The organism is Candidatus Margulisiibacteriota bacterium (assembly GCA_003242895.1).
Lineage (GTDB): Bacteria > Margulisbacteria > Riflemargulisbacteria > GWF2-39-127 > GWF2-39-127 > GWF2-39-127.
This window is the reverse complement of sequence record QKMY01000054.1, coordinates 1-57,671: the sequence shown is the minus strand read 5'-3', so window position 1 is coordinate 57,671 and position 57,671 is coordinate 1. Positions and strand designations below refer to the sequence as shown.

The following is a 57,671-nucleotide window of genomic DNA, read 5'->3' as shown; positions in this document are numbered from 1 at the left end:
CTGGGCTTTTATTTATAATATTATCGGTATCCCTTTTGCTGCGTCCGGCCTTTTGAATCCTATAATTGCCGGGGCGGCAATGGCATTCAGTTCGGTATCGGTAGTTACTAATTCGCTAAGCCTTAAACGGATAAAGTTCGCGAATACCTACCACGAACAATAAAAGATGGAGGAGAGAAGATGAAAAAAGAAATCATTAATGTTGAGGGCATGAGTTGCCAGCATTGCGTAAGTTCGATTAAGAATGCTTTAGGTGGGCTTAGTGGTGTTAGCGGGGTTGAAATCGACTTGAAGAGCCATACCGCTTCAGTCGAATATGACGAAGCGATAGTCTCAATTGCCCGTATTCGAGAAACAATCGAGGACCAGGGATACGATGTTGTTTAACGCGTTCGTATCGTGTTCCGGCATTGACTGTCTCAGAGAAAAGAAAGTGTGCGCTTCAAATGCAAAATGATTCAGCCAAGTGGGTAGATATACTAGCGTCCGTTGCCCATAGTAAAACCTTCACTAAAGGTGAGCATGTATTTCATGCCCTAACCCCGGCAGAAAATTTTTTCTATATAATAGAAGGCGAGGTACGCATCTACAAGCTTGATTCTTCCGGCCAAGAGATCGAAGTCCGGCGGGCTTTCGCCGGAGATATCTTTGCCGAAGTTCTGGTCTTTGCCGGAATAAATTACCCGGTTTCAGCCCAGGCGGTGAAACCCAGTAAGTTAATAAGCTATAACAAACAGGAAGTCTACGCTTCAACGCAGCATGATAATCGCTTAGCCTTTTTTTTCATTGAAACCTTAGCACGGAGATGCCTGTTTTTGAATCAAGCCATCGATAATGTCTCAATGCAGGACCTGCCCGTTCGTTTAGCCCGCTATCTTTTGGGATATCTTGAGGAGCACGATATCCCCGTGAAGAACAACCAAGCCATAATCGAATTGTCGTTCCCCAAAAAAGATCTGGCCAACAAACTGGGTACGATTCCGGAAACCTTATCCAGGACCTTTGCCAAGCTCAATAGACTGGGGTACGTCGACGTATCCGGGAAAACAATTCTGATCAGGAACATAGAAGACTTAAAAGCGTTTTCGCTCTAAAGGCGATATGTTTTTCTTCTGTAGTAGTTGTCCGCACGGTGTTCCTGGACAGAACTGCAGCGGGTATAGTTTAATAGTAAGATACCGCGATAGAAACGGAAGCATTCGTTGTTAATAAAAGACATTCCGATATACGTAATGCACTATACAAAACTAGTCGATCGACGGATAAGGCTTGAAAATGTCCTTACCGGCATTGGCCTTACTGCGTATTGGGTAACAAGTTTCGATCAGGAACAACTTGACGGCAGCGAGTATTATTTTGATAATCAGGAGATTTGGCGGCAAAAAACAAAGCTTTTTGGTGACACGCCGTATAGGATACTAAAAAAATCAGAGATATCTCTGACTATGAAACATTTATATGCCTTTTCACATGCCTTGGCTCAGGATAGCGAGTATTCACTTTTTCTTGAGGACGATGTGGTTTTCTGTGATAACTTTGTAGCAATTTTTGATCATATGTTCCAAGGACTGCCGGCTGATGCTGATGCTGTTTTTATCGGAAATGGATGTAATCTGCGAATAAAAGCTCCCTTGCCGGATGTTCATTTTTACTGGAGAGACCATCCCGCGTGCAAGTGCACAGACTCTTTTCTGCTCAAAAAATCAGCCTTAGCTAAAATATTAACGACAATAAAACCGTTTAACTTGCCGATTGATTTCGAGTTATGCTACCAGTTCCAGCTGCATAATCTGAAGGTATACTGGCTGGAGCCGCCTATTGTCATCCAAGGCTCGCAAGTGGGGCTGTATGAATCGGCAATCCAATAGAAAGGGATGCGCATGTCGGCAAATGTCTCAGAAATAACCACCTTTAAGTACCGGGATTATACCTGTTTTTGTTCGAGCTACAGTTTTGAAAACATACAATTGACAGAGGTGCCTGCCTACCAGAAACAAGTCTTTAATAAATTTGGTTTTACGCTCAACCAGTTCCATGGCGATATGCGGCACCCGGATTTTATGGATTATATTATGAGAGCGATAGACGCGGATATTTTTATCTTTTTCGATATTGATTGTATTCCTTTGCGCAAAGATGCGATTGACTATTTGTTATCCCGATTTTTGCAAAAGGAAGGTATCCTGGGAATAGAGCAGCAGTGTAACTGTAACGCTTCGGTTAACCATATTTACGCCGGTCCTGCCTGTTTTTTGATTACGAAAGACTTGTACGAAAAGTTGGGTAGACCATCTTTTACAGAAAACTACCGGAGTGATGTTGCAGAAGAAATAACCTATATCTGCCAGGATAAAGGTATTTGTGTCGATGTTCTGAGAAAAACGCATAGCAATGGAAACCAGTGGCAGTTAGGCGAAACCGGGTGGTTTGGCAATGGAACAACGTACGAAAACGATTTGGTTTATCATCAATTTTCAATATCATCACAAGTTAATAATTTTATTGAAAAATGCAAAATGGTTCTGGCTACATAGCGTTGCCAGATTGTTCATACCGCTTAATCATTAGGTATCAGTGCCAGCAAGTATCATTTTTTTATACCACAAAAAATCATGTTTAGCCGGATAAGTTCTTCCTACAATTTCTTGGTATTTTTTTTCCAGGAAGTCTTCGGTGAGGTCAGTCCAGTTATCAATCACAACAACAGGCAGATCATAGAATGATTCCATCGCTGTATGCTTAAGAATGATAGGGATTGTCCCTACGTAAATAGATTCCCAGATTCTATGGCAATCTATACTGTTACCCGGGGGAGAAATGGTAAAGCTGTAAGAAGCCAATATGGTAAGGTACTCTTCGTAGTTATGTTGAGAAAAATCATAAGCGATAAAACTGCAATGCTGGAGCTCATTCAGTGCTTTGAGCCTGTCTTTCATATTAGTTGCAAGGTTAAAATTGCAGTAAACCATGCTTTTTTTAACAGTGGTTTTCTCCATAACCTTCACGAGGGCCTCTTTATTGCCATGTGGCCATTCTTCATTCGCAATACCGATTGGTATTGGTTGTAGTTTCGGATGCTTGATATGACAGTTCATTCCATACCACTTGATTAAATATTTATTCTCTAAGAGAGTGATATTGTTTACTGGATGGTCAGAATTATGAGTAATTAGTATAAAAGGGAAATTAATCTTTGGTAAAACCTGTTCGATAAAAAGATCTAAATAATAGTCAGTTTTTACAAAATATATATTCCTGTCCGGCGAAATGAATAAGTCCGAAGCACATTGATCGATAACACAGTCTGCTAATCGCCGGAACCTGTTCCCGGTTATAATGTGCTCTTCCTGTAATGCCGGTAACGACGTGCTCGCAAATATATCCCTTCCAAGCCGGGCATCCTCATGAAATTGCCGGATTCGTTTGCAATCAGTATTGTAAACCGCAACGATATCTGTGTGTTCTGCGGAGCGAAAGGCCTCTCGTGCATTCAGGGGATTATTATAGGTGCCGCCTAGTTGCGTTAATCCAATATTCATAACGTGCCGGAGGTAATAACTAAGACACAGGTCAATCGTAGTCTGGGTATCCTTATTATTATCAAAGAGCTGCTTCGCAAAAATAAGGAAAGCCTCTCTTTTTCCAAACAAAAGTTTCATAAGTTCGCGGCTCAAAAAAAGTCCCGGTCCTCCGGCATAAATCGCCGTATCAGGATCAAGCGTTGCCAGAGCTTTTTGAAGATTATACGGATGAATAAATGTCCGGCTATCTAACGAGACAAACCACTCGGCGTTCGGATGTTTCATATACATATCACAAAGACCAAAGAACCGCTGGAAAAACGTAGACAATTCTGCAGGTAGGCTCTCAATTTTTAATAATGTGATAGGAAGTGCCGGATCATTATGATAGCCGTGGAAATATATATATTTATAATATTCTCCCCAGGATAGTTTAATCGCCTTATCATGGTTGAAGTTATTTGCTTGCGTATATACGGAAACCACCGTATTCGCTATCTCCTTAAGTGCTGCGGGTTTACAAAGCAGTTGATTGTTATTGATCGAAAGTAAGTGCAAGGTTTTCAGTCTGATAAGAATACCATCCAGAGGTTTGAGATATCTGAGGACTGCCTGCTCTAAAGGGATGTCGCTATTGTTACACGCGTAGAATCCTATATTAACTGGCAATTCGCTATAATCTCCGGGAAAACCATATTCGAATATAGCCCAACTCGTGAACCCTGCCTGTACAAGGAGCGTATTCAATTCCTCTTCATTAAACAGCGACTTATGCAGTTGCGCTTGGTAATTTCTTACCATACTATCTTCAGGATCTCCATGAGTATAGCGGAATACATTGTAGAGATCAAAAACAGGACCTGCCGTTCCGGCAGATTTGTCCAGGTAAAACTTTGCCACATTTGTAAAATATGGTATGCCTATATAACAAACAAACCCATTCTTACTTAGAGCTTGGCGGATACGGTAGAGATGACAGACTCTTTTGCTACGGTAGAGATGCTCAAAAAAAGCATTACTGAAAGCGCACCCTATCGATACCGGCAATACCGGCAACTGGGCAAGGTCCATAGATAAGTCGGTGGTCTCAGTTTGGCTGATATCAATATTTATATATCCTTCAATGCGATGATTGCCGCATCCCAAATGCAGCTTCGCGTTCTCCAGATGTTTGAACTCTTCAGCAGTAATACTCATGTATTTTCCTTCGGAATAAGTGGTCCTGGGTGGCCGGTTCCTGGCACTATTCTGGTTTACAACCTTCCCATTATCTTAAACTTCCAAATAAATAATCATTATGGGTACCGTCCCAGGCCGGATTATCTATCGGATTGAACCCTGTAATATTGGTTATTAATGCGTAATCATTCCTTAATAAAAAGTTTACGGTATCAAGGAAGGTCGGCGTATAGATTTCTACTAATATAAATCTTGGTCTGTATTGGCTATAATCCAGTCCCATTAGAACTGGCAATTCATAATTTTCTACATCAATAGACATTAAGTCAACTGGGATATCTTTTAAATGGTTTGCAAATACTTTATTCAAGGTTAACGCTTTAACCGAAACATTAGACATCCGGTTCAACCTTTTTCCCTCTATACTTGACATCGGGTGTCCATCAAAATCCCCGGACAGGCTATCTGCCTGTTCGTCATTTGTAAGGGCTGCATTGATACAATAACTATGAGGACGATTTTTAACGCAGGCATGAAAGGCGTTTATTGAGGGTTCAACCAGAACCCCTTTCCAATGTTTATCTTTCTCAAGATAATAAGTATAAGAATCAAAAATACCATCATTAGCGCCAGCCTCTAAAAATATACCATTTTCTTTGTTTATTATGCCGAACAGCTTTACCAGATGCTTTAATTCCATATCATTTATTATATAGGCAGGAAATAAATATTTCAATTTGCTGGGCTCGTTCGCGAACAGTTCTTATTGTTTCGTAAATCTTTTGTCAAAGAAAAAATACTGTAATTATCTCCAAAATATTATCAATTGAACCGTGAAAAGGGTTCGCAGGTTCAACTCTTGTGTAATTATCATTTGCAGGTATAATGAGCGAACGCGGTAAAAAGGGAGGTTTTATTATGATTAAAACAAAAATTGCTCTTTTCGATGCGAAAGCCTATGACATCGAGTCTTTTAATTCTACAAATAGAGAATTTGGCTTTGATATAAAGTATTTTGAAAACCGGTTAAGTGATGACACTGTTAGTCTCGCGAAAGGTTTTAACGTTGTCTGTGCTTTTGTGAACGATACTATGGATGCAAAGGTTATCGACGTCCTCAAAGAATCCGGCATAGACCTTATTGCACTGCGAAGTGCCGGGTATAATAATGTTGATTTGAAAGCCAGCTACAATAATATCCACGTTGTGAGAGTTCCAGCTTATTCTCCCTATACTGTTGCGGAACATGCCGTAGCCCTGATGCTTACGCTCAATCGTAAGACCCACAAGGCTTTTTACCGCACAAGGGATAATAACTTTACGATTAAAGGTCTGTTGGGATTTGAGATGCACGGAAAGACCGCCGGAATTATCGGGACCGGAAAAATTGGGAAATGCCTGGTCAAAATATTAAAAGGGTTTGGGATGGAAGTGCTGGCTTATGATAAGTTCCCGGATGAACAATTCGCTAAGGAAGAGAAATTTGAATATGTTGATCTTGATACTCTTTTTAATAAGTCTGACATTATTTCGCTTCATTGCCCGCTTACCAAAGAAACCTTCCATCTGATAAATGTTCAGACCATGGCGAAGATGAAAGCCGGGGTCATGATTATTAATACCGGACGTGGCAAGCTGATCGATACCAAAGCATTGATTGAAGAGATCAAGTCGCAGAAAATTGGTTCAGCCGGGCTTGACGTCTATGAAGAGGAAAGTGAATATTTTTTCGAAGATTTTTCGGCTACGGTAGTGGAAGATGATACGCTGGCAAGGCTGCTTTCCTTTACGAACGTACTGGTGACTGCTCATCAGGGATTTTTTACCAAAGAGGCGTTAGCCACTATTGCCCATACTACCTTACAGAATATTAAGGATTATTTTGCTGACAGCAAACTGGAGAATGAGATTTGCTACAAATGTGACGAGAAAGTCTGTGTTAAGCAGCTTAAAGGCCGCTGCTTTTGATCACTGAGCTATCATAACTCAGGTGACGCAAGAACATAACAATTCTATTTCTAACCGGATATCACGATAAAGCATTAATATTTTCAGTGATTGAACCCTTTTTATCCCACACAGCATTGTAGATCGGCCCTCCGTTTTTCGTGATGCTAAAGGAACCGTTTTGGAATTTTCGGTTATTATTAATGATGTAGCGGACAGTTTCATTCGTATTTGTTTTTTCCATAGAGAGAATGATAGATATGGTGGGCGGCCTGTTATTCCATGCGGATGTTATTTTTTCTCTGCCTAGCACATAGGTCCAGGACCCTTCTGTAGCTTCGTTATTGCTTGTTCCGGATACAAACGGGCTATCATTGATGGCAATATCCCATGAAATTACGTTTTCCGACACCGGCGTTCCTGTGATTGTGACGGTAGACGCTTTATATCCTGGCGGAGAGGTTATTGTCCAAATCGAGGCTTTGTTATTTTTTTGCGGGACCGTGCTCTCAGTTTCCTTTAATATATTGCTCGATAGGTTGGTAAATAGAGTTATATCGGAAATAAATGTAGAAATTAATTTCGCGGTATCGGTTTGTGAAGCAGGCCCCTTTATCTTAATTGAGGAAGGTGTAACAAAGCTGGGGAGCTGCGGGGGATCAGGGCTCGCAGAGATTTGTATGCAGCCGTTAATCGGCAGCAAGCAAAACGCTAGCAGGCAAAAAGAAATATAACGCATTTTCCCTCCCTAAATTGACCAGGCATTATGATATATTAATATAAAAAAAAGTCAATGGAGGTTTGGCAGGTATTGTAGCCTGGTTCTCCAGGATTTTTAGGAGAAACTGATATGCTTTCTCTAATTCTTTACATGTTCAGTTATTAACCCTGATAATTCCAGCGAGTTTTTTCAAAAAAACTAATTATGTAGAAAATATGGCAGTTAGAGAGCTTGTGGCTAAGAGAATATTCAGTACTTATTGCCAAAAATTTTCTTAGAAGAAACTGGAAAGGAATTATCCGGGATAAAAAGCCAGGATAATATTTGGCATGAAAGTTGATACAAGATAGGTAAGGTTAAGTAAAGGGGATGAGTGCCATGAACAATCAGGATAATGCTTTAATAAACCAGATGTTCGAGAAAGCCGTTAATCAAGAGCCGATCATATCTCTTATGAAATTGGAAATAGTATTTGATACTAAAAAGGTTAATATATTTATCAGCAATAATTAGATCTTAGAGGGCGCAGTATGGTTAACAACCTGTGAGAGGAAGAAATATAATATATACGTAATTTTTTTATTTTGTTATTCTATAACCAAGGGTTGAGCTGCAGTTGTTATACGTTTTTGGTTATATCAACGCCGTGCATAGAACTAAAGGATGGCAAGAAAAAATATGAAAAATATGCTGTATTACATAATGTTGATTTCGATAATTTTGTTGATAATGTTTTTATACATTTTAGTGAATTATTATATCTACGGTAAATTGCTGGCGATCATTCCTAATAATCGTTTATGGCTGTTAATTTATCGAATAACTTTTATAGCGGTAGCCAGTTCTTTTTTGGTAGGGAGGATTATTGAGCGTGTTAATTCCGGTATCGTGAGTGGGACGATAATTCTGGTTGGCTCGTTCTGGTTAGGAATTGCATATTATCTGTTTTTGTTTTTTTTAGCTGCCGATGTAATCATTTTTTTGCTAACTTTTTTTCATCTGGTTCCAGGTACCAGAATAGCCGGTACTATGCTGCTAAGGTCTTGGACTTTCGTAGCTTTGGTGACAGCGCTAACGGTTTTTGGGCACCTTAATTCAAAGAATATCAGAGTCACGACAATCAGGTTGGATATACCCAAGCAGGCGGGTACGTTGAAGACGCTTAATCTCGTTGCTGTGAGTGATATTCATTTAGGTACCTTGATCCGTAACTCTCGCCTGAAACATATTATTGATACCGTGAATAGCCTAAATCCTGATATTGTCCTTCTTCCCGGTGATGTGGTTGATGAAGATCTTGCGCCGGTAATTAAATATAATATGGGTGACGAGCTTAAGGCAATTAAGTCCAAATTCGGGGTATTCGCCAGTACCGGCAATCATGAGTATATTGGTGGAGTTGAATCTGCGGTGCATTATCTTTCTCAATATGGGATCAAGTACCTTCGAGACGAAAAGGCGCTGGTAAATAACAGCTTTTATTTGATTGGCAGAGAGGATTCGAGCCGGTTCCGGTTTACAGGAAAGAAAAGAAAAGAGTTACAGGATATTATGACCGGTATCGACAAAAATTACCCCTTACTCCTGATGGACCACCAGCCGCGGAATCTTAAAGATGCTTATAATAATAAAATAGATTTTCAGATATCCGGACACACGCATAACGGGCAGCTATTCCCGAATAGCTTTATTACCAATATGATTTTCAAAAAAAGCTGGGGTTACTTGAGAGATGGTCAAACGCATTATTATGTTTCTTGTGGGGTAGGTACCTGGGGACCTCCAATGAGGATTGGCAGTATCGCTGAAGTAACCAACATTATCATTAACTTTAAACCATAAATCAGGTTAAGGCTGAAACAAATAATCCGGCTTAAATCGCACTTCCTTCACCTGCGGGAATTGCTTCGCGGTTTTAATGAACTGGTTGTGCAACATCATAATCCGTGCCGAACCTCCGCTTGAGAAGTTGTTCGGATCATTAAAGGTTAGGGTTAATATTCCTTTGCTTAGTGTGGCATCTTGCAGCGTAAAATCTGGATAAGGGAATTCGGTACTGAACCCTTCGGTTATTTCTTTTGCTGTTAGCCGGCCTTCCAGTAAGAGGTTTATCGTATCTTTAATGGGGGTTCTGGACGGGGTAATTTCACGCTGTACTGCTATGATCGAGGCCGGATTGCCTGTCATCTCCTTATCGATGTTTTTAGCTTTTTTGCTGTTATAGTAGAACAACTTTACTTTCACCATGTTTTTGGCGATATTCGTTGATTTTATATGGACTCTGCTTTTATTGGCAGTTTTGGCTTTGTCATTGTCTTTATATAAATATAAAGGTGCAAAGATAGCTATAACAACGAATAAAAACAAAAAAATATAAAGTTTGAGGTAGCTTTTAGCCGGTTTTGTGCGTGTTTTTATCCTGGATTTTTTCTTCTTTTTTGCCATAAATAATGCACCTTTTTATTGTCTGCTAGTTATCTATAATAAATGGGATGAGTCGACTTTTCAAGGGAGCTCCCATAAAATAGCAGGGCAATTTTAATTCTTTTTTCTCGCTGTATTGTATTATAAGAATCCGTATATTGCTCAAAATACATCAAATTATGAACATTATACTTTTTCGTAAAGCCGTCTAATAAATTATTTTTATTGGGTGGTTTTCCCATTCAACAATTCAAATTCTTTCTCATTAGCATTCAGTGCGAAAGACCCGGTTAATCCTTCGGTTATATATATTTTTTTATCTCCGGTAATAAAGATTGCGTTTATTCCTTTTATGCTATCTATCAGGCGCAGGCCTTTTTTTAATCCCAGAACGAAGGTTGCAGTGGATAATGCATCGGCATCGATAGCTTGATCTGCAATGATCGTAACGCTCATGAGGTCTGATTCCGAAGGATATCCGGTCTTGGGATCAAAAATGTGGTGGTACCGTTTATTGCCTTTCATAAAAAACCGCTCATAATCGCCGGATGTGGCAATAGCTTTGTTGGCGAGCCTAACTGTACCGATATAGGTCCCGTTTTTTTCCCTGGGGTGTTGAATCCCGATATTCCACGAAGTCCCGTCCGGTTTATACCCTAACGCGACAATATTGCCGCCGACATTTATAAATGCTGATTTTATGCCTTTTTCTTTATATATTTTTATAACTTCATCCCCTGCGAACCCTTTCGCGATGCCTCCGAGATCGACTATTTGCCCTTTCATCGCAAGCTTGGCTGAAGACTCTTTTTCGTAGAGCTTCAGACCTTTGTAATCAATCAGCGTTAAAAGCTTTTTTATTTCTGCTGGTGTTGGGACTGAAGGGTTTTCTGAGGTAACGCGCCATCTTTTTGATAACGGACCGACCATGACATTGAAGGCTCCGTTACTTAATGTCGCGTATTCCAGCGATTTTTTCAGCACATACATGGATTCTGGGCTAAGTTTTACTTTGGCTTGCCCTGCCAGGGTATTAAGTTTATGAATCTCGCCGCCGGGAGTATATACCGTCATCAGGCTTTCTAATTGTTTCACCCTGGTTATTGCTTCCCGGGCGACCTGTTTTGCGTTTTTACCGTATATTTTTTGTGTGATGACCGTACCCATTGCAAGATCAGCCGAGTCGTAAGGCCTGTCGAAATTAGAGGCGCAGGAGACTAGCAGTGCGGTGGATAATAATAATAATAGAAATAGAGAGATAAGTTTGTTCATTGAAAAGGTTCCGTAAAGTATTATTGGGGGAATTATATCATGTCTTATTCTGGGTGTTAAAGATGTTAATAATGTGTCTTCGTAGGCTCCTCAGACATCCTCGGCGATTTGGGTGTCGGATTGTTTCCTCGTGAGAATTACCGTAGATTATAGTCAAAACCAATGCGATAACGACTGGACTGTTATGAGAATATTTGTAGAAAAAATAATAACCAAAAATGATTATATAAAGGTTTATAAAAATAGTCTGGTAACAAATCTTGCTTTGTGCTACAACGACCCCAAATCGGTAAAAAGGGGGGGAGTCGTATGCGATACAAGGTTTGTCTCATCATAGTGGCAGCAGTGTTGAGTATTGGGCTTATTGGGTGTGGGCAAATAACGAAGGACCTTACGGATGATAGTGCGAAAAACACGACTGGTGGTGTGAATCAAGATCAAGAGACGGTTATTTCAGAGAGAACAGTCAATATATCAACCTCTATGGTAAGGGCCGGCACTATCAAACCCCAGTGTGTAACCGGTCCCGATTCAATTACGCTAGCTGAAGGCAAGTCAGAACTCTTAAGCTTTTTGGTAGATTGCCAGGATACAACCACTCCTGGATTAATCCGCATTGAATTGCGGGGGTATCTGGACGAGGATGGGCTTGTCGGACAGGATAACCCGACGAGTATCCTGCCGGTTAAGGTAGATTGTTCCAACGGCACAATTGAACTCAATAAAAACACAGTAGTGCTGCAAACCTGGACAGCGCCATTTGCGGCAAGTTCGCTGTCAACTACGGTGGACATGAATGTGTCAGGTGACTGGACTAATGCCGGTAACCAGGCCTATAGCGGAAAGCTGCATTTGAAGTTGGTGAAGGTTTTTACTCCGGATGGAGTGGAAACTGATAAATTCATTTGGCATCAGGTTATACCGACGCCATTTCCAAGGCGATGGGGATTTTCCGCAATAGAGTTTAAAGATAGGTTATATATCATAGGCGGAAACAAAGGGCCAACATCTGGTGATTTGGTTAACGATATTTGGTATAGCGATGAAAATGGGAACAATTGGACGCAAGTTTTAGTACCAACTGGTAATTATGTAATAAATAATAATGGAGCAGTAGTATTTCAAAATAAGATCTGGTTGCTAGGTCCGAATGGTGTTCATAATAGTTCTGATGCTATTAAATGGGATAAAATGACAAATCAAGCGGTTGCTCCATTCAATCCATTGGTTTTTAATAATAAGCTCATGACCATAGAAAATGATACTGTATGGGAATCTGAAAACGGTAAGGACTGGAACTCATTCTCAATCTCTGCTCTTCAAAATTTAGAGAAAGGCAATGTTCTACCTAACCAAGCAGCTGTTTATAAAGACAAATTATTTATATTAACAAATGGCAAATTATTATATTCGACTGATGCCCATACTTGGCAAATATTAAAAACTGACATGAGGGGCGAACTTTTAACGGTATACGACGATAAGCTTTGCTTTTTTGAGCGTTTTGCGGAAAAAGGTGTGGTGGGAATGAAAGTATTACAATCTACTGACGGCAAGAATTGGTCTAGCCTAGTTATTAACGGCGATAACTACAATGTTTTGTTGAGTTATTCAGTGTTTACAAAATTTCATGACCGTTTATATGCTTTTTGGAGTGATATCGACAATATGGGGAATAATTACCATTCTGAAGTATGGTATATTGACCCTAGCTAGGAAATAATAGAGAGCACAATGCGCCCCTGGTTTTAACTGGGGCGCACTTTATTCCTTCGTTTAATCTCCATAAGGCATATCTATCAAACTGTTGATATATCGCTCAATCCAATAATACTGACCTACTTCTTGTTTTAAAGCGCCTGTCACACCAGAAGGGCAACCGTGTGTCGACTGCCAAGTATTTTCAATACCATTATAATCATCATCTGTTATTATGTTCCCTGTTGAATATGTCGGATAATCTCCTGCTGATGGATAAGTTGAATTAGGAAATGTTACATAAAAGTTTTTAAATTCATTAATAAATCCATTATCTATATTGTCCCGCCCTCCGGTTAGGCAGCCTGCATTTTGTGTCACTAAGCTTGCTGCGGTTGTGGCGTCCTGCGAGGTGATTCTTATTGTAGGCTCAGGCATAAAAGAAGGATTTGAAGCCATAACCAAGGGGTGGCTGACTGCCACTAGTAGCCTTTCTTTTTTTGCTATACTATAGGTAGTATGGAATTGATCAGCAAACTCAACTACTGATTTTGAGGTTGGTCATTAGTATCTCTTAACGGCAAATAATAGAAAGTTAAAAAGTAATGCAAAAACAGAACAGTAAAGTAGAAACCGCAACTCCAAAATCATGTTCAATTTCAGTTGTAAAAAATGAAGCTGATAATATTGAATCTTTTGTCAGATATAACTTAAATGTAGTAGATTCCATGATAATAATGGATAATAACAGTTCTGACAGCACTTTATGGATCTTAAACCGGCTGCTCGCCGAAGGCTTACCAATAATTATTATGGAAGATAAAACAATTTCCCATAATCAGAGTGAAAAGATGACCTTCTTATTGAATGAATCGGTGAAGCGGTTATCTCCTGATATTATTTTTCCATTGGATGCTGATGAGTATATCACAACAATTGATCCTGAACTTAATCCCAAAGAAATATTCCAATTGTTAGAATTAGATAAAATATATTACATAAAATGGCAGACATATATCCCTACTGTTTATGATAAGAAGGATGAGCCATTCATCCCTAAAAGAATCAATCATATCCGTTCAGACAGTTTAGAGGATTATTCTAAGGTAGTTATAACAAAAACCATTATCGAAAAATATCCTCTGACTGTCGCCATGGGCAATCATGATATTACACTCGATAAAGGCTTGTTGTCTGAAAAACAAAATAAACGGGTAGATATAAGAGCATTAAGAATCGCACATTATCCGGTTAGATCTCTTTCCCAGCTGAAATCTAAAATATACGTAGGCTGGATTAATACTTTGATGAAGCCTAATAAAGGTACATTAGAAGGTGAGCACTGGAAAAATTTGTATAATCTTTTAAAAAATGAGAAAAGCATTGATCTCACTGGGATAGCAACTTCATATGCGGTATTTAATCGCCAGGAAATCAATAAAGAGTTATCATTTAACCCGCTGAATATATCTTTTTGCAATAATATTGAAATAAAATATATCAAAGAATCACAAAGTGATCCCTTGCTGAATGTATTATCTAATTGTGAATGTTTGGCAGAAGAATATGCGCAACTGCATAGGGACTTAATAAATCTACAAAACGGGCAAACCACGCTGGAATGAGATTCGTGCTATTGCCGAACTAACTAACCTCAAAATACGCTTTTTTAGCTATTTAATGAATAAAATATGTTTTTATTTGGGATGCTTATATTCTTATGTTATAATAATTTTGTTTTTCTCATTCGGTTAGAATTCAAAAAAAGGACAAAAGTGAAATTTTCAAAATGAAACAAATATTAAAAACCTTTAAAGGCGGTATAAAATTGCCGCATCACAAACATACCTCCGAGATGTCGACGGTGACGATGCCGATACCAAAAAAAGTTGTCATTCCAATGCTTCAGCATATTGGAGCGCCTTGTGCTGTCCTGGTAAAAAAAGGGGACAAAGTAAAGGTAGGCCAGAAGATCGGGGATAGCGAGTCCTTTATCTCAGCTCCGGTGCATTCAAGCGTATCCGGGGTAGTGCTTAACGTGAAGCCGGTCCTTTATCCCGGTGGGTTCGAAGTTCCTTCGGTTGAAATCGAACCCGATGGTTTGCAGGAAGTGTATGAAGGAATCATGCCTCCGGGGAATATTCCAACAAAAGAATTGATCAGCGCGATCCGTGAATCAGGTATTGTTGGTCTTGGCGGCGCAGGGTTCCCAACTTCAGTTAAACTATCACCGCCACCTGGCAAAACACTTGCAGTGCTAATAATAAACGGGGCGGAATGCGAACCGTACATAACCTCCGATTACCGGGAGATGATGGAGAATCCGCAGGGCATTATTGACGGCACCAGAATTATCATGGATATTGCCGGAATAAAAAAAGCCTTTATAGCAATTGAATCGAACAAGCCTGAAGCCATAAAACTCTTAACCCGGCTCCTCAGGGATGATCCGGATATCAAAGTCGCGTCCTTAAGAACGGTTTACCCTCAGGGAGCAGAGAAGCAGATGATATATACTGTTTCCGGAAGAGAAGTCCCGGGCGGAAAACTTCCTGCCGATGTAGGAGTTCTTGTTCAGAATATTAATACGGCTTCGTTCATTGCCGGATTTATTAAGACCGGTATGCCGCTGATTAAAAAACGTGTAACTATCGCCGGATCGGCAGTCAAAGAACCTAAAAACGTAGAAGTACTTATCGGTACGCCATTAAAAGACGTATTCGAATTTTGCGGCGGTTTTGCGCAGGAACCGTTAAAGATTATTATGGGTGGCCCGATGATGGGAATAGCTCAGTTTTCGCTTGATAACATGGTCGTTAAGCATACGAACGCGCTCCTGGCCTTTAATCGGATAGATGCTGAGCTCCTGAAGGAGAGCGCATGTATCCGGTGCGGCAAATGCGCAACCGTCTGCCCGATGGGATTATTGCCCTTATACATTAACGCTAACATGACAAAGGGCTTGATAGAGGATACTGTTAAATACAGCCCGGCTGATTGTATAGAATGCGGAAGCTGTTCCTACGTCTGCCCGGCAAAAAGGCACCTGGTACAATCAATTCGCTATGTCAAAGCCGAACTTCAGAAACTGGCGAAAAAGAAATAAAGGGGATCGACAATGGAGCTTAATTTAATCGCAGGTTCTTCTCCTCATTTGAGAAGCAAGGTTTCTACTTCCAGTATTATGAGAGATGTCATTATTGCTCTGATGCCGGCACTTGCTGCTTCTATCTATTTTTTCGGGCTAAGAGCCTTTTTGGTGATCCTCGTTACGGTGCTTGCCTGCGTTATTGCTGAAATGGCGGCTAACAAGTTCATGAAGAAAGCTATTACCATAAGTGATTATAGTGCAGTTGTCACCGGGATATTACTGGCGTTTAATCTGCCACCCGGCATTCCCCTGTGGATTGCCGCTCTGGGCGGTCTATTTGCGATCGTTATAGTGAAACATATGTTTGGAGGTTTAGGTCATAATTTCGTTAACCCGGCGCTTGCTGCGAGAGCTTTTCTCATGGCGTCCTGGCCTGTGGCGATGACAACCTGGGTAAACCCGGGACTTGATGCGGTTGCCTCTGCTACGCCTGACGCGATGGCGTCTGCGACTCCGCTGGCCCTTATAAAAACCGGAACAGAAGCCGCCGGATCTCTACCGCACCTCATGGATTTGTTCATCGGGAATGTCGGTGGATGTATTGGCGAAACTTCTGTCCTGGCACTGTTAATCGGCGCGGCCTATTTGGTATACCGGAGGATCATAACCCTTGAGATCCCTTTATCTTTTATCGGAACAACCGCGTTGCTGACCTGGACGCTTGGTGGGACTACCCTGTTTACCGGTAATTTTGTTTATCATATTTTTGCCGGTGGATTAATGCTGGGGGCTTTTTTTATGGCGACTGATTACACTACCTCCCCGATTACTTCCAGGGGTAAACTTATTATGGGAACAGGCTGCGGGTTGTTAACTGCGGTTATTCGATTATATGGGGGATACCCGGAAGGGGTGTCGTACTCTATTCTGCTAATGAATCTGACGGTTCCATTGATCGACGCGTATACTATCCCCAAAAAATTCGGGATAGCAAAGAAATCCGGAGGTGAAAAAGCCAATGCGTGACATGCTCAAACCAACACTTTCGCTTCTATTTATTTGTGTCTTTTTTGGATTTTGTCTGGCCGTTGTTAATTCCTTGACGGCAGATGTTATCAAACAGCGGGTCATTGAAAGCGCTCAGCAGCAACGAAAAGAAGTCCTTCCGGCAGCCGAACGCTTTGAATCTCTGCCTGTTTCTACTTCTTCCGAAATTAAAGCAGCCTATCGGGGTGTGGCCTCTGACAAAACGATCGGCTATGTTTTTTCATCAACTCCGAAAGGGTATGGAGGCGCAATCAATGTAACCGTAGGAATAAAAATGGATGGCAGCCTGTCAGGGGTCAAGATCGGAGAGAATAAAGAAACTCCGGGTCTCGGCACGAAAGCAGCAGAACCGGGTTTCATAAACCAGTACATAAAAAAAAGCATTAAGAAGGTGCTGACAGTCGTCAAAATAAAACCGTCTGCCGATAACGAAATACAAGCGATCAGCGGAGCCACGATTACCTCAAAAGCGGTGACGCTTGCCGTGAACAACTCTGCAGCGTTTGCTAAGTCCCTTATTGCTCAGGAGGTCCGCGCTGAATGAACTTATTTAAAATACTTAAAAATGGCATTATAACCGAAAACCCTACCACAAAACTTGTCCTCGGGACGTGCCCTACTCTGGCGGTCACAACGTCCGCAATTAATGGCATTGGGATGGGCATATCCACGACCGCTGTCCTGATCGGGTCGAACTTCGTCATATCGATACTCAGAAAATCTATACCGGCTAAAGTCCGGATACCGGCATTTGTTATTGTTATCGCTTCGTTTGTCACTATTGTCCAGATGTTGCTGAAGGCTTATGTGCCTTCTATAGACAAAGCTTTGGGGATATTCATTCCTCTCATTGTGGTCAATTGTATTATTTTGGCAAGGGCAGAAACTTTTGCTTCCAAGAATTCTCCTCTAGCTTCGGCTTTTGACGGACTTGGAATGGGTATCGGGTTTACGCTTGCGCTTCTCGTTATGGGAAGTTTTCGGGAAATACTTGGGAACGGGACGATCCTTGGCCTTAAATTGTTTGGAGAGTCATATAGTCCGGCTTTGATAATGATACTTCCTCCGGGAGGGTTTCTGGCCTTTGGAATGTTAATAGGCCTGACAAATAAGCTGTCGATAACCAAAATAACTGCTTCAGGGTGTAGCGGGTGTAAGGCTCCGTGCAAAACTGTATCCGAAACACAACCAGTGCCGGAAACGGTTGTTCGGCAGGAACCGGTAGCCCAGTGTTCCGCGAAAAAATAGGCGCAAAGAGGAGTGAGTGAAGGTATGTTGCAACAAATAATGACGGCTTTTCTTGGTGCAGTACTCATCGAGAACTTTGTTTTGGTAAGGTTTCTGGGAATCTGTCCTTTTCTCGGAGTGTCGCGCAAGACCGATACTGCCTTGGGGATGGGGGTTGCTGTGGTATTTGTAATGGCGATCTCTTCTGCTGTAACCTGGATGGTACAGGAATATATTCTTGTTACGTTTCACCTTGAATATCTGCAGACAATAACTTTTATCCTGGTAATCGCCACGCTTGTGCAACTTGTTGAGCTGATTATCCAGAAGACCAGCCAGGCGCTCTATAAAGCCCTGGGAGTTTATTTGCCTTTGATAACAACGAATTGTGCTGTTTTGGGTGTTTGTATCATTAATGTTCAGAAAGGGAGCAATTTCCTTGATTCTTTTTTATACGGGACGTTTGCTGGTATGGGTTTTACGTTAGCGATAGTTCTTTTTGCGGGTATCAGGGAAAGACTGGTATTTTCCGATATCCCGGAAAACCTTAAAGGGTTTCCCATTTCATTAATTTCTGCATCGCTGGTTTCTCTGGCTTTTTTTGGATTTCAGGGGTTAATTAAATAGGCTAAGATTATTTCGAAGAGGTGAAAAATAATGATAGAGACAATATTATCTCCAATAGCTGTTCTCGGCAGTATGGGGATTTTATTTGGTATCGGGCTTTCGTATGCGGCAAAGATTTTTGCTGTTAGCGTTGACGAAAAAGTGGCATTGATTCGGGAATCGCTGCCGGGGGCAAACTGTGGCGGGTGTGGCTTTCCCGGGTGTGATGGCTTTGCAGCAGCTGTTGCGCAGGGGCGTGCGCCGATCGAGGCCTGTTCGGTAGGTGGAAGTGAAGTCTCTGCTAAACTCGGAGAAATTATGGGTTTGTCAGTAGCGCAAACCGAAAAAAAAGCAGCCAGGGTATTATGTAACGGTAATTGTACTGCGGCTGTCGGTAAATATGATTATTATGGTATTCGGGATTGCGTTGCTGCCTCAACGATATTCGCAGGGCACAAATCATGTTCTCACGGATGTCTGGGCTTTGGTACGTGCCTGACGGCCTGTCCATTTGGTGCAATTGGCATCGAGAATGGGGTTGCCGTAGTCAATGAAGCTCTTTGCACTGCCTGTGGCAAGTGTGTTGCGGCTTGTCCCAAGAAGCTTATTGAGCTGGTTCCGGTATCCGGCAGATATACGGTGTTATGCCGGTCGAAAGATACCGGGATGGCAACCAAAAAGAATTGTACTGTCGGCTGTATGGGCTGTATGAAATGTGTTAAGGTCTGCGTTCCGGCTGCAATCGGCATGGAAGGGCCGCTTGCGAAGATTAATCCTGTAAAGTGCACCAACTGTGGCGAATGCGCAAAAGTATGTCCGGCAAAAGCTATTGTTATGATCGATTAAAAAATATTCTATATAATGAGGAGTCATTCTATGACGTCAGAATTGGGAAGTCTTATTGAAAAAATAAAAAAAGAAGGTATTGAAGAAGCCCGCAGTACTGCCGACAAAATTATTGAGCAGGCGCACGCCGAAGCTAAGAACAAGCTCCACGAGGCCGATAAGCAGAAAGAAGAAATTATCCGGCAAGCGAAGGAGGAATCTGAGAGGATCATCAAAAACGGGGAAGAAGCCCTTCGCCTGGCTGGCAGGGATACGGTACTGGCACTGAAATCAAAGATTATTGATCTTTTTGATGCTATTATGAAGAGAGAAATTTCAGGGGAAATGAGTCCTGAAGTGATTAAGGAGATGCTGCTTAAGATCGCGGCACAATTTAATACAGATGGGACGACTGCTCTGGAAGTAGTGTTGAGCCCGGCCGACAAAACCGCTCTGGATAAAATGTCTGATAATATGCTTAAAAAAGTCTTAGCCGAAGAGCTGACAATCAAGGGGTCCGATAAAGTCGAAAAAGGGTTCAGGATCGGACTCAAAGATAGTAATTCATATTATGATTTTACCGACGAAGCAATTGCCCAAACCTTAAAAGCCTATCTTAATCCCAGAATTGTTAAAATACTGGATAGGAGCAGTAATGGGTAGTTATTATTATTTAGCGGCTTCTTTGCCGCACCTGAAGTTTGCTGCGAATCCGCCTATAACCGTGGCTGTTTTTTTAGAAGAATGTAAAAAATGGCTTTCTGAAAAAGATCTTGACGAGGTAACTCTCGTTAATAACAAAAATTTTAAGGCATATAAAGGCAATAATAACTTTTTAAAGGAATGGATTGCGTTTGAACATTCCCTTAAGGCAAGTCTTGCTCAGGCAAGGAAACCCGGGCATAATCAGCAGGACCTTGACCGGAACAGCAAAAAGATATTGGAACAGTCCGACCCGCTTTTGATGGAAATATCATATGAACAGGTAAAGTGGGATTTTTTGGAAGATAAAGAATTTATGTATCATTTTGATATAAATTTTTTGATGATTTATTGTATCAAAACCGGAATCTTAGAAAGATTAGCAAACTTTGATAAGAATAAAGGTAAAGAAAAATTCTATCAATTATGTGAGGTAACGTATGAACAATCAAATAGGTAAAGTACTTTCTGTAAACGGTAACATGATCTCAATCCGGTTTGACGGAGATATCATGCAGAACGAAGTCGCTTATGTAATAACGCACAACAAACGTTTGAAATCAGAAGTGATCCGGATCAATGGAGATGTAGCCTTTCTTCAGGTATTCGAAAATACTACCGGGGTTAAGGTCGGGGACAATGTGGAATTTTCCGGGGATATGCTTTCGGTCCAGCTTGGGCCTGGGCTGATGGCCCAGATCTTTGACGGGCTTCAGAACCCGTTGCCAGGCCTTGCGAAAGAGTGTGGATTCTTTCTGCCGATAGGTGTTGAAAAGAAAGCCTTATCTGATGACACGAAATGGGATTTCACACCGCTCGCCCAAAAAGGAGACAAGGTGCTGGCAGGATATCCGCTGGGCTATGTCCCGGAAGGGATATTCAGGCACAAGATCATGGTCCCGTTCTATTTAGCGGATGAATATACCGTAGAAGAAATTATTATTCCGGGTAGTTACACTATTAATGAAAAGATTGCTGTGATCAAAGACAGCAAAGGCAAAACGCTGGACTTGACCATGGTCTTCAATTATCCGGTTAAGATACCGGTAACTGCGTATCAAAAAAAGCTCCCGCCAACGGAGCCGTTAATAACCAAAGTAAGGATCATCGACACCCTTTTTCCTATAGCAAAAGGTGGGACGTATTGTATTCCCGGGCCTTTTGGCGCAGGAAAAACGGTGTTGCAGCAACTGACCAGCAGATATGCCGATGTTGATATCGTAATTATCGCGGCTTGCGGAGAAAGAGCCGGAGAAGTGGTCGAAACGCTGAAAGAATTCCCGGAACTCCTTGATCCTAAAACCGGCCGGTCGCTCATGGAAAGGACCATAATAATCTGTAATACTTCCTCTATGCCGGTAGCCGCCAGGGAATCTTCTGTCTATACAGCTGCGGCAACGGCAGAATACTATCGGCAAATGGGGCTGCAAGTATTGCTGCTAGCCGATTCGACTTCTCGCTGGGCGCAGGCAATGAGGGAGATCTCCGGCAGATTAGAAGAGATCCCGGGGGAAGAGGCCTATCCGGCTTACCTGGAATCTCGTATTGCCAGTTTTTACGAACGGGCGGGGCTGGTAGAATTATTCGATGGCTCGATCGGAAGTCTGACCATTGGCGGCACCGTGAGTCCGGCAGGAGGAAACTTCGAGGAACCGGTCACTCAGGGCACGCTTAAGGTTGTGGGTGCCTTTCATGGACTGTCTCGGGATAGAGCTAATGCCAGGAAGTTCCCGTCAATTGATCCTCTGGAGAGCTGGAGCAAATACAAAAGTATAATTGCCCGGGATCATGTCGAAATCGCTAAACAGGTCCTTTTGAACGGGCATAATGTTAACCAGATGATGAAAGTTGTCGGAGAAGAGGGTACGTCTGTTGATGATTACACGCTCTATCTCAAAAGTGATTTTATCGATAGCGTTTATTTACAACAGAATGCTTTTGATGAAGTAGACGCAGCAACCTCTGCAGACAGGCAAAAACGGGTTTTTGATAGTGTGATAACTATTCTCCAGAAAGAATTGTCTTTTAGGGATAAGAAAGAAGCGAGAGAGTTTTTTTATCATTTACGGCACAAGTTTATTGATTGGAACTACAAACCATGGAATTCTCCGGAATTTATTGCCCAGGAAAAAGAAATACTCCACATACTGGAAGGAGATAATTAATGAGAAAAGTCTGTACAAAGATTTTGAGCATGTCCGGTAATGTTATAACCGTTAAGGCACAGGATGTGGCCTATAATGAATTAGCCGAGGTAACCTCAAAAAGAGGCAGCTCTTTGGCGCAAGTGATTCGTCTTGATCAGGATATTGTCTATTTACAGGTTTTTAGCGGGTCGCGAGGGATTTCTACGGGCGATGAAGTCAAGTTCCTTGGGCATCCTATGGAAGTCGGGTTTTCCGAAAACATGTTAGGCCGGATATTTAACGGTAGCGGCAAGCCCCGCGATAATGGTACGCATATTCTCGATAATCTGGTTGAGATTGCCGGACCTTCTGCCAATCCGGTTAAGAGGATTGTTCCCAGCAAAATGGTCCGTACGAACATTCCTATGATCGATCTTTTTAATTCTTTAGTTGAATCTCAAAAGATACCTATATTTTCGGTTTCCGGTGAACCTTATGACGAACTCCTTGCCAGAATAGCCCTGCAAACGGAAGTTGATCTCATCGTTTTGGGCGGGATCGGCTTGAAATATGACCAGTATATGTATTTTAAGCAAACCCTGGAAGACGGCGGTTCCCTCAGCCGGAGTATTTTCTTTATTCATACTGCCGCCGATCCGATAGTTGAAGGTATAATGGTACCTGACCTTGCACTGGCAGTTGCAGAACAATTTGCCCTCAAGGGACAAAAGGTTCTGGTATTATTGACCGATATGACGAACTATTCCGATGCGCTTAAGGAAATTGCCATTACCATGGAACAAGTGCCTTCAAACCGTGGGTATCCTGGCGATCTCTATAGCCAATTAGCCTTCAGGTACGAGAAAGCTGTCGATTTTGAGGGCGCCGGGTCGATTACTATCCTGGCAGTTACCACGATGCCTGGCGATGATGTCACCCATCCGGTACCGGATAATACCGGGTATATCACTGAAGGACAATTCTATCTCAAGAATGGCAGAATTGAGCCGTTTGGTTCACTGAGCCGTTTGAAGCAGCTAGTCAATAAAGATTCAAGAAAAGATCATCGTGCCATAATGGACGGAATGATCCAGCTTTATTCCCAGTACAAAGAAACCGAAGAAAAGCGGTCAATGGGTTTCAGGATGAGCGATTGGGATAACAAGCTTCTTAAATACGGAAAACTTTTCGAAAACCAGATGATGGATTTAAAGGTGAATATTCCTTTAGAAGAAGCCTTAGACAGCGGTTGGAAAATTTTAGGCGATTGCTTTAATCCCGAAGAAACCAACTTCAGATCAGAGCTAATTAGCGAATTCTGGCCGAAGAATGGATTGTCCTAGAAGTTAATAATGGAAAAAATAAAACTAACTAAGAACGAATTAAAAAAACAGAAAGATGCTCTCAAACGGTATAATCAGTACCTTCCGACGCTATTGCTCAAAAAGCAGCAGTTGCAGGCAGAGATCATAAAAATAATTCACTTGGCTGGGCAAGTGCGGGCAGAAAAGACCGAATTAGAAACGAAGCTTTCTGCGTGGATTGATGTTTTCAGTGAAAATGCCGGAATTGAAGAGCTTCTTAGTGTAAAGTCGGTAATTACCAGAACCGGCAATATAGCAGGAATTGATGTGCCAACCTTTGCCGGTATGGAGTTCGAAGTGCTGGACTACGATTTTTATGGTACTCCACTTTGGGTAGATACAGGGATAGTGGTCCTCAAGCAAAGGATGGTGCTTAGTGTTAAGCTGGAAATACTCGATAAGCAACTTGCCCTGGTTCAGGACGAGCTAAGGATTACGACTCAACGGGTTAATCTTTTTGAAAAGGTAAAGATACCTCAGACAAAAGATCATATAAAGAAAATAGGTATCTATTTGGGCGATGTCCAGACAGCCGCAGTCGCTAAGGGAAAGATTGCCAAATCAAAAATTCAAAAGAAATCGGCGTATCCGGTGTAATAATGATAGAAAAAATGAAAAAACTAACATTGATAGTTACTGAAAAAGAGCGGGACTCTTTTATTCAGCAGCTTAGAACTGCCGGCGTCTTGCACATTAAGCCCAGCCAGTCCCCGGTTTCCTGCGATATCAATACCGTAGTAGAGCAACTTACTATTGTAGACAGAGCAATTTCAATTCTTACTCCTTATAACCACAAGCTAGGCAGTGTTCGCGATAGTTCGGATGCCGCGTATGTTGAGCTCTCACGCACGATCGCTAATAAGCATAGCCAGCTTGAAGAACTGGATTCCCTTAGAAAAACCTTGGAAGCTCAGCTCAACTGGTATTCCGGGTGGGGAACTGTTTCCCTTGAAGACATTAAGCGGTTTGAGCAAAAAGGAATCTTTCTTTCTTTCTATAAAACCTCCCCTGACGAATATAAGAGGATCAAAGGCACTGCGCCCATCATAACGATTAAAAAAGAAAAACATCTCATATGGTTTGTCGAAATCTGTTATAAAGAACCTTCGGTTCTCCCTTTTGAGAAAATCGAATTGCCTGAAATATCATATCAGAAACTCAAAGCTGACCTGGAAAAGATCAGTGTGGCCCAACAGGGAATATTTGATTATTTTACTGCGAATGCAGCTTATTTTCCCGGGTTGCAGCACTATAAAAAAAAAATGCAGGCTAACCTGAAGCTGCTACAAGTTAAACATGGCATGCATGAAGAAAGCCAATTTTCTTATGTTCAGGGTTATTGCCCGGAAAAGTTTTTGAAAGTCATAATTGAAGTGGCCGAAAAATCGGCGGCAGGCTATGTTATTGAGCCGCCTGATGATGTAAGCGACACGCCTGTGTACATTACCAATCCTAAATGGATAAGAATTATTGATCCTATCTTTAAGTTCATGAATACATTCCCCGGCTACGATGAACATGATGTCAGCCTGGTTTTCCTTATCTTTTTTTCTATTTTCTTTGCGATGCTAATTGGCGATGCCGGGTATGGGCTGTTGTTTCTGGGCATAACCTTTCTGGTGAGGCAAAAGTATAAAACCGCCCCTTCCGAACCTTTTTTCCTTTTGTACACGCTGAGTATTTTGACCATAATCTGGGGAGCAATTACCGGGTCCTGGTTTGGCTTTGAAAAAATCGCTCAGCTGCCTTTTTTTAATAGCCTTATTATTGCTCAATTAAGCAGTTTTTCGGAAGGTAGCAGAGACAATATTATCTCCCTCTGCTTTCTGTTGGGAGCGATACAATTAACAATAGCACATATATTAAAAGGATTGCGTATTGCTAATTCTATAAAGGTCCTGGCCCAACTTGGCTGGATCTCGATAATCTGGGGAATGTTCTTTGCCGCCGGTACACTGGTCCTTGGAAATCCGTTTCCGGCTTATGGCGGGGGTCTCTTAATTACAGGAATTGGACTTGTTCTCATATTCGCAAATTTTCAAAAAAATATTATCAAAGGGAGCGTTTCGATACTTCCTAATTTGATTCTTGACGTCATTAGCTCTTTCTCCGATGTTGTCTCCTATTTGCGGCTTTTTGCTGTAGGGTATGCCTCGGCAATAATGTCTGCCAGTTTTAATGAGATGGCCTTAGCCGGAGGCGTAGATAGTGTTGTCAGCGGCTTAATTGCTGCAACAATATTGTTTCTGGGCCATAGTTTAAATATCATTCTGGGATTTATGGCTGTAATTGTGCATGGGATCAGGCTTAATATGCTGGAATTTTCCGGACATTTGGGGATATCCTGGAATGGAAAGTATTATCAACCATTTGATGGCATTGAGCACGAAAGAGAACAAAAGGGTGAGAATAATGAATAGTATTAATATTAAAAGGAGGAAGAAAATATGATTAGTGGGCTAGGTGATATGGGATTGTCCTTAACAATAGCAGCAGTTGGTTCAGCTATGGGGACTGGAGTTGCAGGGATGGCGGCTATTGGTGCCTGGAAGAAAGCGTTTATGCAGAACAAGGCTGCTCCGTTCATTTTAATCGCTTTTGTCGGCGCTCCGTTATCGCAGACAATATACGGAATGATCCTGCGTAACGCAATAAAAACTGCCAATTTGCCCCCGGAGACGTACCCTTATCAAATGCTCATAGGCCTGGTTGCGGGTATAGCTTTGGCCTTATCGGCCTGGATGCAGGGGAAAGCGGGCGCCAGTGCAGCAGATGCAATGGTTGAGTCAGGAAAAGGATTTGCCAACTATATTATGGTTCTCGGTATCATAGAAACGGTAGCCCTTTTTGTTATGGTATTTTCTTTAACTGCCCTGCCAAAAGTGTAGTTTTTTCTCGTAATATTAGGCTAACAAATAACCGGCAGATATGTCAGCTTTTTCTATAATATTAGTAGGAGTATCAAATGAGAATTCACTATTTACAGCATGTACCGTTCGAAGGCCCCGGCATGATTAGCCTGTGGGCCAGAGAGAGCAATAATACTTTGTCGTCCACGCTGTTGTATCGGGGAGATACATTTCCCGCTCAGGATACCTTTGACTGGCTAATCGTAATGGGAGGGCCGATGGGGGTCTATGATGAAGACCGGTATGGATGGCTTGCGCAGGAGAAAGCGTTTATTAAACAGGCCATCGATAGTAACAAGCTTGTTCTCGGGATTTGTTTGGGTGCCCAACTGATTGCCGCTGTTTTGGGTGCTGAAGTAAAACGCAATACCTGCAAGGAGATCGGGTGGTTTCAGGTGAATCTTACAGCGCAAGGACGTCAGTCTCCGATGTTTAGTAGTTTTCCTGATACGTTTATGGCCTTCCATTGGCATGGCGATACCTTTGAAATCCCGGTTGGGGCCCAGCGTCTAGCTCAGAGTGAGGCCTGTGTGAACCAGGCCTTTATTTATCAGAATAGAGTCCTGGGGTTGCAATTCCACTTGGAAGCGTCTTCCCAGAGCCTGCACAATCTAATCGAAAATTGTCGGGAAGAGCTCGTTACTTCCAGCTATATACAGCCGGAAGCCTCGATAGTCAGTGAAGAAAATAAGGATAACCTCATTTCTGCAAATCAACAGATGGTTCGGTTGTTGACGAACCTGGAGATACTTAATTCCTGATAATGTCCAAAGGAGTTGATTCGAAAAAGAAAAAATATATTTGGTCTTGCAGGATTACTTCTGATGTATTAAAATAATAAACGGTTCCAAAAATAATTATCAGAAAAAGTATTGTGACTTATGAATTTATTGTTGTTTTTAATAATATTTCCTTTTTTAACTGCGACCCTATTACTTTTAGTTTCAAATGATAAACTGCGAAGTATTATTGTTAAGGTAGCCGCAGCCGCTATTTCAGCCGCATCAATCTATCTCCTTTATATTAATTTTGCCCATGATGCAATATTTTTTAAATTAGAATCGCACTTAATAACTAATGCAATGCTGGCGATAGAAATAGTCCTGGCAATTTATGTTTTTTATGTTGGGATTAAACACAAAAAATATCTTATTTCGTTGTTAATTGCCTTACAATGTCTTATTATTAGCTATTTCGAACTTACTACCGGACATCTTATTAACCCGGAGCATAATCTGTTTGTTGATAAGTTCTCCATTATAATGGCGCTTATTATTGGCATTATTGGCAGCTTAATCTGCGTTTATGCCTTAGGGTACATGAAAGACCTTCATAGCCATGATAAGTCGGAGTTGCAAGATCGAAGTCGTTTCTTTTTCTTTGTCTTGTTCCTTTTCTTATCTGCCATGTTTGGTATTGTGTTTTCTAATAACTTAATCTGGCTTTATTTTTTCTGGGAAATTACAACCTTGTGTTCATTCCTGTTAATTGGCTACAAGAAGACTGACATTTCAATCGAGAACTCCTTGCGAGCATTAGTCATGAATTTGCTGGGTGGTCTTGCTTTTGCAATAGCAATTGTTTATCTTTATTTTTCTACCGGAGTTGTTGAGCTCGACAAAATGCTGGCTTTAGGCAGTATTGTTGTTATTGTTCCGGCTGTTCTTATAAGCTTTGCCGGTATTACGAAGTCCGCTCAGATGCCGTTTTCTTCCTGGTTGGTGGGCGCGATGGTAGCTCCCACGCCAGTATCTGCACTGCTTCACTCAAGTACGATGGTTAAGGCGGGCGTCTATATTATGTTGAAACTTGCCCCTTTAATGATGGGTACCTGGGCCGGGTATATGGTTGCATTGGTGGGCGGAACCACCTTCCTTCTTGCTTCATTGATGGCGATTTCTGTGAGCAATGCCAAAAAGGTATTGGCTTACTCTACCATTGCTAATTTAGGGTTGATTGTAGTCTGTGCGGGTATCGGCACCTATGAAGCGGTTTGGGCGGGTATTTTGCTCGTGATTTTCCATGCCATAGCGAAATGTCTTCTTTTCTTGTGCGTAGGAGTTGTTGAGCAGAAGATTGGCAGTAAGAATATCGAAAATATGGATGGCCTAATCATCAGTATGCCTAAAGTAGCAATTATGATGCTTATTGGTATGGCTGGTATGTTTGTCGCCCCGTTTGGTATGTTGATAAGTAAGTGGGCGGTATTAAAAGCCCTTATTGATGTTAGTCCGGTTTTAGCAGCGCTGGTAGTTTTTGGAAGTGCCGCTACAATGGTTTTCTGGGTTAAGTGGATGGGCAAGTTAATAAGTGTAGTAAATATCCGTGAAGTTATTGAAAACACAATTAGCAAAGAAGAGTGGTTAGCTCTTTATGTATTAGCATTTTTTACTATTGCCGTTTGTGCAGTTTTTCCCTTCCTGTCTATGATACTTATCGAACCTTATGTCATCAGTGTCTATGGACAGACGACATCAATGGGAGGCGGTAATCTCATTATTATGTCGATTATGCTTGTATTGGTAATGCTATTCCCCTTTAGTTTTCTGGCTTATACCAAAAAAGTAAAATTGGTAGATACAAATATGAATGGTGCGAACATTACCCCGAACACACAATTTCTCGGGTCATTAGGACAAGTTCAGGAAATACATTTAGGTAATTATTATTTGGAACCTTTTTTTGGTGAAGCAAAACTTTCAAAAATCGCCGTTATTTTAACGAGTATATTTTTAGTAATTATGTTTGGGATAACACTTATATGAAGCTATTAATCATAATAATTTCTTATATATTTTTTGCGCCGTTAATTGGTGGATTTTTGACTGGTATTGATCGACGGATATCTGCAAGAATGCAGCGTCGGGTTGGACCTCCATTACTTCAGCCATTCTACGATGTGCGAAAGCTTTTTCAAAAAGAGAATCTTGCAGTGAGAAGATCACAAAACTATTTCGTTTTTTTCTATTTGATTTTCGTCGTTTTTGTCGGTGCTTTGTTTTTTACTGGCGGAGATCTTCTTTTAATATTTTTTGCCTTAACCTTAGCTGATATTTTCTTTGTTCTCGGCGGCTTCAAAACCAGCTCTCCTTATAGTCATGTTGGTGCGAACCGGGAGCTTATCCAGATAATGTCGTATGAACCAATGATGCTTTTTACCGTCATAGGTATGTATATGGTAACAAAAAGTTTTAATGTCAGTCAGATTGTTATGTTTAAAGGTCCTATGATAATCTATTTACTTGGAATATTTATCGGATTGCTCTATGTTATCACTATTAAATTCAGAAAATCTCCCTTCGATCTATCGATGTCACATCACGCACATCAGGAACTGATTAGCGGAATTACTACCGAATTCTCTGGAAAAACCTTAGGTTTAATAGAGATATCACATTGGTACGAGAAAGTATTCATTCTTGGTATTGTTTATTTGTTTTTTTCTTTTAATCCAATTCTCGCGATTATTGTTGGCCTGGCAACTTATTTTCTGGAAATATTTATAGATAATAGTTATGCTAGGGTCAAATGGCAGTTTATGTTGAAATCATCATGGATTGTTGCTTTGGTTTTTGGATTAGGGAATATTCTTGTTCTGATGTTTATTTTATAATTGAGGTTAATCCGGTTATGTCATATTTAAAGAGATCCCCATGGCTTATACATTATGATGCGTCAAGCTGCAACGGTTGTGATATTGAAGTGCTTGCCTGCTTAACCCCAGTATATGACGTTGAACGATTTGGAGTTATTAATACCGGCAATCCAAAACAGGCAGACCTTTTTTTAGTTACCGGATCAGTCAATGAGAAAAATAAGACGGTTATTGAGAATATCTATAATCAAATGCCCGAACCAAAGGTAGTTATTGCTGTAGGCATTTGTGCTATTTCAGGAGGAATTTTCAGCGAATGCTATAACGTTATGGGTGGCGCGGATAAGTTAATTCCCGTAGATGTCTATGTGCCGGGATGCGCAGCAAGACCGGAATCGATAATCGATGGCGTTGTTAAAGCTCTCGGAGTGCTCGATGAAAAATATAAGAAATTAAATGCTAAATAATATAGTTGTTAAGGATAATAATATGTCAGATAAAGAACAAATGATTGAGATTGAAACTATCGACCTTTTAGCTAAGGTTACGGAAATGGCTAACAATGGTTATCGCCTTGTTCAGGTTGGCTGTACCAAGCTTGATGATCTTGAAATCAATTATTCTTTTGATAAAGATTATCAGTTTGTAAACTATCGAATTACTATTAAAGATGATGCAGAAGTTCCAAGTATCAGCGGTATTTATTGGGGTGCTTTTGTTTATGAGAACGAGATACATGATCTTTTTGGTGTGAATGTAAGTAATATAAACATTAATTTTAACGGCAATTTTTATAAAACAGCTATCAAAACACCTTTTAATACAGGTAAATCAGTTGTTGGTGCATCTGTAATCGAGCAAGGTGTGAATGAAAGTAGAGAGGACTAAATTATGTCAAAACGTACAATTATTCCTTTTGGTCCTCAGCATCCGGTAATGCCGGAACCAATACACCTCGATCTAGTTGTTGAAGATGAGAGGGTTCTCGAAGCTATTCCGTCTATTGGGTTTATTCATAGAGGACTTGAAAAGTTAGTTGAAAAAAAAGATTTTATTGAACTGGTATACGTTGCAGAGCGCATTTGTGGTATTTGCAGCTTTATTCATGGGATGACTTACTGTCACGGGGTTGAGGGTATGATGAACATTACAGTCCCTGATAGAGCCAAATCTCTTAGGGTTATATGGTCAGAAATGTCAAGAATTCATAGTCATCTTTTGTGGCTAGGCTTGATGGCTGATGCGCTTGGGTTCGAAAATTTATTTATGATGTGCTGGAAAATTCGTGAAAAAGTTCTCGATATTATTGAAGAAACAACTGGTGGACGTGTTATTTTTGGGTCATGCAAAGTCGGTGGGGTTAGAAAAGATATTGATAACGAGACATTGGTGAGAATTATCGGGCAATTAGATGGGTTTAGGAAAGAGATTAAAGATGTCACGAATGTTTTTATATCGGACTATTCTGTTAAACATAGACTCGTAGGTGTTGGTGTGCTTTCGAAGGATGATGCTTATTCCTTGGGTGCAGTTGGGCCTGTGTTAAGGGCAAGTGGTGTTAGTCAGGATGCTCGCGTATTAGGTTATGGGTCTTATAAAGATATTGTTTTTGAACCTATAATTGAGACTGCCGGAGATAGTTATGCACGTTGTGTTGTGAGAATTAAGGAAATTTTTCAATCAATTGATATAATTAAACAAATGGCTGATTCAATGCCAGAAGGTCCTATCGAAGTAAAAGTTATCGGTAACCCGGATGGTGAAATTTTCATAAGAACTGAACAACCGCGAGGTGAGGTTGTTTATTATTTAAAGGGTAATGGTACCAAGAACTTGCAACGAATGAGGGTGAGAACTCCTACCTTTGCCAATGTTCCGGCGCTCACAAAAACATTGCAAGGTTGTGATTTGGCTGATGTGCCTGTTCTAGTATTGACTATTGATCCGTGTATTAGCTGTACGGAAAGGTGATAACTATTAATGTTCGATATTGCTAAAATTATTATTAAAAATTTATTTACCAAGCCAGCTACGGCAATGTATCCGTTTCAAGTAAGAGAATCGTATGCCAATACGAGAGGGAAAATTGTTTTTGATGCGGAACAATGTAGCTATTGCACTCTTTGTCAGAAAAAATGTCCGACTGGAGCAATTTCAGTAGATCGGGCTGGAAAAATATGGCATATTGATCCGTTAAAGTGTATCACCTGTAATTATTGTGTAGATAGTTGCCCAAAAAAATGCCTGAATATGGATAACCATTATACGGATCCGGTTCTTGCTGTAAATATGGCTTCATAGTTGATACCAATCCTAAAAAGCGCATGTTTGGTCATAAAAATCTATCACTCACGCGAGGTAGATTGAATTTAGATGTACTAAATTCTAAATAAAGAAAAAAAGGAGAATAATGTGTTTTGGAATAATCAAAAGTTGAAGAGTATTATTTTTAGCGTTTTTCTATTTGTTTTTTCAAGTCCGTTGATGGCAAGCGAAGCAGATTTAATTATCCCTGATCTCAATGCAACGCAACATAATCTGTTGATACTAGGTTTAGGTATATGCTTATTAGGAATGGGCTTTGGGTTATATAAATATGCTCGAGTAAAGAGTATGCCTGCTCATCAATCCATGCTGAATATCTCACAGGTAATTTTTGAGACCTGTAAGACTTACTTAATTCAGCAAGGAAAATTTCTTGTTATTTTAGAACTTTTTATTGGTGCCTGCATATTTTACTATTTCAAGGTTCTGCAGCAAATGCCGTTAAATGGAGTCCTCTTAATCCTTGCCTGGTCAGTAATCGGTATCCTTGGATCTTATGGTGTGGCATGGTTTGGAATCAGGATTAACACTTTGGCTAACAGCCGGACAGCTTTTGCTTCACTTGAAAAGAAACCGCTAAAAGTACTCAATATTCCTTTGCAGTCCGGTATGAGTATCGGTGTGCTTCTTATCTGTGTAGAGCTTATTTTGATGCTTATCATTCTGTTATTCGTTCCTAAGATGTATGCCGGTGCTTGTTTTATCGGTTTTGCAATTGGTGAATCATTAGGAGCCAGTGCACTTCGTATCTGTGGCGGTATTTTTACTAAAATTGCAGATATTGGCTCAGACTTGATGAAGATTGTTTTTAAGATCAAAGAAGACGATCCAAGAAATCCTGGAGTTATTGCTGACTGTACCGGTGATAATGCGGGAGATAGCGTTGGACCGACTGCTGACGGGTTCGAAACATATGGCGTAACCGGTGTTGCTTTAATCAGCTTTATAATATTAGGGGTATTCCCTGATTATCAGGCTGACCTGATAACTTGGATATTCGTAATGAGAATTCTTATGATAGTAACTTCAATAGTTGCTTATTACATCAATAATGGCCTTGTAAGCCTAATGTTCAGTGGAAAAGAAAAAATTGATTTTGAATTTCCATTAACATCATTAGTATGGATTACCTCAATTCTTTCTATTGTGGTAACCTTTTTAGCAAGTTACTGGCAGTTGAGTTCTCTTCCATATGAAATATGGTTTAAGCTATCATTAATAATTAGCTGTGGAACAATTGGTGCAGCACTTATTCCAGAATTTACCAAAGTATTTACAAGTACAAAATCAAAACATACACAAGAAGTTGTAATAGCTTCAAGAGAAGGTGGAGCTTCCCTCAATATCCTGTCTGGTTTAGTTGCTGGTAACTTCAGCGCATTCTGGCAAGGAATTGTTATTATGGGCCTTATGTTTATCGCCTATCTTGCAAGTCAAACTGGGCTTTCTAATTTTATGGAGTATTCAACTGTATTTGCCTTCGGACTGGTTGCTTTCGGTTTTCTCAGTATGGGACCAGTTACCATCGCTGTTGACAGCTACGGGCCAGTAACTGACAATGCGCAATCTATTTTCGAATTGTCCCTTATTGAGACGTTACCGAACATAAGTAAAGAAATTGAAAAAGATTTTGGGTTCAAGCCTGACTTCGAAGCTGGAAAAGATTATTTAGAAGAAAATGACGGTGCAGGTAATACCTTTAAGGCAACTGCTAAGCCAGTTCTGATCGCAACGGCTGTTGTTGGAGCAACAACAATGATTTTCTCCTTAATCCTGTTAATGAAGAAGTCTTTGGGTATTGAGCCAGAATCTATACTTAATTTGTTGAATCCATATACGTTATTAGGTTTTTTAGCTGGTGGATCAGTTGTATACTGGTTTACCGGAGCTTCTATACAAGCTGTTACTACTGGTGCATATAGAGCGGTAGAATATATTAAGAATAATATTGATCTTGATAGCAGCAGTAAGAGCGCTTCAACTGAGAATTCTAAAGAAGTAGTAAAGATATGTACTCAATACGCGCAAAAAGGGATGTTCAATATTTTTATTGCAATATTTTCCTTTGCTTTAGCGTTTGCATTCTTTTCCGCGCCAGTTAAATCTAATGCACCGGCAGCGTTTTTCATCAGTTATCTTATTTCTATTGCAATTTTTGGTTTGTTTCAAGCTATTTTTATGGCAAATGCCGGCGGATGCTGGGACAATGCAAAAAAACTTGTAGAAGTTGAATTAAAAGAAAAAGGCTCTGAGCTGCATAATGCTACCGTGGTTGGAGATACTGTTGGCGATCCTTTTAAGGATACTTCATCTGTTGCACTAAATCCGATCATTAAGTTCACAACTTTGTTCGGTATATTGGCAATGGAAATTGCCATCTCCCCTGCGTTCAGAGGGTATGCTTATTACGTTGGTGCAGTATTTTTCTTAATAGCTTTATTTTTTGTTGCTCGATCTTTTTATGGTATGCGAATACCTCCAAGGATTGAAAGTACTGATGCAATAGGTATTGATTCCGAAAAAAAAAATAATATAAATCAGTCAAAAGAAGCAGTAAAGCAAAACGCATAAAAGAGTTTATTTTAAGTTAAATGAGAGTCCCCGTTTTTATCCGGGGACTTTTTTTTTGTGCGCCCAGCATGGGCGCTTTCTAGTCGGTGTGAAACCGATACGGGGGTTGATAGTGCAACCGTTAGCTTAAGACAAGCGTGTCCATCGTGAGGTGGAATCTGAAGGAAGTCGGCGGCAAAGCTCTGGCAGATATGTTGTGGACATGAATTTAGAAACAACAACAACCTGCAGTTGCTTTTTTCCCCGTACAAATCGGTTATGCAAAGAATGACTGAGTTGATGAGGTATCCGGCGATGCAGTTTTTGTGGCTATACCGTTAGGGTTGTATGTTTGGATTTGCTTTATTTTGTTTTCAGCCTTAATGTTTTCTTCTTTTTGTTCCTTTATTTCTTCGACTTTTTGATTTTTTTGTTCTTCTTGGGGTGGTTGTACCTGTTCCGGCTTTTTTGCTTCTATTTGTTTGGGTTCTTCGGTATTTCCACTTCTTTGTAGATTAGATGAATATCCGTATTCGCTATATTGGGTATTAATATTCATACTTCACCTCCTTGGGTATTTACAATTGAACATTTAAATTACTTATATATTATACCCTTTTTTATGATATCTTAAACTTTATTTCTCACGTATGTCTTATCATACAAGAAAGATAAGCTATAATTAGTTTTCCAGGCGGAAGGTTATCCATAAATTTGAACAGTATGTCACGACAATGGGGTTAGGCGGCTTTTGTTTGGGTGAGACAAGGGAGGCTGCTTACTGACTGGAAAGGACTATTATGGCGGTAATTAAGTCTTTGAGTTAATATAGAATAGGGACTTCGTGTTTGTTTATCTTAATCTTGTCATACTTATTGATTGCGTTCATTTCATTTATCTTCGGAAATCGTCTTAATTTCCTTTATAGCGGGTTAGCAAATAATAATGTCAGACACTATTCTGATAAGAGGACTGTTTATTTAATAGTATCCGGAAGGTAGTCCCGGAATCAGGATTGTTTTCTGCTTCAATAATACCACCTAATTTTCTGATGATCTCATGGGATAACCTCAATCCGATTCCCAATCCATTTTTCTTAGTAGTAAAGTTATTTTTAAATAATCGGGCTAAGTCGCTATAGTTTATTCCAATTCCATTATCAATAATTTCTATGATGATATTGTTTTCTTTTTCATAGGTCTTTATTTTAATTATTCCCGATGTTTTGTCTTTTTTTGCATCAACTGCATTTTTTATCAAGTTCATTAATACCTGATTCATTAGGGCGGCGCTACCTTTTATGTGAGGTATTGTTTGATCAAGATCTTTTACTATGGTTATATCGGTAAGGAGCTTAAAATTTAATATGCTTAAGGTTGTTTCAATTTCCTCATTTATATTGAAATTATCACTATGATCCTGGAATTTTATGAAGGATTTCAGGTTTAAGAGCTGCTGCCGTATCTGATTGAGCGCATCTTGTAGCATCGTTGAATCTTCTTCATAAAGTTCATAGGTATTATTATATGCTTGATCATCTTTAATTTTGGCTGCATCATATAGAGTCGGTAAATAATTTTTTAGATTACCTGATATAAGTGAAATAGTGAGTAGCGGTGTGTTGATCTCATGCGTAATACTCGCAGTAATATCTTTCAGAATAGCTAGATTTCCTTGTTGAATAAGCATGGCTTCTTGTTTTTTTATTTGTTCATTTGCCGTTTCTAATTCAGATTTCTGTTCGAGTAATATTTCATTTTTCATTTCCAGCTGGAGGGTCCTGGCCTTTACTTTTTGCTCTAGGATGCTTGCGTGTTGTGCTAGTTTTGTGTGGGCTTTTTGGAGTTCTTGTGCGGCTTTCTCTTTTTCCTCCCGTAAATCATTTATCCTATCTGCCAATGCTAGAGATAGCAAAACTATCTCGAGGGCAGAGCCGATCTGTACTCCATACTGTGAAATAAAAGTTCTTGGCAAAATATTCAGTAATAATCCTACATTTCCAACTGCGGCAGTAATGAGTGCTGCCCAGGCCAGGAGAAAATATCGTGCCGGGCGGTATCCCTTTTTCCAGCAGATGATGCCTACTGGAATAAAGATAGGGGCTAGTACTATCATCATGAGAACCAGTTTACTCATGAGTCTGTAATTGGCAAATATGGAAAGAACCGCAATAAGGCCGCTAAGGGTAGTCAAGAACACAATTATTTTATCAAAGCGAGGTAGGTATTTCTTTGTAACCAGAAAGTTTCTGGAGAACAAGTATATGAAAAACACAGTACTGGCCAATGAAAATAAGAAAATTCGCGAATTCCATAAGGGAACGGTATATTCATAGGTTATTCCATTCTTGGTAGCTATGAAAAGTAGAGAACTGCTTATGAACATAACATAATATAAGTAATTCTTATCACGGAGGGCAAAGAAAAGGAACATATTGTAGATAATCATAACGAGTACCCAGCCATAATAAATACCGTGAGCGATCTGCTCCTTATGGTCACGGGCTGTAAATTGTTCCGGTGACCATAGTTGTATTGGTATCGACATGCCTTCTATCGATTCGAAGCGCATGTAGAAGGTTCTTTCTGTCCCGGGTTCAATTCTTAACTTAAAAATGAAATTCTGGTGCTGGACGTCTCTTTCCTTGAACTCGTACAATCTTCCTGCGCGTTTTACTGTTATTACTCCATTTTTTTCCGGAATATAAAGGTTTATTTTATCGGTTTGTGTTTTTACCACAATAAGAAGCCAATCTTTCTGGTCCGGCAAATTATTTTTTATTTTGAACTTCACCCAGTAAGCTGATTTCGTATAACTGAAGTTGGGAACTTGTTTTTTACTTCGTATGAATTTATTTGAAATATCTGGCTTCATAATATCGTAAATAGTTAGCGTTCTGCTTTTATCTTCAAACGTTTCAAGCTTAGTTCCAAGTTTATAATAACTTCCAGGGTTATTTATGACGAGCGCATCCATGGCAAATGATGAAGATGTAATCATTAGCGAGACTATAAATAAATAAACAATAGCAGAGGTGAATCTATTAATCATTTTTTCCCTTTCTCTAATAATACATAATTTAGAGTGAGAGCACAATAATTTTGATTATCATAATATGCTAATGGAGAAAAGACATGCGCCGAAACGGAAAGAATACTTATTGCCCTAAGCCCGCGTTTAATTTTGTTTCCAGAATGTCTATAATTATTTTTCTGTTTTGTTCATAATTATCTCTAAAATATTGTTCAAAATTATTAATTCTCTCTTTTTTTTCGAGATAATTAATAATGTTTGGAATAAGCCTGGCAGAATCTTCCATTATTCCCTGAAGCTTGTAATAATCACCCATTTCCAGGTTTCCATTCTCTGCGTAGGATGTGATGACTTCTTCCAATCGTTTAAGTTCGCTGAGCCAATCATCGAAATTATTTTCCATTCTCTTATAATTAATGGCGTCGCCAATGATCCATAGTCTGATATAATTAATGTCGCTATCTGTTAACCGGAGATTATTTTCCAGCTTGTGGATTACGGCTTCGATATCTGCTCTGGTTTTGTTTTGGATATTTTCCTGGATAATCGTTTTCACGTCGTGAATTAAAGAACTAATTCTTTGGTAATCCTCTGAATATTCGCTCTCTTGAGCTTTTTTTATCATCTCTGATATGTTATGCAAAAAATTATTCATATTCATCTCCTTAATTAAGTAATTTTAATTCTACTCCGATAAGCAGATTTTCTCAATTCTTCTATCTTTATATCGACTGGATTTAGAAATATATGTTACTGCGGGAGAGCACCGAACTTCTTTCGAGGAGGAGCGTAATTTTCTATCTTCCAAAGTATTATTATATGGTAAAATATTATCGAAGGCATAGTGTAGGCATATAATGAGAATCAAAAATTTTATTTAAAAGTTAATCAGATGAAGAGAGGGGTCAAGACGACCATGACAGAAATGATAGAAACCACAGGCTCAACTAATTTCATCCACGAGATTGTCGAGGATGACATAAAAACTAATAAGCACGGCGGAAAAGTAATTACCAGATTTCCACCTGAACCGAATGGATACTTGCATATCGGACATGCTAAATCAATATGTCTTAATTTCGGAACAGCTAAAAAATACGGAGGAATGTGCAATCTCCGGTTTGATGATACCAATCCTGCAAAGGAAGATGTTGAATATGTTGATTCTATTCAGGAAGATGTCAGATGGCTAGGGTTCGATTGGGATGATCGACTTTATTACGCTTCGGACTATTTTGATCAGCTCTATGCGTACGCACTTCAGTTAATCAATGAAGGCAAGGCTTATGTTTGTGATTTGACCCCTGAGCAAATGCGGGAATACCGAGGGACGCTAACCAAGCCTGGAACAAACAGTCCCTATCGTGAACGTGCTGTTCAAGAGAACCTCGATCTTTTTGTGAGGATGAAAGGCGGCGAGTTCGAAGAAGGTGCTCGAGTTCTTCGCGCGAAGGTCGACATGGCTTCCCCGAATCTGAATATGAGAGATCCAATAATCTATAGAATAAAAAAAGCCACTCATCACCGGACTGGTGACAAGTGGTGTATTTATCCGATGTATGATTATACACATTGTATTTCTGATTCATTGGAAGGGATTACCCATTCTATTTGTACCTTAGAGTTCGAAGACCATCGACCGCTGTACGACTGGGTCCTTGATGAACTTAGGGTAGGGGCTCATCCTCAGCAAATAGAGTTTGCACGGCTTAATCTTACTTATACGGTTATGAGTAAACGAAGATTGCTTGAACTAGTTGAAGGCAAATTTGTCAACGGTTGGGATGACCCGCGAATGCCGACTCTTGCCGGAATGCGCAGGCGTGGCTATACTCCGGAATCGATCCGTGAGTTCTGTGATCGGATAGGTGTCGCCAAGACTAATAGTACGATCGATTTCGCTCTTCTCGATCATTGTCTAAGAGAAGACCTCAATAAGCGAGCGCTGCGAGTTATGGCTGTGCTCGATCCGCTTAAGGTTATTATTGATAATTATCCTGAAGGACAAGTTGAGTGGCTGGATGCAGAGAATAATCCGGAAGATCCAAGTGCCGGAACTCGTAAGATCCCATTTTCACGGGAGCTCTATATTGAACAAGACGATTTCCTTGAAGATCCGCCTAAAAAGTTCTTTCGCTTAGCACCAGGGAGAGAAATTCGACTTAAACATGCATATTATATTAAATGCGAGCGTGTTGTGAAGAACGAGGTTACCGGAGCGATCCTTGAGCTTCATTGTACTTACGATCCGGAGACCCGTGGCGGCTGGTCACAAGATGGCCGTAAAGTTATGGGGACTTCGCACTGGGTATCGACTGCCCATGCACTTGATGTGCAGGTTCGTTTATATGACCACCTTTTTGCCAAGGAAGACCCTTCGGCAGTCGAAGAAGGAAAAGACTATAAAGAAAACCTGAACCCTAACTCGTTAGAAGTAAAGGCCTGCAAAGTTGAACCCGGATTGAAAGAAGCAAAACCGGGAACACCATATCAGTTTCTCAGGCAGGGCTACTTTTGTGTCGATACGGATGCTACAGCAGATACTCTGGTTTTTAATCGGACCGTCGCATTACGTGATTCCTGGAGTAAGATCGAGAAGAAATCATAGTAAAGACTAGGGATTTGTCGGATTAATAAAGCTGAAATTATATGACTAAATCAAAATCTTTTCGATTACCTGAAGGCATTGCAAACAAATTACATGAGATTGCCGAGTCCACTCATAGACCTGAAAAATATTACGTAGTAGAAGCCTTGAAGTTTTATTTTGAAGAGTACTCTGATGCTCAGATAGCAAAAGATAGATTTGAAGATCCGCAGAGCAAGATAATAAGTTCAGAGGTATTGAGGAAACGATTAGGTGTCTACGGTTGTTTATTTGGACGTAATTGAAAAGGACTTAAAGAAACTCTACAAAAACTTACTTTTAAAATTTTTAGATAGGATTGAGAACTATTTGGCTACGTTTTCCATCGGCTCACTTTTATGCGGGCTGTCCTGGAACTTATCGTCGATGATCGGGCTGCTTATACTGCTTCTTGCGCTTAATAATGGGAATGTCGATGGGTGGTCATCTCCTTATATTGCTCCCGCCGCTGGCAACAGCTATAGTAATGCCATCAAGTCGGCGCATCAGCCATAGTAAAAATCAAGATATAAAATTGGTGGAACATTTTAATAACATCCTTTGTTTAAATAAATGGCGAGAGGGTATAATTTAATGATAAGAACTATTCGAAATATCTTTTTTTCTTTATTGGTATGTACTATTTTGAGCAATAATACTGTTTTTGCTCAGACATTGACGCTCAGTGAATTCATCCAGAACGTATGGTTAAGTAACCAGGATCTGCAATCACAACGTATGAACCTGGAGTCAGCTGCAATTACGGTTCGTGAGAAGGAAGGAATCTATGACCCGGCTTTTCAGGCTTCGCTCACGAACAAACATGGGCAGTCGGCGCTCGGCGGTGCTACAAGTGATACTTTAGCTGCAAAGATCGGCGTCTCACAGAAGCTATCGACAGGAGCTGATCTTTCGGTGAATTTTGACAACTCTAAGAACGATGCCCAAACGTCGCCTTACAATTCCAATCTCTCCTTAACTTTTACTCAGCCGCTGTTCAGTGGTTATGGCAAGGATGCTACTGAATATTCGATTATTCTCGCCAGATTAGATAAGGAGAAAGCCCAGCAGGATTACCTTAAATATGGTAATGATTATATTATGAATGCGATCACAAAATACTGTGATTATTTTTTGAGCATTAAAAGTCAAGAGATCGCCGAAAAGAACCTCGAACATGCCAGATACATTTTTGAAGAGAATAAGAAGAAAGAATCCCTTAATCTGGTAACCCCTTATGACGTCATGGAAGCCCAGATTGCTTTCAAAAAAGCGGAAGATGACAAGCTAGCCGCAGAAAGTGTAATCGAAAAGAACCGTGAAGCACTGGCGTTGCTGGTGGGGGTGGCCTCAAGTAACTATATCGTACCTGATCCGGTCGAACCTGGAATGCCTACTTATAGCCTGATTAGCACGGATGATATTCTCAGACGGAACCCGGACCTGAAAATATCCGAGCTAATGGCGAATAAGATTCAGACTAATATCTCGTATTTGCGTAATCAGGATTTGCCTGGAACTTTTTTTGATGCTTCTCTTGGTTATGGCGACAATGCCAAAACCTTTGCTGACAGTTATTCATTATCAAATCAAGTATATTCTTTAGGTCTTCGCTTCCAATATCTTTTTGGCAATAAAAAAAGCGATGCTGCCCTCGAAAAAGAAAACATAGTATTGGAACAGCAAAAATTAAACTATGATATAATTCGTAAGACAACCGTAATCCACTCCAATGACGCGATGAAAGATCTAAAGGTACTTAAGGAAAGGATTTCTACAGCTAAAGATATCAGAGATCTTTCTGAAAAGTTCCTGGAAATAGAGACAAAAAAATTCAGACTGGGATTAATCACTACTGATAAAATTGTTCAGGACCAGAGTTCCCTGAAAAATTCGCAAATCGGTTATTATCAGCTCGTGGTTAATTATTTGAAGACCTATTATCAACTGGAAGCATTAAGGGCCAATCTCCAAGCAATTTTTAGGCTCAACTAAGTGTATGGGAGAGAATAATGAATAAAAAAATAGTACTGGGTGTTATCGTAACGATTGTGGCTGTTGCCGGCGGCGTTTACTTCAAAACGGCTAAAGGGGATCAAGGGACCGCTTATTCTTCTGAATTGGTGAAACGGAGGACCTTACAGGTTGTAGTGTCCTCTTCCGGTACTATTAATGCTTACCGGGAAATCGAAGTGAAGTCAAAAGCCAGTGGGAATGTGTTAAAGCTTCATGTAAAAGAAGGAAATATTGTAAATAATGGTCAATTATTATTAGAACTGGACAAGACCGAAGAGTTGTCGAGAATTCGTCAGAACCAAGCGAGCGTTATGGCAGCTGAGGCACGTATGACCCAGGCAAAAGAGAAAGGCAAAGAAGCTGCACGGATTTATAAACAGCAAGCTACCCTGGCGAAAGATAAGCTCATAACTTCTGAACAGTTGCTGCAAGCTGAGAGCAGCAGGACCCTGGCAGGTGCTGACATGAAGATCCAGGAAGCAGCTTTAATAAATGCGCAGGAACAACTCAAAGCAGAAGAGTTGCGCTATGCAGATACCGAAATAAAGGCACCTATCAATGGTGTTATTCTCCAGCAGCTTATAGAAGAAGGGCAGATTATTTCATCAGGGATATCTTCTAATAATGGCGGAACTCTGATTTTCGTGATTGGTGATATTTCCCGGATTATTGCAAAGGCAGAAGTCGATGAAGTCGATATCAGCAAGATATATGTCGGGCAGAAAGTTAATATAACCGTTGATGCCTACGAAAACCGGATATTTGAGGGTGTTATCACTCACATATCCCCAAAAGCTACCAACAAATCAAATGTTACCGTTTTTGATATAGAAATAGAGATAACCGATAAGCACAAAGCCAGTCTTAAGCCTGGAATGACAGCAACGGCAGAAATTGTAGTTTCCCAGAAAATAAATGTACTGTCACTTCCCTCGCAAGCTATTGTTACCAGAAAGAAGAGTAGTTTCGTTTTGCTAAAAGAAAACAATGATTATGTCAAGAGGAAGATAGAAAAAGGCCTGGATAACGGGGAGTATACCGAGATTATTCGCGGGCTAAATGAAGGCGATACCGTCTACGTAAAACAAAAAGGTAAGGGTCTGGATAATAGTAATAATCAGAGGGGCGGAGCACAGTCTTCAATGCGGATGATGGGACGTATAGGACGCTAATATGTTAATACGCTTAGAAAACATTCAAAAAATATATCAAATGGCAGAAGATGTTGTTCCTGTCTTAAAGGGGATAACTCTCGATATTGAAGAAGGCGAATATATTGCCATAATGGGTCCTTCAGGCTCAGGCAAATCGACATTGATGAATATTTTGGGGTGTCTCGATTATCCAAGTAGCGGGAATTTTTTTCTCGATAACGAGAACGTGGCAGTCATGAACACCAGGAAACTCTCAGAAATTCGACGGAGCAAAATCGGGTTCATTTTTCAGACTTTCAATCTGATTACCAGACTTTCTGCAAAAGAAAATATCGAATTACCTATGATATATAACCGAACCAAAAATAAGCATGGAAAACCTGAACAATTACTTGAACTAGTAGGATTATCTCACCGGGCTAACCACTATCCCGGGCAATTATCCGGGGGTGAGCGACAGCGGGTAGCTATCGCACGCGCACTGGTGAATGACCCCAAGATAATTATGGCTGATGAGCCGACTGGTAATCTGGATTCCCGTTCCGGCGAACAGATTCTGCAAATGATCAAGAATCTTCATAGCGAAAAAAAGACTATCCTTATGGTAACTCATGATCGGCATGTAGCAGAGCAGGCGCAAAAAATTATTCATATTAAAGACGGAGTTATTCATGAGATAGAAGAGGGACGATCATGATTATCGAAAACTTTAAGATGGCGGTAACTTCAATCTTGTCAAATAAAATGCGCTCATCGCTGACCATGCTGGGTATAGTGATCGGAATTGCAGCGGTAATTTCAATGCTTTCTGTTGGTAAAGGCGCCCAGATGTCGATAACCTCGTCAATCGAAAAAATGGGAACGAATCTGCTGACAGTGCGTTCAGGGCTCAGCCGGACTGGACTGGTTCAAACGGATGTGGCTCAAAGACTTAATCTCGATGATGCAAAGGCGCTTGCTAATAAAGTCGGGGATTTAGCCGTTGTTGCCTCAGAGGCATCGGTTCGAGGCCAGGTGAAGTATAAGGGGAATAATTCTAATACCAGTGTTTTGGGGGTCTCCCCGGAATATTTCATGGTACGCAATTATGAGATCGGATCAGGAACCTTCTTTAACGAAGCGAGGGTTGATTCCGCGGCGAAAGTCTGTGTTTTGGGCAATACGGTTGCGGAGAATTTGTTCTCCGGAGGGGAAACCCCGATTGGAGAAGAGATCAGGATCAACCGCCTCGCTTTTAAGGTCATCGGTGTGTATAAGGCGCGAGGAAATTCGGGCTGGAGCGATGAAGATGACCAGATTTTTATCCCGATAACTACGGAACAAAAGAGGTTGTCCGGGGATGATTCCCTGAGGGCAATCTATGCCTCTGTTGTGAATAAGAAAGATACTGATAAAGTCGAGGAAATTATAATCAGGACATTAAGACGACAGCATAAGCTAAATGGCGATAAAGAGAACGATTTTACCATACGCTCTCAATTGGAACTGCTTGATACTATGAATAACGTTTCCCGTTCGTTTACGGTGTTACTGGGCAGTATCGCCCTGATTTCTCTCATTGTTGGAGGAATTGGCATTATGAATATCTTATTGGTATCGGTAACTGAGCGGACCCGGGAAATCGGTATCCGTAAGGCTATAGGCGCGTATGAATCCGATATCTTAAATCAATTTATTATCGAAGCTGTAGTGCTCTGTCTTGTCGGCGGAATAATCGGGATATTCTGGGGCGTAGTTTTCGCAAAAATCATTTCTATTTTCAGTAAGTGGCCGATGGCAATTAGCTCGTTTTCTATTATCCTGGCTTTCGGCGTTTCATTCGCTACCGGTCTGTTTTTCGGCTATTATCCTGCCCGGAAAGCAGCCAAAATGAATCCTGTAGATGCACTGCGCTATGAGTAACAAAATCCTCTGTAATCTTTTTCGAACCCTTCTTCTTTGTTGTTAATATAGCATAGTTTTGTAAAGCGGCGGTTTCTACATGCTTAACTTATTTTTTATTTAGGGCTTACAGCCCTTACTGGTTAGGCAAGGGCTGTAAAGGAGGACCTTCCGGTAAGGAGGGTTATGAGATTTGAACTTCAATTTCTTTTGCTTTTTTTTCTTCGGCTTTATCGAGTTCAACAGTAAGTATGCCGTTCTTGAAATTAGCTTTTATAGTATCAGCTTTGATAAAATTCTCATCGATAGGAATTATCCTTTCAAATGATCCGGAGCTTATTTCTACTGCATAGTACTTTTCATCCTGTGCCTTTTTCCCGAATTTTCTTTCTCCACTTATCTTTAATGCGCCGTTTTCGAATTTTACTTTTACCGCTTCTTTTTCTAGTCCTGCCAGTTCCGCTTCTATTATCACTTTGTCTTTTGTTTCTCGCACATTTATATTGGGCGAATAGGTTTTTTCATGGTATTGACTTAGGTCGCTGGTTTTAAAAAAATCATCGAATAATCTTTCAAAAGTTGATAATTGTCTTGGTGTCCATAATGTTAACATTTTTAGCTCTCCTTATCTTAGTTTTTTTTAAATGTTCTTAATAGTTTATTCATTTATTAATTGCTTTTGCTCACCACCTTTTTTAATTATTATTTAGCAGCAGATTTACTTTTTTTGAATCTAATGCCATTTCTATTTTTATAAGTGACATTATTGGTTTCTCCGTTCTGGCTTTTTCCATCATTTTGTTGAATGTGGTTTGTTTGAGTTTGTTCATTAGATTCATCTCCTTTGCTACTTTATGTTTTCAGGTAAGGAATAAACATTTTTTATGCCAATTATGATGATTTATGTAAAATGCTTCTAGGCAAGGGTTTTTTTTTGATTACAAGAGCTATCGGTCATCGCTAAGGATGTTTGTTTTCTGGACAAGGTTGCTGGACACTACTTAAATTTTGTATAAATACCGGAATCCCTCGTCCCTTAGTTTTAGGGATTGACAATGTCTATACCGTTCGGTATGCTGAGGGGCAGTTAATCTTGTAACTGATGACTTGGTAACCGGAGGAACCTAAATAGCTTATCATGAATAAACCGTGTTGTGCGCGTGCTTAAGCTGTTCAATTTTTATAATCGGCGAATTTAAAGAATATAACAGTAAGAAAATTATATGGATAATAAGACAAAAATACTAAAAGTTGCACTTAACTTGTTTTCAATGCATGGTTACGAGGCGGTAGGGGTACAGGAAATTGCGGTATCTTCAGGGATCACTAAGCCTACTCTTTATCATTACTATGGGAATAAAGAAGGGCTTTTGAAAGCAATTCTAACCGAGCATTTCGACAAATTATGTGATAGTGTTCGGAACGCGGCTTATTACAACGGGGATTTGCCTTTTACCTTGGAAAAATCGACGTTGGCTTTTTTTCATTTCGCCAAAGAAAATCCTATTTTTTATCGATTGCAACTTACCTTATGGTTCGCTCCACCTAACAGCGAGTCATTTATGATTGTAGCAAGTTTCCATAAAGAACTACATGTAATTATCGAGAAGATGTTTATGCAGGCAGCGCATAATCATGGCAATATGAAGGGTCGGCAGCAATCCTATGCCTTCACGTATTTGGGTATGGTAAACAGTTATATTATGCTTGGATTAAACGGGTACACAGAGCTTGATGAGCAACTCGTTTATACTGCCCTTCGCCAGTTCCAGTACGGAATATACTCATAAGGCAATTTTTTTTGCTGAAGGGTGTCCTGCTTGCGCAGTGATTATTTTTTCTGCTTGTCTTTTTCCATAAGTTCTTTGATCTTTTTTTCTTCCCACTCTGGTCCGAATATTCCGCTTATGCCGAATACTCTGAATGCATGAGATATAAGCCCGATTCCCCAGCCAATCACGACCCAATAAAACCATATGTCATGAGGCGCGGTAATAATATTGATGAGAAATAACCCAAGGTTAACCACGATATAGGTTGCCATATGACTATAAAATTCGCGTAGTTGCCGCACCCGTGCTTGTGCCTCTTTGTATTCTTCACTTGTGTCCATCAACTCATCCCCTTTCTCGGCACATAATATCCTGGGCTGGCTTTTTTGCAATAGAGAGTATCATCTATTTCAACTCACAGACTGGGTGCTATAAGGAAGGCAAAATCGCCGGTTATACGGGACAGAATCACCCATATAAATTTTCTGGTTTTTATGGTATAATTATAATATTAAAATTTTAAATTTTCATGTTGATCCGGTATATAATTGAACCGAAATTACTAATTATCCTCTATTATTTGTCATATATGAAGGTTCTTGCTTAAGTAGTCTTTTTGGTTAATTTCTAGCTGGAAGAGATAACTAATAATGAAAATTTTAAGTATAATAGCGACTTTTTATAGTTGCAAAAAGGTTTTGGCAGAAGGGAAATTAGATGAAACAAAGTACAGAAGAAAAAATAGATGGTATTCATAAAGAATATCACAATAATGGAGCACTCAAATCGGAGACGACCTACAAGAACGGGAGAGTCGACGGAGTTACCAAAGAATATGATAAGGATGCGCAGTTGATTAAAGAAGTGCCTTATAAGAATGCCGTTAAAGAAGGTTTGTGCAAATATTATTTCGATAATGGGAACGTAAGGGCCGAAGTTGCTTATCAAAAGAACAGACAGAACGGGATTGGCCGGATGTATAATGAGTTGGGAGAGCTAAAAGCAGAAGCTTCCTGGAAGAATGGCAAGCTGGACGGGGTATACAAAGAGTATCATACCGGCGGCGTAATTCATTTTATAGATTTATACAAGAATGGAATTAAAGTGAACCATGAGGTCCATAATCAGAATGGCTAAGTTGAAGGCCTGAGAATTAATAAATAGTTAATTGAAAAAGATCTATAGGGAACAATCCTTATAGATCTTTTTGTTTGTGCGCCCAGCATGGGGAGCTTTCTTGTTAAGGAAAGCCCCTACCTCCTACTCGATTAAAGTATTTGAGCAGCTTAGCCCGCATGTAATTTTCTCGAAAGATGCCGTATAAGTTTAATGTGCAATATTCCTTTTACTTTCCACGGAGATGTAGTATCATCCCCGCCTCAAAGAGGATGTTTAATCGTAATGTTATAAATTGAAAGGGGGAAAATTATGGGTTTTAATCCACTTCAAGAAAAGGGTATAGCAATAGATGACCAGATCAGCAGTTGGTCAGAGGTTAACATGCAGCCATATGATAAGAACACCGTTGATCCATATACGAGAGCAAGGATCATCCTGATGAATGGTATCGAAGTAGAAGCTGCGCTTTTTTCTCATATGTTTGCCCGGCACACAAGTGACCCTGAACTGAAACAGACATTAGCGCTGGGGCGCAGGCTCGAACAGCAGCAGCAGAAAATGGTCAACTGGATGGTTCCGGGCAACGAATCGACCTTAGAGGTGACGATAGGGTACGAACAGGTAGCCGTAGATCTCACTGCCTATCTTGCAAGGACAGAGCCGGACTCTTACGTTAAAGCTGCTCTGGATTTCGGGCTGTTGGAGGATTTTGATCATCTCTATCGCTATGCGAATCTCATGATGCTCACTGAAGGTAAGGAAGCCGCTTCGGTAACCAAACAGTACACCGAGATTATACCCGGCAGGCCGACTATTATGGAACACCGGTTTCCATTCGATGACGTAAGGAGACCAATAAACAAGGATAGTGCTGATATCCTCACGAAGCTGCATCTTCTGACTATTGTTGCCGGAGAACAACAAACTATGAATTATTATATGAATGTCGGCAATCGTTTTTCTGATATGGTTGGGCGTGGCTTATATGCTGAAATAGGACAGATTGAAGAAGCACACGTTACTCATTATGAATCCCTTATGGATCCGACAATGTCATGGTTCGAGCAATGGTTGCTTCATGAATATAATGAATGCTATCTCTATTATTCTTTTATGCTTCAGGAGCCGGACCCGCGTATTCGAAGCATGTGGGAACGAAACCTGCGCATGGAAATCGAGCATCTAAAAATTGCTGCGGATATGATGAGACGATACGAAGGCCGTGAACCTGAGTCAATATTACCACAAAGCCTTCCAGCCGAAATTAAGTTCGAGTCAAATGTTGACTATGTCAGGGAGGTATTAGCTAATCAGGTTAATCTGACCGCTATGGGGACAGAGTTTGTTCCTTTTGATCAGATTCCTCCGGATTACAGGTATTTCATGTACCAGAATAAGGTCAATTCCGGTGGCGCTCCAAGCGAAATGGTTATCAGGCGGACAATGGATGAAATAGGACGAGATTATAGGCAGGAACTGGCAGGTTCTCATCCGGTACAGTATGAAAATGTTTATAAGAAGGCTGCCTGACTAGCATTAGTTAGTTTGATGGATCAATGGATACTTAATGCTCATCTAAGTTCCTCTGAAAGTGTGACCGATTGGAGGAAAATAGCGGGAAACAGAAATAGTTGACCGTTCTCTATGACAGAAGTAGTATCCATTACAAGAGCTAATAATTTTTATAAAAATGTATGAAAAGGGGGTAAGTCATGAAAAATCTTATAATAGCCATTGCAATAATCGGGGTTTTTTCGACGGTAGGATTTGCACAGGATACGATGCAGCAGGGAACAAAGGCGCAAGATGGTACTAAGCAAAAAGATCAAGTGCGGATAAACAGTGTCAAGGGTGCTATGGGTGCGTTAAATTCCGTTCAGGAATTTGCCACTTTGGCATTCAAGGCGACTACACTGCAAGCTGGAAGAGATAATCTTGTAAAAGCTCTTAATATCCTTGAAGGACCGAAGGAACAAGGTGGGCAGGTCGGGGTATTTAATTATCTGGACCAGCAGAGCAAGAATAATAACACTCCTATGGCTGATGCAATCGAGAGTGCCAGGAATGATGTAGAAGCTGCAATCAGCGCAGCTAAGGACGGGGTCAATGCTGCTGATTTGAATACACTCCAGCAGAAGGCTCGGGATGTTTTTTCCGGCGCAGAGCGGGCTGAAGAGACATTACGGACCGGCGGCCGTAACCAGAAAGATCAACGCGGACAGCAAAGAAAGAATGGGGACCTGCAGGAGAGAAAACCAGAAAGAGCCAGATAGGCTTTGTTCTGAAGTTCAACAAAAGGGAACAGAGGCTTCTTTCTGTTCCCTTTCTATTTGTAGAAATCAAAATTAAGGCTCATTTAGAATCAAAGAATTATCCGGGTTGAACGACGTGGTGGTGCAAATACCAATCATCCTTGAAATAGTCAGATTTCTCCTTTTTCCTGATATTACCTTCGTTATCAGTTTATTGTAAGTGGCTGTCGTATTTGATACAATCCCTGCAATTAAAGTATGATGGGGGGGAGTACGATGCAATATAAACTAAGATTTTCTTTACTGTTACTCATAGTTTTATCGTCCATTAATTCCTATGCTTATAATGAAAACCAAAATTACGACCAGATAGAAAATCCTATAAACACCCAACAAGGTGCGGAGGACAACCATTATTTACTTCCCAGAGATAGCGTAGCAAACAAAAATCAGGAATCCAATATAATCCCCAGCGCTTACTTCGAACACACGTCCTGGCTAGATAACAGAAGGAAAGAGAATGGGGAACTGTTTATGAAATATGTCCCCCTCCAATCTTTTCAAAAATCGTTAATTAATGAACAATTTACCGCTAATTGCGTTCCGTCATTTAAAAATTCTTCGATCATTTTCTTAGGAATTGGAGGATATCAACTTATTGGCAAAAATTTTTACTTCGGAGGTGCAGCTTCAGGGGGATACATGGAAACAGGTTACAGTGATAAAAAAGGATCTTTATTTATTTTTTACGGCGGACTCGATTTCCTCTATCAAATACCGATGGGAATACCTGCATGTTCGCTGTTCTGCGGGTCTTTAATCGGAGCAGGCAAATTAAACTTATTATCAGAGAAAAACATGTATTCAAAATTGTTCTGGGTTATTGAACCAAAAACGGGAATACAGTTCATTTTTAATAACGAAGTTGCAATACGATTATCAGGATCATATTTGTTATCACAGGATATTTCAAGCGATAGAAAAGGCAGCTTTATAGCCGATGACTTCGAAAGCGGTCTTAGGCTTCGGAATCTTGTTTATTCTCTGTCTTTTAACTGGGGAGATTTTTAACTCCGGATTATTCCAACAGACCAGTGGGCGGCGTGCCAAGGTACGCCCCAACTGCAATTTAATGATTGAAAAAAAGTAGCCACAGGATTACAATTCCCAGACCTATTCGATAGTATCCAAAAATTTTGAAGTCCTTAGTTTTAATATATTCCATGAATAACTTGATCACTGCAAAAGCCACGACAAAAGAAACAACGAATCCGCAGGCTATAGAAATCCACTCAATAACACTAAAAGAAAAGCCTTCTTTGATTATTTTTAGCAGTGTGGCACCCATCATTGTCGGGATTGCCAGGAAGAATGAAAATTCAGCGGCAACAGCACGATTAAGTCCTAATAATATCCCGCCAATAATCGTTGATGCCGAACGTGATGTCCCGGGAACCATTGCGAGACATTGAAATATCCCGATCATAAAGGCTTTGTCGTAACCGATATTTCGAACATTAGTAATCGCAAATGAGTTTTTCTTTTTATTATATATTTCGATAAGTATTAATATAATGCCATAAAAAATTAATGCTATCGATACTGTTGTAGCATTAAACAGCTTTTCTTCAATCAAATCATCGAATTTTAACCCTATTACTATGGCAGGCAATACCGCGACTAACACCTTAAACCATATTTGCCAGGTTTCTGTTCTCTCTGTACGAGTTCCGCTGAACGGCCAGAGCTTGTTCCAGAAATAGACGACTACTGATAAAATTGCCCCTAATTGAATAATCACTTCGAAAGCTGTTGTGAAACTATGATTGTTCGAAAGTTTGACATAGTGATCGACGAGAATCATATGTCCCGTACTGCTGATAGGCAGGAATTCCGTTATTCCTTCAACGATTCCCAAAAATGCCGCTTTCAATAATAAGATAACTTCTACCATAACTGAAAAACCTCCTTTAGCTCAATTCAGCCCCAGTACGTGCAGCAAGCAAACGTCTTTTGTTCTTTCTTATCTTGCAGGCTAAAAAAAAATTAAGTTTACAGACTATTAATTAACCCAATCCTGCATCAATTAACCATTCAATCTCATGAGTTGTTTCCAAGCAACTCAGATATAGTAACAAACTTGAACCCCTTCTGGCGAAGCTGTTCAATTATCTTTGGCAACGCTTTTTCGACATCATTCCCGCCATTATGCAGCAGGATTATCGAACCCGGCCTCGTTTGAGAGATAACCCGTTCAACAATTTTTTCGGAATTATCCTGATTTGCTACCGGTATGATGCTGAAAGGAATATAATCGGCCGCGGTTAGGCTCCAGTTAATTTGTTTAAGGCCGGTTTCAAACGCAGTTTGAATAACAAACTGATTGAACCTGCCTCCCGGGGGTCTGAAGTATTTTGGTTTGGACCCTGTAATTTTTTCAATTATCTGGTTTGTTAACTTCAGCTCGTCTTCAATTTCCTGGGGACTAAAAACGGTATCCAGGCGGACATGCGAAAAGGTATGATTCCCTACCTCATGCCCTGATATTGCCATGCGGTAAACGGTATCCGGGTAGATTTTCGCCATTTTCCCAACAATAAAAAAAGTTGCTTTAATACAATATTTATCTAAAATATCAAGGACCGGGATTGAATATTCAGGTTTCGGGCCATCGTCAAAAGTTAAGGCTATGACTAGGTTCGTGGTGTTCACTCTCCAGATAGGCTCATAACTTTCAGCAAAACCAGCGTGCGTTCCGAGCAACAGCAACAATACAGCTCCAGCTAAACATTTTCTCATTACAATCCATCCTTCTTGTGTTCAACAATGAATTATTCCTTAATTTAGCAAAGATCTTCATAGATTCTCTGATGTAAAAAATAATCCGGCTATTTCCGACTTTATATTTCCAAAAAGAAAAAGCGGTTATATTGTAATATACTTTCTATTTATCCGCCATATCTTGTATAGTAATTTTTACCATTCCGTGAAGGCATTTTCCCGTTTAGTTGCATTCTCCTATCGAATATTACCTTTGAGATAGAGCCAACCAGCACGCTTCCATAATAATTTGATGGTAGCTGTTTTGAAAAAATAGACAAGATATACGGATGTTTTTTATCGAGAATAATTCCGATATCATTTCTTACAAAATCTAATGATCCGGTTTTATTGGCAACGATTGCAGAAGCCGGTAAAAAGCGCTGAATTCCCCATTTATGGAGTTGAGCCTTCATAATATCTAACATTTGTTTTGAGGCGTCAGCACTCACGAGCTCTCCCTTATACATTTTCTCAAGAAGCATTAACATATCATTTGGTGAAGTAAGGTTATATTTACCAGGCAATTTACAAAACATTGTCGGATCTTTTAATACGGTATGCCGGAGACCTACTTTTCGCATATATTGGTTGATGTTTTTTGTGCCTAATCGGCAAATGAGCATATTAGTTGCTGTGTTATCGCTGTCAGTGATCATTAGATTAATCAATCTTTTGACAGTAAAAACCGACCCGTTAGGCAAATATTGTATGCTTCCGGAACCCTGGATCTTGTTTTGCTGGTGTAAAAAAAGTTTCTCATCCATGGATATTCTACCAAGCGCCATTTGGTGAAAAGCTTCTACCATAACAGGAACTTTTATAACACTTGCCGGATTAAACTGCACATCACCATTTATAGAAAAATATTCGCCGGTCGTAAGGTCCTTAATTGACACACCCACTATCCCTCCGGGCAGGGCGTATTTATCTATTTGTGTTGTAATAGAATCATGGATCTCCAAGAGCCAGGATTTGCTCTCGCTTGCTAAAAGCTCATTTTCCGGAAATACCGAATTAAACTCAATAAATACAGCAAATATAATTAAACATAAACTGATCCAGATTATTGTAAGTATTCTTTTTTTAGGAAAAGCTTTTCTGCAGCTATCATTATTGACGATATAGTTTTCCATATTCATTCCTTATAAAAAAATTATTTTTCTTACCTTTAAGATATGTTAAGTAACGATATAACGATGTGCATGAATAGCTCTCAAGAGAACCATGCACATATACAAAAGCCGATGAATACGGTATTAGAGATAAAAAAACTACTAATTCTCCAAGTTGCCTTAAGGAGTGCAAAAATTTATAAAAATTAAGATGAACAGAATCATTGACTTCGATTAATTCTGGGAAAAAACCTCCAGAGGCAAAATAATAAGTTTATAAATATCTTAGGTTTATGTGCCATGCCACATATGGAAGCAATCATAAGCCAGGCGTTACGCGGTTATGGACCAGAAAGTCAGGATGCTTATGCAGGGGGCTGCTCCATAACTTAAAAAATGCGCAATTATATAAATATTAATGTATTTTTGATCTAAACGAAAATGACACCATACCCTGTATACAAGTATGGCATCACACATGCATATTCGTCAATATTCCTTGCAATGAAAGAATAGGAGATGCTTGAAGATTGTTTTTTGTTTTGCTTCAATAGAATTGGTTAATCGAGCCACGTATTCTCGAGAATTTCTCCTTTCAAGCTCACAATGACCTGCTTAATCGGAATCTTTCTTGTGGATTGCAATGCTGCCTGTTTCACTAATTTCTCTATATCAGGATACTGAGCTATAAGCTTTTTTATCGGTGAGTTAAAAAGGTCTTCTATGATTTCCATTATAGTTCCTCCGATTGATCAGCAGATTTGCTGTATTAGGTATTCTTATTCTAACAGGGAAAATCCTGGAAATAATTGACTTAAGTCAAGAATAGAAAGGTTTTGTTGAATTGCCTGACAATATTCTGTTATTTATTATAAGTGCAGAATTCTCGTAAGGAAATTGGCAATATTATGTTTATGAGGATAATCTATAACAACATAATTGAGAGTGTATCATGCGAGAAAAAGTTATAAACTGCCTACTTTCTGGTTTTCTCCTGAAGGTAATTTCTGATATAGAGCAGTGTGTCAATCAATACTAAGAAAGCATTGAAAATATAGAAATAAATAACTGGATTATAAGAAAAATAGATTTTGTGCAACATTCCCGAGATATACCCGATCAGAACAATGACCAGAAAAACGATGCTTTTCCCTCGGGTAGACCGGGATGTATATGATTTATATATTGAAAACGGCCAAGCTGCTCCGAAACATAGTAGCATTATAATTTCGAAGATACTCATTATTTGCACCTCTTTAATTTTAGTTTTTTGACTTACCTATAGTATAAAAAATTATACATTCTCGCTAGAGGTAATTTATTAAGCTATCGGAACAGCAAAAAAAACCAGGGAGAACCGTTGATTTCCCTGGTTTTTATAGCGTCATTAGAAACAAAGCTATCCTACTGTTTAATATCCAGCGTTCCTTTATTTCCGACTACAATTTTCATAAAATCATAGATAAATTTCATATAATAAATATAGCCTAACCTGTCAGGATATTTATATTGGTAGTACGCATGTATATCCTTAAACATGATTTTTTTGTCTTCTTCCGGAAGCAAACCATAAATCTGAATCAGGCCCAGTGAATGTTTTTTATCAATATCTTTTTCTAGCCAGGGTGTAGCGAATATTTCTTGTTCCGATATATCACTATAATTTTGTTTTTCCATTATTCTATCTCTCCCTTTCAAGCAAAAATTAATATTTTTGCTTTATTATTTATTTATATTTTATCATTTGCTTATGAAGTGAAGTTTTGGCAGCGTTGTAAACAAGAATTCAATCTTTTTACGTTTGGCTCAACTCTGAGCAGGAAACATTTTACAATTCTTTCCAGAGAGCTGATCAATTCCTTTTCCTGACAGTTAAATCCAGTCATAGCCTTGCCTAGACAAAAATTATTATAACATTTTTCAAACAGAAAGTGTACTAAAATTCTTTGTTTTAATTATAGGAAATACTGTATTTTAGGTTTATTTGAATGAGGAGAAATAATTTACAAAATATACAGGACATCCGGTGCAATAGGAACACACCGGATGTCGCAGGTAGATTATTCTACTTCGCCCACACCACGTGCCAAGTCTGCAGCACTTGTATATTGACGGTCTTGCATTCTATTTAAAACATCGAGGACTTCACTTGATGCGTTACGTTCTTTTGCAAACTGAAGCATTTTGCTTTTATCAGCTGGATAATCTATTCCAGCTAATGCCTTTTCAACCATTGCGGTACTTACCATAATAATTACCTCCCTTTCACAAGAAGTTTATAGCCAGTGATTAACACTCGACCTTTTTACTGTGTGCATTTTAAGCAAATGAACGAGATAGTCAACACGTTTATTTCCTTTTATTTACAATAAAATATCACACTTGACAGGAGTTGCGCTCATGACTAAATTTGCCTCAAACCATATATGCGGCTCACCATTTTCTAAAAAAGCCACCAGGAATTTGCATACAATTATGTACTGCTTACTTTCAGTTTGGCTCAGGTGAAGCTCTTTCTTCAAATCCCCCTGTAACGTACCAGGTGCTTTTAATTTCGTGTCAAATCAAATTAAAACCTGACCGTAGGAGACAATAGTAAATCAAATCAAAACCTGACTTTCCACCTCCTTTCTTTTTTGATTTTTATTAACCATTCTGAGCAGCAACTATTGTTTTTAGCTCATATTTTTTGTTATTTAATTCACCCAACACAAACAGTATTTTATCTATTTTTCTCTTTAATTCTGCAGGATT

At 39.9% G+C, this 57,671-nt stretch carries 60 protein-coding genes (1 of these 60 running past the window's edge); 42 read left to right on the top strand and 18 right to left on the bottom strand.

From position 1 onward, the window contains the following. The 5 genes from DKM50_09245 to DKM50_09225 form a co-directional block, all read left to right on the top strand. Positions 1-163, top strand: partial view of a heavy metal translocating P-type ATPase gene (locus tag DKM50_09245; protein ID PZM79440.1) — the final stretch only. 2,045 nt of this gene lie to the left of the window's left edge; only the last 163 of its 2,208 coding nucleotides appear in the window; the start codon falls outside the window, past its left edge; it ends in the stop codon at positions 161-163. Positions 164-180: 17 nt separating this feature from the next. Next, entirely contained in the window at positions 181-387 is a 207-nt protein-coding gene (locus tag DKM50_09240) for a copper resistance protein CopZ (GenBank protein ID PZM79439.1), read from the top strand. Between the two features lie 59 nt (positions 388-446). Further along, on the top strand, positions 447-1,094 hold the full coding sequence (locus DKM50_09235) for a hypothetical protein (protein ID PZM79438.1): 648 nt from the start codon (positions 447-449) through the stop codon (positions 1,092-1,094). A 108-nt stretch (positions 1,095-1,202) separates the two neighbouring features. Beyond that, a complete protein-coding gene (locus DKM50_09230) occupies positions 1,203-1,868 on the top strand; it encodes a hypothetical protein (protein ID PZM79437.1) in 666 nt (221 codons plus the stop codon). 12 nt (positions 1,869-1,880) lie between these two features. Next, positions 1,881-2,534 (top strand): hypothetical protein, encoded by a 654-nt coding sequence (locus DKM50_09225; GenBank protein PZM79436.1) that lies wholly within the window; start codon positions 1,881-1,883, stop codon positions 2,532-2,534. Positions 2,535-2,564: 30 nt separating this feature from the next. Here the strand turns inward: DKM50_09225 and DKM50_09220 are convergent, their stop codons facing one another. Continuing rightward, the gene (locus DKM50_09220) at positions 2,565-4,718 is read right to left on the bottom strand and encodes a hypothetical protein (protein PZM79435.1); all 2,154 of its coding nucleotides are present in this window, start codon (positions 4,716-4,718) and stop codon (positions 2,565-2,567) included. Between the two features lie 70 nt (positions 4,719-4,788). After that, a complete protein-coding gene (locus tag DKM50_09215) occupies positions 4,789-5,436 on the bottom strand; it encodes a hypothetical protein (protein ID PZM79434.1) in 648 nt (215 codons plus the stop codon). A gap of 185 nt (positions 5,437-5,621) precedes the next feature. Here DKM50_09215 and DKM50_09210 point away from each other — a divergent pair, with 185 nt between their 5' ends. Continuing rightward, positions 5,622-6,668 (top strand): 2-hydroxyacid dehydrogenase, encoded by a 1,047-nt coding sequence (locus DKM50_09210; protein PZM79474.1) that lies wholly within the window; start codon positions 5,622-5,624, stop codon positions 6,666-6,668. Between the two features lie 61 nt (positions 6,669-6,729). Here the strand turns inward: DKM50_09210 and DKM50_09205 are convergent, their stop codons facing one another. Further along, the gene (locus tag DKM50_09205; protein ID PZM79433.1) at positions 6,730-7,386 is read right to left on the bottom strand and encodes a hypothetical protein; all 657 of its coding nucleotides are present in this window, start codon (positions 7,384-7,386) and stop codon (positions 6,730-6,732) included. 645 nt (positions 7,387-8,031) lie between these two features. Here DKM50_09205 and DKM50_09200 point away from each other — a divergent pair. After that, the gene (locus tag DKM50_09200; protein PZM79432.1) at positions 8,032-9,210 is read left to right on the top strand and encodes a metallophosphoesterase; all 1,179 of its coding nucleotides are present in this window, start codon (positions 8,032-8,034) and stop codon (positions 9,208-9,210) included. Positions 9,211-9,216: 6 nt separating this feature from the next. Here DKM50_09200 and DKM50_09195 read toward each other — a convergent pair whose 3' ends face one another. The 3 genes from DKM50_09195 to DKM50_09185 are packed head-to-tail and all read right to left on the bottom strand — an operon-like array spanning position 9,217 to position 11,064. Further along, positions 9,217-9,813: a hypothetical protein gene (locus DKM50_09195; GenBank protein ID PZM79431.1), complete on the bottom strand. Its 597-nt coding sequence runs from the start codon at positions 9,811-9,813 to the stop codon at positions 9,217-9,219. 29 nt (positions 9,814-9,842) lie between these two features. Then, positions 9,843-10,034 (bottom strand): hypothetical protein, encoded by a 192-nt coding sequence (locus DKM50_09190; GenBank protein ID PZM79430.1) that lies wholly within the window; start codon positions 10,032-10,034, stop codon positions 9,843-9,845. Further along, the gene (locus DKM50_09185; protein PZM79429.1) at positions 10,015-11,064 is read right to left on the bottom strand and encodes an FAD:protein FMN transferase; all 1,050 of its coding nucleotides are present in this window, start codon (positions 11,062-11,064) and stop codon (positions 10,015-10,017) included. The genes DKM50_09190 and DKM50_09185 overlap by 20 nt, the downstream gene beginning before the upstream one ends. Before the next feature lie 309 nt (positions 11,065-11,373). On the opposite strand from DKM50_09185, the gene DKM50_09180 reads away from it, so the two are divergent. Then, positions 11,374-12,780 (top strand): hypothetical protein, encoded by a 1,407-nt coding sequence (locus tag DKM50_09180; GenBank protein ID PZM79428.1) that lies wholly within the window; start codon positions 11,374-11,376, stop codon positions 12,778-12,780. Between the two features lie 60 nt (positions 12,781-12,840). On the opposite strand, the gene DKM50_09175 is transcribed toward DKM50_09180, so the two are convergent. Next, positions 12,841-13,245, bottom strand: a complete 405-nt coding sequence (locus DKM50_09175; GenBank protein PZM79427.1) for a hypothetical protein — start codon at positions 13,243-13,245, stop codon at positions 12,841-12,843. A gap of 122 nt (positions 13,246-13,367) precedes the next feature. Between DKM50_09175 and DKM50_09170 the strand changes: the two genes are divergently transcribed. The 22 genes from DKM50_09170 (at position 13,368) to DKM50_09065 (ending at position 35,150) form a co-directional block, all read left to right on the top strand. After that, a complete protein-coding gene (locus DKM50_09170; protein ID PZM79426.1) occupies positions 13,368-14,387 on the top strand; it encodes a hypothetical protein in 1,020 nt (339 codons plus the stop codon). A gap of 164 nt (positions 14,388-14,551) precedes the next feature. Further along, positions 14,552-15,868 (top strand): electron transport complex subunit RsxC, encoded by a 1,317-nt coding sequence (locus tag DKM50_09165; protein PZM79425.1) that lies wholly within the window; start codon positions 14,552-14,554, stop codon positions 15,866-15,868. Between the two features lie 12 nt (positions 15,869-15,880). Then, positions 15,881-16,879, top strand: coding sequence for a Na+-transporting NADH:ubiquinone oxidoreductase subunit D (locus DKM50_09160; GenBank protein PZM79424.1), 999 nt, complete (start codon positions 15,881-15,883; stop codon positions 16,877-16,879). Continuing rightward, positions 16,872-17,444 carry an electron transporter RnfG gene (locus DKM50_09155; protein PZM79423.1) on the top strand — a complete coding sequence of 191 codons (573 nt, stop codon included), beginning with the start codon at positions 16,872-16,874 and terminating at the stop codon, positions 17,442-17,444. Before DKM50_09160 ends, DKM50_09155 begins: the two co-directional genes overlap by 8 nt. Continuing rightward, complete coding sequence (locus tag DKM50_09150; GenBank protein PZM79422.1) at positions 17,441-18,148, top strand: electron transport complex subunit E; 708 nt, start codon at positions 17,441-17,443, stop codon at positions 18,146-18,148. Before DKM50_09155 ends, DKM50_09150 begins: the two co-directional genes overlap by 4 nt. A 24-nt stretch (positions 18,149-18,172) precedes the next feature. Continuing rightward, positions 18,173-18,754 (top strand): electron transport complex subunit RsxA, encoded by a 582-nt coding sequence (locus tag DKM50_09145; GenBank protein ID PZM79421.1) that lies wholly within the window; start codon positions 18,173-18,175, stop codon positions 18,752-18,754. Positions 18,755-18,784: 30 nt separating this feature from the next. Further along, positions 18,785-19,579, top strand: a complete 795-nt coding sequence (locus DKM50_09140) for a ferredoxin (GenBank protein ID PZM79420.1) — start codon at positions 18,785-18,787, stop codon at positions 19,577-19,579. A gap of 30 nt (positions 19,580-19,609) precedes the next feature. Continuing rightward, a complete protein-coding gene (locus DKM50_09135; protein ID PZM79419.1) occupies positions 19,610-20,221 on the top strand; it encodes a hypothetical protein in 612 nt (203 codons plus the stop codon). Next, positions 20,214-20,720, top strand: a complete 507-nt coding sequence (locus tag DKM50_09130) for a hypothetical protein (protein ID PZM79418.1) — start codon at positions 20,214-20,216, stop codon at positions 20,718-20,720. The genes DKM50_09135 and DKM50_09130 overlap by 8 nt, the downstream gene beginning before the upstream one ends. Next, on the top strand, positions 20,701-22,425 hold the full coding sequence (locus DKM50_09125; GenBank protein PZM79417.1) for a V-type ATP synthase subunit A: 1,725 nt from the start codon (positions 20,701-20,703) through the stop codon (positions 22,423-22,425). Before DKM50_09130 ends, DKM50_09125 begins: the two co-directional genes overlap by 20 nt. Continuing rightward, positions 22,425-23,729, top strand: a complete 1,305-nt coding sequence (locus tag DKM50_09120; protein PZM79416.1) for a V-type ATP synthase subunit B — start codon at positions 22,425-22,427, stop codon at positions 23,727-23,729. The genes DKM50_09125 and DKM50_09120 overlap by 1 nt, the downstream gene beginning before the upstream one ends. Positions 23,730-23,738: 9 nt before the next feature. After that, on the top strand, positions 23,739-24,347 hold the full coding sequence (locus DKM50_09115; GenBank protein PZM79415.1) for a V-type ATP synthase subunit D: 609 nt from the start codon (positions 23,739-23,741) through the stop codon (positions 24,345-24,347). Positions 24,348-24,349: 2 nt separating this feature from the next. Continuing rightward, positions 24,350-26,170, top strand: coding sequence for a hypothetical protein (locus tag DKM50_09110; GenBank protein ID PZM79414.1), 1,821 nt, complete (start codon positions 24,350-24,352; stop codon positions 26,168-26,170). A 27-nt stretch (positions 26,171-26,197) separates the two neighbouring features. Further along, complete coding sequence (locus tag DKM50_09105; protein PZM79413.1) at positions 26,198-26,638, top strand: V-type ATP synthase subunit K; 441 nt, start codon at positions 26,198-26,200, stop codon at positions 26,636-26,638. A 77-nt stretch (positions 26,639-26,715) separates the two neighbouring features. Further along, the gene (locus DKM50_09100) at positions 26,716-27,420 is read left to right on the top strand and encodes an amidotransferase (GenBank protein PZM79412.1); all 705 of its coding nucleotides are present in this window, start codon (positions 26,716-26,718) and stop codon (positions 27,418-27,420) included. A 120-nt stretch (positions 27,421-27,540) separates the two neighbouring features. Continuing rightward, the gene (locus tag DKM50_09095; GenBank protein PZM79411.1) at positions 27,541-29,424 is read left to right on the top strand and encodes an NADH-quinone oxidoreductase subunit L; all 1,884 of its coding nucleotides are present in this window, start codon (positions 27,541-27,543) and stop codon (positions 29,422-29,424) included. Beyond that, the gene (locus DKM50_09090) at positions 29,421-30,272 is read left to right on the top strand and encodes an NADH-quinone oxidoreductase subunit H (protein PZM79410.1); all 852 of its coding nucleotides are present in this window, start codon (positions 29,421-29,423) and stop codon (positions 30,270-30,272) included. Before DKM50_09095 ends, DKM50_09090 begins: the two co-directional genes overlap by 4 nt. Then, a complete protein-coding gene (locus DKM50_09085; protein ID PZM79409.1) occupies positions 30,212-30,721 on the top strand; it encodes an NADH:ubiquinone oxidoreductase in 510 nt (169 codons plus the stop codon). The genes DKM50_09090 and DKM50_09085 overlap by 61 nt, the downstream gene beginning before the upstream one ends. Positions 30,722-30,743: 22 nt before the next feature. Next, a complete protein-coding gene (locus DKM50_09080) occupies positions 30,744-31,142 on the top strand; it encodes an NADH-quinone oxidoreductase subunit C (protein PZM79473.1) in 399 nt (132 codons plus the stop codon). A 3-nt stretch (positions 31,143-31,145) separates the two neighbouring features. After that, positions 31,146-32,225 carry an NADH-quinone oxidoreductase subunit D gene (locus DKM50_09075; protein PZM79408.1) on the top strand — a complete coding sequence of 360 codons (1,080 nt, stop codon included), beginning with the start codon at positions 31,146-31,148 and terminating at the stop codon, positions 32,223-32,225. Between the two features lie 9 nt (positions 32,226-32,234). Then, complete coding sequence (locus tag DKM50_09070; protein ID PZM79407.1) at positions 32,235-32,555, top strand: 4Fe-4S ferredoxin; 321 nt, start codon at positions 32,235-32,237, stop codon at positions 32,553-32,555. A gap of 111 nt (positions 32,556-32,666) precedes the next feature. Next, positions 32,667-35,150, top strand: a complete 2,484-nt coding sequence (locus DKM50_09065; GenBank protein ID PZM79406.1) for a sodium-translocating pyrophosphatase — start codon at positions 32,667-32,669, stop codon at positions 35,148-35,150. 256 nt (positions 35,151-35,406) lie between these two features. Here the strand turns inward: DKM50_09065 and DKM50_09060 are convergent, their stop codons facing one another. The 3 genes from DKM50_09060 to DKM50_09050 form a co-directional block, all read right to left on the bottom strand. Then, on the bottom strand, positions 35,407-35,688 hold the full coding sequence (locus tag DKM50_09060; GenBank protein ID PZM79405.1) for a hypothetical protein: 282 nt from the start codon (positions 35,686-35,688) through the stop codon (positions 35,407-35,409). A 389-nt stretch (positions 35,689-36,077) separates the two neighbouring features. Then, positions 36,078-38,180 carry a hypothetical protein gene (locus DKM50_09055; protein PZM79404.1) on the bottom strand — a complete coding sequence of 701 codons (2,103 nt, stop codon included), beginning with the start codon at positions 38,178-38,180 and terminating at the stop codon, positions 36,078-36,080. A gap of 106 nt (positions 38,181-38,286) precedes the next feature. After that, the gene (locus DKM50_09050) at positions 38,287-38,817 is read right to left on the bottom strand and encodes a hypothetical protein (GenBank protein PZM79403.1); all 531 of its coding nucleotides are present in this window, start codon (positions 38,815-38,817) and stop codon (positions 38,287-38,289) included. Between the two features lie 270 nt (positions 38,818-39,087). Between DKM50_09050 and DKM50_09045 the strand changes: the two genes are divergently transcribed. Genes DKM50_09045 through DKM50_09015 form a run of 7 tightly spaced genes read left to right on the top strand, consistent with a single transcriptional unit; the run spans position 39,088 to position 45,860 of the window. Then, on the top strand, positions 39,088-40,770 hold the full coding sequence (locus tag DKM50_09045; GenBank protein ID PZM79472.1) for a glutamine--tRNA ligase: 1,683 nt from the start codon (positions 39,088-39,090) through the stop codon (positions 40,768-40,770). A gap of 41 nt (positions 40,771-40,811) precedes the next feature. Then, positions 40,812-41,054 (top strand): hypothetical protein, encoded by a 243-nt coding sequence (locus DKM50_09040; protein PZM79402.1) that lies wholly within the window; start codon positions 40,812-40,814, stop codon positions 41,052-41,054. Continuing rightward, positions 41,041-41,304, top strand: coding sequence for a hypothetical protein (locus tag DKM50_09035; protein ID PZM79401.1), 264 nt, complete (start codon positions 41,041-41,043; stop codon positions 41,302-41,304). The genes DKM50_09040 and DKM50_09035 overlap by 14 nt, the downstream gene beginning before the upstream one ends. A gap of 57 nt (positions 41,305-41,361) precedes the next feature. After that, entirely contained in the window at positions 41,362-42,783 is a 1,422-nt protein-coding gene (locus DKM50_09030; protein PZM79400.1) for a hypothetical protein, read from the top strand. A gap of 17 nt (positions 42,784-42,800) precedes the next feature. After that, positions 42,801-43,976: a hypothetical protein gene (locus DKM50_09025; protein PZM79399.1), complete on the top strand. Its 1,176-nt coding sequence runs from the start codon at positions 42,801-42,803 to the stop codon at positions 43,974-43,976. 1 nt (position 43,977) lies between these two features. Beyond that, the gene (locus DKM50_09020; GenBank protein ID PZM79398.1) at positions 43,978-44,655 is read left to right on the top strand and encodes a macrolide ABC transporter ATP-binding protein; all 678 of its coding nucleotides are present in this window, start codon (positions 43,978-43,980) and stop codon (positions 44,653-44,655) included. Next, positions 44,652-45,860: an ABC transporter permease gene (locus DKM50_09015; protein PZM79397.1), complete on the top strand. Its 1,209-nt coding sequence runs from the start codon at positions 44,652-44,654 to the stop codon at positions 45,858-45,860. Before DKM50_09020 ends, DKM50_09015 begins: the two co-directional genes overlap by 4 nt. Before the next feature lie 163 nt (positions 45,861-46,023). On the opposite strand, the gene DKM50_09010 is transcribed toward DKM50_09015, so the two are convergent. Continuing rightward, positions 46,024-46,452, bottom strand: a complete 429-nt coding sequence (locus DKM50_09010) for an Hsp20/alpha crystallin family protein (protein ID PZM79396.1) — start codon at positions 46,450-46,452, stop codon at positions 46,024-46,026. 610 nt (positions 46,453-47,062) lie between these two features. Between DKM50_09010 and DKM50_09005 the strand changes: the two genes are divergently transcribed. After that, complete coding sequence (locus DKM50_09005; protein PZM79395.1) at positions 47,063-47,629, top strand: TetR/AcrR family transcriptional regulator; 567 nt, start codon at positions 47,063-47,065, stop codon at positions 47,627-47,629. Positions 47,630-47,670: 41 nt separating this feature from the next. On the opposite strand, the gene DKM50_09000 is transcribed toward DKM50_09005, so the two are convergent. Further along, complete coding sequence (locus DKM50_09000; protein ID PZM79394.1) at positions 47,671-47,952, bottom strand: histidine kinase; 282 nt, start codon at positions 47,950-47,952, stop codon at positions 47,671-47,673. A 376-nt stretch (positions 47,953-48,328) separates the two neighbouring features. Between DKM50_09000 and DKM50_08995 the strand changes: the two genes are divergently transcribed. From DKM50_08995 to DKM50_08980, 4 genes are all read left to right on the top strand, one after another. Then, complete coding sequence (locus tag DKM50_08995; GenBank protein ID PZM79393.1) at positions 48,329-48,748, top strand: hypothetical protein; 420 nt, start codon at positions 48,329-48,331, stop codon at positions 48,746-48,748. Between the two features lie 291 nt (positions 48,749-49,039). Beyond that, entirely contained in the window at positions 49,040-50,260 is a 1,221-nt protein-coding gene (locus DKM50_08990; protein PZM79392.1) for a hypothetical protein, read from the top strand. A 182-nt stretch (positions 50,261-50,442) separates the two neighbouring features. Beyond that, positions 50,443-51,003: a hypothetical protein gene (locus DKM50_08985; protein ID PZM79391.1), complete on the top strand. Its 561-nt coding sequence runs from the start codon at positions 50,443-50,445 to the stop codon at positions 51,001-51,003. A gap of 255 nt (positions 51,004-51,258) precedes the next feature. Next, on the top strand, positions 51,259-52,053 hold the full coding sequence (locus DKM50_08980) for a hypothetical protein (protein PZM79390.1): 795 nt from the start codon (positions 51,259-51,261) through the stop codon (positions 52,051-52,053). 58 nt (positions 52,054-52,111) lie between these two features. On the opposite strand, the gene DKM50_08975 is transcribed toward DKM50_08980, so the two are convergent. The 6 genes from DKM50_08975 to DKM50_08950 all read right to left on the bottom strand — a co-directional run bounded on the left by DKM50_08975 (position 52,112) and on the right by DKM50_08950 (position 57,166). Next, positions 52,112-52,936, bottom strand: coding sequence for an undecaprenyl-diphosphatase (locus tag DKM50_08975; protein PZM79389.1), 825 nt, complete (start codon positions 52,934-52,936; stop codon positions 52,112-52,114). A 146-nt stretch (positions 52,937-53,082) separates the two neighbouring features. Beyond that, on the bottom strand, positions 53,083-53,781 hold the full coding sequence (locus DKM50_08970; GenBank protein PZM79388.1) for a hypothetical protein: 699 nt from the start codon (positions 53,779-53,781) through the stop codon (positions 53,083-53,085). A 149-nt stretch (positions 53,782-53,930) separates the two neighbouring features. Further along, positions 53,931-54,944 (bottom strand): hypothetical protein, encoded by a 1,014-nt coding sequence (locus DKM50_08965; GenBank protein PZM79387.1) that lies wholly within the window; start codon positions 54,942-54,944, stop codon positions 53,931-53,933. Between the two features lie 949 nt (positions 54,945-55,893). After that, positions 55,894-56,160, bottom strand: coding sequence for a hypothetical protein (locus DKM50_08960; GenBank protein PZM79386.1), 267 nt, complete (start codon positions 56,158-56,160; stop codon positions 55,894-55,896). 161 nt (positions 56,161-56,321) lie between these two features. Next, positions 56,322-56,594: a hypothetical protein gene (locus DKM50_08955; GenBank protein ID PZM79385.1), complete on the bottom strand. Its 273-nt coding sequence runs from the start codon at positions 56,592-56,594 to the stop codon at positions 56,322-56,324. Between the two features lie 383 nt (positions 56,595-56,977). Continuing rightward, a complete protein-coding gene (locus tag DKM50_08950; protein PZM79384.1) occupies positions 56,978-57,166 on the bottom strand; it encodes a DUF2795 domain-containing protein in 189 nt (62 codons plus the stop codon). Positions 57,167-57,671: the final 505 nt, after the last annotated feature.

Excerpts from the sequence above, each read along its gene's own strand:
- DKM50_09240 (PZM79439.1), top strand. The coding sequence starts at position 181 with ATGAAAAAAGAAATCATTAATGTTGAGGGCATGAGTTGCCAGCATTGC.
- DKM50_09235 (PZM79438.1), top strand. The coding sequence starts at position 447 with ATGCAAAATGATTCAGCCAAGTGGGTAGATATACTAGCGTCCGTTGCC.
- DKM50_09225 (PZM79436.1), top strand. The coding sequence starts at position 1,881 with ATGTCGGCAAATGTCTCAGAAATAACCACCTTTAAGTACCGGGATTAT.
- DKM50_09220 (PZM79435.1), bottom strand. The coding sequence starts at position 4,718 with ATGAGTATTACTGCTGAAGAGTTCAAACATCTGGAGAACGCGAAGCTG.
- DKM50_09205 (PZM79433.1), bottom strand. The coding sequence starts at position 7,386 with ATGCGTTATATTTCTTTTTGCCTGCTAGCGTTTTGCTTGCTGCCGATT.
- DKM50_09200 (PZM79432.1), top strand. The coding sequence starts at position 8,032 with ATGGCAAGAAAAAATATGAAAAATATGCTGTATTACATAATGTTGATT.
- DKM50_09195 (PZM79431.1), bottom strand. The coding sequence starts at position 9,813 with ATGGCAAAAAAGAAGAAAAAATCCAGGATAAAAACACGCACAAAACCG.
- DKM50_09190 (PZM79430.1), bottom strand. The coding sequence starts at position 10,034 with ATGGGAAAACCACCCAATAAAAATAATTTATTAGACGGCTTTACGAAA.
- DKM50_09185 (PZM79429.1), bottom strand. The coding sequence starts at position 11,064 with ATGAACAAACTTATCTCTCTATTTCTATTATTATTATTATCCACCGCA.
- DKM50_09180 (PZM79428.1), top strand. The coding sequence starts at position 11,374 with ATGCGATACAAGGTTTGTCTCATCATAGTGGCAGCAGTGTTGAGTATT.
- DKM50_09170 (PZM79426.1), top strand. The coding sequence starts at position 13,368 with ATGCAAAAACAGAACAGTAAAGTAGAAACCGCAACTCCAAAATCATGT.
- DKM50_09165 (PZM79425.1), top strand. The coding sequence starts at position 14,552 with ATGAAACAAATATTAAAAACCTTTAAAGGCGGTATAAAATTGCCGCAT.
- DKM50_09160 (PZM79424.1), top strand. The coding sequence starts at position 15,881 with ATGGAGCTTAATTTAATCGCAGGTTCTTCTCCTCATTTGAGAAGCAAG.
- DKM50_09155 (PZM79423.1), top strand. The coding sequence starts at position 16,872 with ATGCGTGACATGCTCAAACCAACACTTTCGCTTCTATTTATTTGTGTC.
- DKM50_09150 (PZM79422.1), top strand. The coding sequence starts at position 17,441 with ATGAACTTATTTAAAATACTTAAAAATGGCATTATAACCGAAAACCCT.
- DKM50_09145 (PZM79421.1), top strand. The coding sequence starts at position 18,173 with ATGTTGCAACAAATAATGACGGCTTTTCTTGGTGCAGTACTCATCGAG.
- DKM50_09140 (PZM79420.1), top strand. The coding sequence starts at position 18,785 with ATGATAGAGACAATATTATCTCCAATAGCTGTTCTCGGCAGTATGGGG.
- DKM50_09135 (PZM79419.1), top strand. The coding sequence starts at position 19,610 with ATGACGTCAGAATTGGGAAGTCTTATTGAAAAAATAAAAAAAGAAGGT.
- DKM50_09130 (PZM79418.1), top strand. The coding sequence starts at position 20,214 with ATGGGTAGTTATTATTATTTAGCGGCTTCTTTGCCGCACCTGAAGTTT.
- DKM50_09125 (PZM79417.1), top strand. The coding sequence starts at position 20,701 with ATGAACAATCAAATAGGTAAAGTACTTTCTGTAAACGGTAACATGATC.
- DKM50_09120 (PZM79416.1), top strand. The coding sequence starts at position 22,425 with ATGAGAAAAGTCTGTACAAAGATTTTGAGCATGTCCGGTAATGTTATA.
- DKM50_09115 (PZM79415.1), top strand. The coding sequence starts at position 23,739 with ATGGAAAAAATAAAACTAACTAAGAACGAATTAAAAAAACAGAAAGAT.
- DKM50_09110 (PZM79414.1), top strand. The coding sequence starts at position 24,350 with ATGATAGAAAAAATGAAAAAACTAACATTGATAGTTACTGAAAAAGAG.
- DKM50_09105 (PZM79413.1), top strand. The coding sequence starts at position 26,198 with ATGATTAGTGGGCTAGGTGATATGGGATTGTCCTTAACAATAGCAGCA.
- DKM50_09100 (PZM79412.1), top strand. The coding sequence starts at position 26,716 with ATGAGAATTCACTATTTACAGCATGTACCGTTCGAAGGCCCCGGCATG.
- DKM50_09095 (PZM79411.1), top strand. The coding sequence starts at position 27,541 with ATGAATTTATTGTTGTTTTTAATAATATTTCCTTTTTTAACTGCGACC.
- DKM50_09090 (PZM79410.1), top strand. The coding sequence starts at position 29,421 with ATGAAGCTATTAATCATAATAATTTCTTATATATTTTTTGCGCCGTTA.
- DKM50_09085 (PZM79409.1), top strand. The coding sequence starts at position 30,212 with ATGGATTGTTGCTTTGGTTTTTGGATTAGGGAATATTCTTGTTCTGAT.
- DKM50_09080 (PZM79473.1), top strand. The coding sequence starts at position 30,744 with ATGTCAGATAAAGAACAAATGATTGAGATTGAAACTATCGACCTTTTA.
- DKM50_09075 (PZM79408.1), top strand. The coding sequence starts at position 31,146 with ATGTCAAAACGTACAATTATTCCTTTTGGTCCTCAGCATCCGGTAATG.
- DKM50_09070 (PZM79407.1), top strand. The coding sequence starts at position 32,235 with ATGTTCGATATTGCTAAAATTATTATTAAAAATTTATTTACCAAGCCA.
- DKM50_09060 (PZM79405.1), bottom strand. The coding sequence starts at position 35,688 with ATGAATATTAATACCCAATATAGCGAATACGGATATTCATCTAATCTA.
- DKM50_09055 (PZM79404.1), bottom strand. The coding sequence starts at position 38,180 with ATGATTAATAGATTCACCTCTGCTATTGTTTATTTATTTATAGTCTCG.
- DKM50_09050 (PZM79403.1), bottom strand. The coding sequence starts at position 38,817 with ATGAATAATTTTTTGCATAACATATCAGAGATGATAAAAAAAGCTCAA.
- DKM50_09045 (PZM79472.1), top strand. The coding sequence starts at position 39,088 with ATGATAGAAACCACAGGCTCAACTAATTTCATCCACGAGATTGTCGAG.
- DKM50_09040 (PZM79402.1), top strand. The coding sequence starts at position 40,812 with ATGACTAAATCAAAATCTTTTCGATTACCTGAAGGCATTGCAAACAAA.
- DKM50_09030 (PZM79400.1), top strand. The coding sequence starts at position 41,362 with ATGGCGAGAGGGTATAATTTAATGATAAGAACTATTCGAAATATCTTT.
- DKM50_09025 (PZM79399.1), top strand. The coding sequence starts at position 42,801 with ATGAATAAAAAAATAGTACTGGGTGTTATCGTAACGATTGTGGCTGTT.
- DKM50_09020 (PZM79398.1), top strand. The coding sequence starts at position 43,978 with ATGTTAATACGCTTAGAAAACATTCAAAAAATATATCAAATGGCAGAA.
- DKM50_09015 (PZM79397.1), top strand. The coding sequence starts at position 44,652 with ATGATTATCGAAAACTTTAAGATGGCGGTAACTTCAATCTTGTCAAAT.
- DKM50_09010 (PZM79396.1), bottom strand. The coding sequence starts at position 46,452 with ATGTTAACATTATGGACACCAAGACAATTATCAACTTTTGAAAGATTA.
- DKM50_09005 (PZM79395.1), top strand. The coding sequence starts at position 47,063 with ATGGATAATAAGACAAAAATACTAAAAGTTGCACTTAACTTGTTTTCA.
- DKM50_09000 (PZM79394.1), bottom strand. The coding sequence starts at position 47,952 with ATGGACACAAGTGAAGAATACAAAGAGGCACAAGCACGGGTGCGGCAA.
- DKM50_08995 (PZM79393.1), top strand. The coding sequence starts at position 48,329 with ATGAAACAAAGTACAGAAGAAAAAATAGATGGTATTCATAAAGAATAT.
- DKM50_08990 (PZM79392.1), top strand. The coding sequence starts at position 49,040 with ATGGGTTTTAATCCACTTCAAGAAAAGGGTATAGCAATAGATGACCAG.
- DKM50_08985 (PZM79391.1), top strand. The coding sequence starts at position 50,443 with ATGAAAAATCTTATAATAGCCATTGCAATAATCGGGGTTTTTTCGACG.
- DKM50_08980 (PZM79390.1), top strand. The coding sequence starts at position 51,259 with ATGCAATATAAACTAAGATTTTCTTTACTGTTACTCATAGTTTTATCG.
- DKM50_08975 (PZM79389.1), bottom strand. The coding sequence starts at position 52,936 with ATGGTAGAAGTTATCTTATTATTGAAAGCGGCATTTTTGGGAATCGTT.
- DKM50_08970 (PZM79388.1), bottom strand. The coding sequence starts at position 53,781 with ATGAGAAAATGTTTAGCTGGAGCTGTATTGTTGCTGTTGCTCGGAACG.
- DKM50_08965 (PZM79387.1), bottom strand. The coding sequence starts at position 54,944 with ATGAATATGGAAAACTATATCGTCAATAATGATAGCTGCAGAAAAGCT.
- DKM50_08960 (PZM79386.1), bottom strand. The coding sequence starts at position 56,160 with ATGAGTATCTTCGAAATTATAATGCTACTATGTTTCGGAGCAGCTTGG.
- DKM50_08955 (PZM79385.1), bottom strand. The coding sequence starts at position 56,594 with ATGGAAAAACAAAATTATAGTGATATATCGGAACAAGAAATATTCGCT.
- DKM50_08950 (PZM79384.1), bottom strand. The coding sequence starts at position 57,166 with ATGGTAAGTACCGCAATGGTTGAAAAGGCATTAGCTGGAATAGATTAT.